Genomic DNA, 56581 nt, shown 5'->3' on the forward strand with positions numbered 1-56581 from the left:
CATCAAAAGACACCAGCGATGAAGAACAAGAAAAGCTGAGCAACATTGGCTCAATGAAAGTGACCAAGGAAGAAATCAAAGATGTTGCGCCTGTTTCAATTCGCTCTTCAATATTAGGTTTCTTCACTGGCGTTCTTCCTGGCGCAGGGGCAACCATTGCTGCTTTTTTAAGCTATGGTATGGAGCGCAACCTCGCACCTAAAGAGAAAAAGGATGAGTTCGGTAAAGGCAGTATCCGTGGTTTGGTTGCGCCAGAGTCTGCGAACAATGCAGCATCTAGTGGTTCATTTGTACCGCTATTAACGCTTGGTATTCCGGGCTCTGGTACAACAGCAATAATGCTCGGTGCGCTGATCGCTTATGGTATTCAACCTGGCCCTCGCCTATTTGTTGAACACCCAGATGTGTTCTGGTCAGTGATCATTTCCATGTACTTCGGCAACATCGTACTTGTGATCCTGAACTTACCGTTGATTCCGTATATTTCAAAGCTTTTGGCGGTTCCAAGAACGGTGCTTCTACCGATGATTTTATTCTTCTCAATCACCGGGGTTTATTTGGTCTCTTTTAACACTATGGATGTGTTCGTGATGCTGATTGTGGCTATGGCTGCCATTGCACTTCGGCTCGCTAACTTCCCGCTCGCACCTTTATTGCTGGGCTTCATCCTTGGAGGATTAATGGAAGAGAACTTACGCCGCGCATTAATGATTTCAGATGGAGAACTGAGTTTCCTATGGGAGCGTCCTGTTACCCTTACCTTTACTGTTTTAGCTGTATTGGTATTGGCAAGTCCACTAATCGTAAAGCTGATTCAAAAGTTTAAAGCACAGCCAGTCAGCGTTGAGCAGTAATCGCTGTCTCTTTCAACCTAGATAAAGCCATCCATCGTGATGGCTTTATCTTCCCCCTTCCAAATCGTTCGCTTATTGTGCTGATGGTATTGACAAATCACTGTCGTTATATGAAGGTGATTGTATGAACACACACTTAGCGCAACTTAACCAACGAATTATCATCATTCCATAGGAATGGTGGGATTTTTTGATGCGCTCAGTATTTATCGAACCCACCCATAGCGGTGGGTTTTCTGTCTCTACCGTATGGGAAAAGCTCTCTTGGAGGCGGTCACAATGCAAAAAATAGCAGTTTTTGGTAAACCCGGCAGTGGAAAATCGACGGTAAGTAAAGCAATCGCGTCGACTACCGGTCTTCCTCTTCATCAATTAGATTCAATAGTCTATAAACCAAACGGTGATCCCGTTGAGCGTAACGTTTTTGATGAAGCCCATAGCAATATACTAAGCTCAGATCGTTGGATTATAGATGGCCTTGGACCGATCAGCTCTTTCAACGCTCGTTTAGATGCAGCCGATACTCTCATTTATATTGATCTACCATACTCCGTAAGCTATTGGTTTGTGGCGAAACGTCTCCTTAAAGGACTATTCATAAAACCTGAAGGTTGGCCTGATGGTAGTTCGGTGCTGAAAGGAACGTTACAAAGCTACAAAGTTCTTCAGCAATGCCCCGCATTCTGGAATGATGACTTTATGTATCGCCTCGAGGGGTACTCTCAAACTAAAGCCGTTCATGTCATCAAAAACGTTACAGAACTGAACAATTTTGTTTTAGAGCGGGTAAAGTAAACCTCATATCAGAACATTAGAGCATGTAGGTTAGAGCATCTGAAGCTCTAACAATAAAAAGAACATAACAAGGATTGTTTATGCTTTTAGAACTAGCACTTTTATTCGTTGCTGGCGTAATTGGTGGGATCATTAACTCCATAGCGGGAGGCGGAAGCTTTATTACTTTTCCGGCTCTATTGGCAGTTGGTGTTCCTCCTATTATGGCTAACGCAACAAACACGTATGCTTCATGTGCGGGTTACATTAGCGGAGCCGTCGGGTTCAGAGAAGAGATCATGAAGAACAAGCATGAACTGCTGTTCACAGTCTCATTCAGTTTAGTCGGCGGCGCTGTCGGAGCATATCTGTTGCTCAACACGCCAGAATCGCTATTTATGGAAGCTATCCCTTGGTTACTCTTATTTGCCACCGTGCTTTTTCTCACCGGTTCTCGTTTAACAATGCTAATCAAAACTGTCGCGAAAGAGCACAAACATGCTGGCATACTCGGAGCAATCGCGTTGGGTTTACTACTTGTTGGTGTCTCTGCTTACGGTGGTTTTTTCAATGCAGGTTTAGGGGTTATTGTTCTGAGTTATCTGGTAGTAGCTGGCCACCAAGACATTAATTTAATGAACGGTTTGAAATTGCTCGTATCTACGTGTGTTTCACTCATTGCTATCGTGATTTTTGTTGCCAATGGCTCCATTGACTGGCACACAGGTAGTGTTGTTTTGGTCGGTACGTTAGTAGGTGGGTATCTTGCAGCTCGTGTATCTCGTCAACTGAATCCCAATCATGTTAAAGGGTTTGTTGCTCTTTCTTCTATTCTCATCACTATCTACTTTTTCATTGATGTTTATGTTTAAGCAAAACTTGTACAAGTGGATAACACTCCTACAAAAACACCAGCGCGAAAGATTAATGCAGATAGCTTAACGATTTTTTGTGTCACTCCAGCGAGGTTAGGAATCTAATAGCACTACACTGAGCGGCTAATGAAACCATTTTGATCACAAAGTGCTCGGATGGAAGATCCTGTATCACGCTCCTTCGTCGCTGTACAGGATGACGAGAGATAGAAATATGCCACTCGCGGTTAAACGAGTGGCATTGATCGAGAAAGATGGCGTTTTACATCAATAATAAGAGAAAGTAACGCTTACTTAATCAGCCCTACTTCTTTGTAGTATTTGAGCGCTCCTGGGTGAAGAGGCGCAGATAAACCGTCTTTTACCATTTCCTCTTTCTTCAAGTTTGCAAACGCTGGGTGGAGACGGCGGAAATCATCGAAGTTTTCAAATACCGCTTTAACCACGTTATAAACCACATCTTCTGGTACCGCAGTAGAAGAAACAAACGTCGCGCCCACACCAAAGGTTTGAACATCACTATCTGTGCCACGATACATACCACCCGGGACATTTGCGACACGATAGAAGCTGTTGTCTGCAACCAGTTTTTCTACATTAGGTCCAGCTACCGTTACGATATTACTATCACACGACGTAGTGGCTTCTTTAATCGCTCCACTTGGGTGACCAACGGTATAAATCATCGCATCAATTTTGTTATCACAAAGTGCTTTTGATTGCTCTGCTGCTTTTAACTCAGAGACAAGCTTAAAGTCGTCGTTACTCCAACCATACTGGTTCATTAGCACTTCCATAGTACCTCGCTGACCAGAACCAGGATTACCAATGTTAACGCGCTTACCTTTCAAATCATCAAAAGTTTTGATGTTCGCGTCTTTACGTGCAACGACAGTAAACGGTTCTGGATGAACGGAGAATACGGCGCGTAGCTCTTTAAAAGGCCCGCTTTCTTCAAACTTACTGGTTCCTTTGTAAGCATGATACTGCCAGTCTGATTGCGCGATACCGAGGTCCAATTCACCAGCACGAATAGTGTTGATGTTATAAATCGATCCCCCAGTACTTTCTACCGAACAACGGATACCGTGATCTTCTCGCGATTTGTTAACCAAGCGACAAATAGCGCCACCAGTCGGATAATAAACCCCTGTTACGCCACCGGTACCAATCGTGACAAACGTTTCCTCCGCAGACGCAGAAAAGCCTGTTGTGAGTGCAGCCAAAGAAGCCGCAAGTGCGATTTGCTTAAACTTAAACATTGAACATCCCTTTTACTTGTGTTGATGACCGTTTAAGTATAGCAATCGTTAACAATTTGATAACGTTTAAGTTCTCATCCTTGGAGGTTGATTTATAGATATATACTTTTTTATCAACTTAACCTACTGATAAATAGCATTTAGACTTGAATCCCATAAAAAAAGCGTTGTATAAACAACGCTTTGTAGTTAGTGAAACGGATGGTTACACCGTTGGGACTGATGCTCGCCACGCTTGGTTCTGGCTATCTGAGATAGATCGGAACAAGTCACGTAGCTCTTTCAATAAGCCTTCTTGGAAACCAATGTTTTCATCGGCTTTCTGTTTGGCTGCTTGTGCGCGAGTCGCTTGTACTTCATCATCTTTGCTGCGCGCTTGCGCTTTGGTTTGCTCTACATTCGATGCTGAGTTTGCCATCTGGCCCAAAGCTTGAAGAATCGCGTTCTTCGCTTGGTTTGAGCTCATCAACTTATCGAACTTACGGCCACCACTTGTCAGCTGCGCTGTCGTGTCTGCGATATTGTCTTTCGCTAGTGAGTGCGCACGCTTAACCTGATCTTGCTGCGTTTTAGACAAGCTATTGTTATTTAATAACTCTTCTGCTTGATCGAAGCCAGCTTTTTGCGTTTTAAGTACATTATTGCTCGCCATTTCATTCTTGATTTCTTTCCCTGCTTTGAAAGAACCAAGGGCACCAATAATTGCGGTAGCACCCGCTAGTACACCCGAAACGACTGCCATCGCGATCATCGCGCTTGCCGAGTTGTTTAGTTCTGCCGCTTGGCTTTCTAAACTCGCGACGTTTGCTTCAACAGCAATTTCACGTTGTAGCACTTGCTGCTCACGGCTCAGCTTTGATACTTGATACAACAATGTTAATAGCGTCAACGATTGTGATACCGCATCTGATGGTGACTTGATCACCTCCTCACCGTTAAGCGCTTTCATCGTTGTGCTCATTAATGAGCTCACCGTCGGTGCAAGAGCGCTCATTAGGTTTGCAACAACTTGAGCTTGGTTACTCACTGTAGGAGCTTTAGGTGTCTCTAACTGGTAGCGTGCTGCACCAGAAACACCTGACTCACTTTGGCTTTTAACGGCGCCCGCTTCAAGCTTTGTTTCCGGCGCTTTTTCTGCTTTGTTGGTTTTAATGGTGTCGCCTAAACCGTATAGTTCACCACGACCCGTTCCGCCTACTTTATCTAGCATAATAAACTCCTTATACCGTTGCAGGACGGCTTAACACCGTTTGCATAGTTTCACTTTTCGCTTGAATCATTTGCATGATGAGACTCATCAGCTCTTGGAAGTCTTCCATCAACTTACCAATCTCTTCTTTGAGCTTATCAATGACAGCCTGGCTTAACGTCATTTTGGCTCGAAGGTCTGTGATATCAGCCTGAATCTCTGTCACGTGAGCATTGTTAGCAGCATGGACACTGTCCGTTGCGCCTTTACCCACGTTGACGGCAAGATCGACGGTTTCTGCGCCATAACGAATCGCTTTCGCTGTTGTTGTCGCAGCTTTTGTGCCCATATCCGCCACTTTCGCCATGTTTGCAGCGGCTTTCGTAGCGATTTCCGTGACCTTTTGAGCTACCTTACCAGCACCTTTTGCTGCAAGTTTCGCGATACCGCCAGCAGCTGCACCACCAAACGTCACAACAGCTCCGATAACCGCGACGGCGATTTCTAATGCCATTACGACTTTGTTTAGCACATCGACATTTACGCCCGCTTCTTTTAGCGCATCTTGAACGGCTGGCTCTTGCAACGCCATGCTCACTGCTCCCATGACGCCACCAGCGATCATAAGTGCACCGGCTGCTGCACCAACACCCGTTGCCACCATTACGGCACCAACAACAATAGAAACCACCGCACTGATCCAACCAAAGATCTTCGCTGCTAAGCCTGATTTTTGGGCTTCTTTTGCAGCGGCTTCCGATTCTTTGATTTTGTCTTGGTTTTCCACCATCTCTTTTTCGTGCTTAGCTTTTGCGACCTTCACTTCCTGAATTTTCAGCTCGTTTTGAGCACTTTTCAGTTTATCCGTGATAGCAGCAAGCTCTACTTCAAAATCATCAGCAGATCCTGCGATGATTTTGACGGCAATCGAACCTGTTTGGTCTGCAACTGCATGGAGAGATTTTGCAATGGTATCGACGATCTTTTGCAGCTGTGCCATGGCTTTTAGCGTCAAATCATTCACTTTGTCACTAACAGCTGCGTTAGGTGCATCTAACTGAACTTTTACTTTTCCGGTGTTCAGTACATCTGCATCTTTACTCTTCACGTTTTCTACCGTCACAGAAGGCGTCGCTGTAGACGCCGTTTTCTGCACGTTATCTAACGTGGCTTGGCCAGATTCAGGGCTATAAACCTGTGTCTGGATGCGGTCAAGTGCAATAGAACTCATAGTCTAATTACTCCTTTTTATTTCTCACCGCTTCTAACATGATGCCTGCACGCTCATGCAAATCTGCATATTGTGATTTTCCGGCAGACATCTCCTTCGCGCTGTAAAACCCACTCTCTGCTTCTGTCAGTTGTTCCAGTTTCAGGTGACATTCAGCAGAGTGAAAAGGTGGGCGTGGATCATTTACGTCCACTAGCGCTGCGTAGCTGTAGGCGTCTATTGCCTGCAGATACTCACCCAACTCCTGACGAGCCGCGCCAAGGCCAATGAAAAATCGCGCCTGATAATGATCAAGCATGCTGAGTAATTGAAATACTTTCGCTGCTTGCTCAATCTTTCCCGATTGGAAAAAGTTGTAACCTACGGCATAAATATGTTCGATGGTGTCCTGAGACACATCGTGCAACATTTTTAACGTGCCTCCCTCTTCCAAAAAAGACAGCAGTTCTTCTGCTTGCATTTGAGATGGATCGGTCGCGTTTGTTTTAGTCATGGTTGGTTATCCTTAAATGGCTCGTAGGATTTCTTGTAAAATACTGTGGTACTTCTGAACAAACTTGTTCATCGCTTCAACGGTCGAGTTGTATTGAGAACTGGTGTCGTTCAGCTCAGTGGTTTTGATTTGCACTTCATCGTTAAGCAACTTGGATTTAGCACTGACAGAACTAGAAAAATTAGACAGTTTTTTCGACTTCTCTTCGTCTTGGTACGACGCACCATCACCGATAGTAATACCTTGTGTTTGAAGGAAGTCTCGATGGTTTGTTATTTTATTATCCGTCAAATACTTGTACTCAGGTGAAGCTTCAAAATCCGTTTGATTGCTGTAGTTAAAGTCACTCGCTTTGAAGTTACTTTCTGGATATCCCGGTTTATAAACCCCATCAACACTTTGCGTAGAGTGAATTTTTGATTGCACAACACCAAAAACTTTAAGCTGTATTGTGAGATCCTCTAATGCCTCTTTCTGGTCATTACGTTTCTCTAAACGGTTAACACGACGCTCATTTAGCGCAAGCAGCACTTGCTCATCAAAACGGTCTCCAATGCTGGACTCAACAACGGCCAACAAATCACGAGCCGTTAGAGAGTGCTCTGCTCTCACCTCGCGATCCGCTTTCTCTTTATCGGTGATATTGAGTAGACGCTCTTTCAATGCCCCTAAGTTCTTGCGCAATGCCTCGTATCGCTCAGTAAATGAAGCCCCGGTAGATTCACCTTTTACTATTTTTTCAAACTGTAATCGGATATCTCGTTCGGTGTTTTCTTTGATCAAATTAACTTGAGCTGCCGTTATCTGTGTCTTTTGGACATCGGCTATCGCGCTGTCCTGGTAAAAGTCGTCGATTTCTATATTTGTTAAACTCACCGCGAAGTTGGCGAACAGACTAGAAAGAGTCAAAGGCTCAGTTCCACCAATAACAGTGTTAAGTGCTGCTTTTAGATTGTTCGTTCCACTCGCCTCACCATAAGCTGCGCTATATTGGCCTTTCACTTGAGCGGCCATTTCATCTAACGCTTCTTTAAGCTGCTGTTTAGAAATACCAGGAGTCCAGGTAATTCTGCTAGCTAGCGCACTTGCGTCATCGGTGCTTAAAGTAATACCGATGCCTTGAAAACTACTTTTTAATTGAGCTGAGACTTGAAGAGCGAAACTCTCTTTAGTCAACAGAAAATCCGAGCTCTTCAGTTGCGCGAGATTAACGGAACCTAAGCTACTAAAGGCATTGCGAAGAAAAGAAATAGAAGCATCTCTCACTTCACGGGAGCCCATTTGATTAGCAAGCTCTGCAACAAAAAGAGAAATTTCTTTGGTGGCATTAGCCAGACCTGTCTCGGAGAGGCTGGCGATCTGCTCCGCTTGGTTACTCTGAGTGCCCAGATTAAATTGACTAACAAACTCAGTAGATAACGAGCTATCTACGTTTTCCGTCAGTAACTTACTAAACCAAGCCTGAAACTGATTTGATAGCGTTTGGTTTGTTTGAGCATTAAACTCGGCTGCGGTTAATTCGCCATCTGAGTTAGCACTTTGTAGCGACTTTAGCCAAACAGATGCGGTGTCGGTCAATGATATACCAGCAAACGCGTTATTTTTCGCTTTTAGGTTTTCAAGCGTATCAACATAAAGCGCGATGCTTTGTAATTCCGTTTGTCCCGAGATAGTTGGCAATGAAGAGATTATCGAGGCAAGTTGCTGAGTCTCTGCTTCACCCAGTACAGGGGTAAATGCCTCTATCAAGTTTTGTTGGAAAGTGGGTAATGGTGCACTACTCGCAGCTGTGTCTGTTGCTCCTGTCGTAGAGCCAGTCGTTTTCATATTCGTCATTTCCAAACCTCTAAATCATCATGCCGCGCATCACTGTGGGACGCTTTCTGCGTTTACCTGACGTACCTTGTAGCTGATTTTGTTGTTGCCGGCGGCGTTGGACTTCGTCTATTAGCTCTTGCTCTGCACGTTTCATGGTATCTACTGGTGCTTTTATGCCGCCAAGTAAAACATCACCCGCAACAGGACCAACACCTAAGCCTTCCAATAGCTCGTTAAAAATATCGGTTCTGTCTTCAGCTTTTCTAATGGCAAGCTCAGCGTTCTCAATCGCATCGGTAAACGGTTGCTTCATCTTGATTCCTATCTTAAAGCGGGTCATCTCATCGGTGCTGTCAGTAACAGTCGTGAGTTTTTACTTTTTCAACTTTTTCAAAGGTCTATAATCTGCTAGGCGTAAACAGTACCAGTCGTCTAGCTCATCATGGCTTGCACCGCATGCTTTTAGATAGAATTGTGCCAATCGCTGGCTGCTCATGTTGCTACCACGTAACACATCGACATTGCCGCGAATGACCCAATCGGAGGGATAAAGTTGAATGGCATGTTCAGCCAAGAGAAATAAGCCGGCAAAGGGGTTACTCAACCCCAATTTTGGACGAACGCGTTTCAGAAGAACGATGATGATTTCACCGTCCTCCACCCGAAAAACGAGCTCTAAGCCTTCAACTTCAATTCGATAACCAAGTTGAATTTCACTTTGTTGCCAAAAGTATGGCGTCACTTCGATCCCCGCTTGCGCCAGCGAGAGTATTAGTTTTGTTTTCATTACATCCCCACCCTTCCAAGTGGCTGAATATTGATTTGCTGGGTTAGTTCTTGAAATGACAAAACGGGCAGATCGTAGTATTCCGATTCAATAAGCTTTCGCACATATCGGCGTACATCCATAGACACAACTAGCACAGGTTTGTTCGGCATGCGGCTTAAGTCACCAATGGTCTGTTTCACATCACTGACAAATTGTTGCGTTACTGACGGATCTAACGCCAAGTAACTCCCTGCTGAGGTTTGACGAATACCGCTGCGTATCGTGTCTTCGAGATTTTGATCCAATAAGTAAGCGGGCAACATGTTTTGTCCGCTCGCGTATTTGTAGCAAATGTAACGTTTTAAGCTAGAACGAATGTACTCCGTCAGCTGTACAACATCTTTCTCTTTTTGGCCCCACTCAACCATCGCTTCCAAGATCACGCGAAGGTTTCGGATAGAAATGTCTTCAGAAACCAAGCGTTGCAAGATTTCCGTCATTTTTTGCAACGGAACAATACGCTGGGCCTCTTTAACGAGCTCCGAATAACTGCCTTCCATCTGCTCCAACAGATAACGCGTCTCCTGAATACCAATAAAGTCTTGTGCGTACTCCTTAAGAACATGAGACAAGTGGTACGTTAAAATCCTGTCGGGTGTGAGAAAACCGACATGACTGGCTACGAGTTTTTGCTCATAACTCTGTGCCACCCAAATGCTAGAAATACCGGGTAGAAAATCTTCATCTTGCTCATAAGGCACGCCTAATAAGTCGATCTGCTCATTCCCTTCTGTCACCAAGAGTTGGTCTTTTACAATTCGTCCTCGTGCAACCGGAACTTCTTGTAACTGAATTAAATATTCGCCATTTTGCATCCCCTCGTTAAAACGCAGGTGGATACCCGGGAAAGGCACGCCGAGGTCGAGATATAGTGCGCGCCTCACCCTTGCTAGCTCTTCATTTAATGCGACCGCTTCCAAGCTTTCCTGAAGGCTCGCGTCAAGATCAATCAACAGCGGGACCGTCATGGCGAACTCTTCTTGCTCACCTAACTTACCTTTACTGTTTCTAGAAGGCGTAGGTTTGCTTGGCTTCGCTGCTGGCGAACCGGCCCCTTGCGAAACAAAGCTTGATAAGTCGGTGCTATCTGATTCCGCTTGTTTTTTCTGTTGATAGAAAAGGAAGAAACCACCACCACCAACCACGGCGGCCAAGACCAGAAAAGTGATTTTTGGAAACCCAGGGATGAGTGCGAACAGCACCAAAAGCACACCACCAATAAGAAGTGCTCGTGGCTGAGCAATCACCTGCCCACCAATATCCGATCCAAGATCAGAAGAGTCTTCATGAGAAACACGCGTCACGATAATACCGGCGGTAATCGCGATAAAGAGTGCCGGGATCTGCGATACCAAACCATCACCAACGGTCAAAATCGCAAACAATTCAAGTGCTTCAGAAGCACTCATGCCTTTTTGCGTTACCCCGATCGTGACGCCACCTAAGATGTTGACCACAATGATGACCAGACCCGCAATGGAGTCGCCTTTAACGAACTTCATCGCGCCATCCATCGAGCCATACATTTGGCTTTCTTTTTCAATCAGTGATCGTCGGTGCCTAGCTTCGTGTACGTCAATTACTCCGGCACGCATGTCACCGTCAATACTCATCTGCTTACCAGGCATCGCATCGAGTGAGAAGCGCGCACTAACTTCTGCTACCCTCTCTGAGCCTTTGGTGATCACCATAAACTGAACAATGGTAATGATCAGGAACACAACAATACCGACCACTAAGTTACCGCCCACAACGAAGTTACCGAATGTATAAACGATTTGACCAGCATCGCCTTGTAGCAAGATCAAGCGGGTTGTCGTGATAGATAAAGACAGACGAAACAATGTCGTGATCAATAGCACCGCAGGAAATGCAGAGAACTCAAGTGGCGTGGTGATGTAAATCGCTAACATAAGCAGCACCACCGCAATGCTCATGTTGGTGCCAATCAGTACATCCACCAGTGCGGTAGGAAGTGGCAATATCATCATAAAGACGATCGCGAGTAACATCACCGCAAGCATGATGTCTTTGCGTTGCCCTACTTTGTTTAGAATATCGATCAACTTATTCATGTGATTCACTATTTAAAGATTGCAGATAGCGTCGGTGCGCTTGGCGTGCCCCATCGACGTCATTTTGTTTCCAACGCGCTTGGCTTAAACAAAACCAGAGTCCTGCCGAGTCAGGATGAAGGTCGGATTTTAATAAGTGCTCACACACCTCAATCGCCCGGGTATATCGACCACTTTGTAAACACGCCACAGCAAGTGTTTGCATCGCCTCTTTGTGCTGCGGTTCTATTTCTAGAACCGCATCGAGAATAGAAATGGCATGCTCTGGCTTTTGGTATTGAACTTGTAGCGCAGCGTGAACAAGTAAGAGTTCAATGTCTTTGGATCTCAACATGTTGGTTAGACCTGGATAAGGAGATTGAGCGCCATAGTGAGGTAACGCTGATCAAGTTGTGTACTTTGTAGCGTTTCAGATGCTTTGATAAAAGAAGCGGAGCCTGAATCCTGTGCAAGAACTTGCAGCTGAGCTAACGTTTCATCAAATTGTTGACGGTATTTTTCTGGACGCAACAACTCTGAGTGCAGCAGCTTGGGCTTAGTTAACGCGATGAGATATTGGTCTGAAGGCCGGAGGTCATAGAGCTTCTCTAAATGTGTAGCGACCGCCTGACCATCAGGAAGCAATTGAAATCGCTCTGGGAAATCGGCCTTAACTTCACTATGAGTAACATGCGTAAAGGCTTCGATGCCTACGTTTAAAGTGCTGACTCGAGTCATGAGCCTGCCACATCGTTATGTAGACGAGCCAAAAGCGTAAACGCTTGCTCTAAGGTCGGAAGTGTTACTTCTTCTCCTTTTAGCCTTGCTGAAAAAACCAGAGTTTGTTCATCTAACAAGCCGGTTTTAATTTCGAAAGGCCAGCCTTGATCGGCATGACACAAACACAGTGCACTTTGAATAATGTCACTGGTTTGATGCCAAGATAACGCTCGAGACAACATCAAGAATAACTGCTCACCCTGTCGCTCAATATGCAGCGTACCACTTTGCTCAAAATCCAGCTGCACCCGTCCAGCTGATGAGAAATCGACGGCATCGAGCCCCATTCCTCGGCAAAATTCATCGACGGATGCATCAATCCAACTCATCTTCCCACGCTTCCTCTTCTTCTATATCAATGGCTTCGTCTAGCGCCTTTTGTACCGCTTGGATTAAATTCTGTCGTTGTTCTTCATCGGCGAATACGTCAATTGGGATTGCGCGAACTAACTTATGGAACTCTCGAAAAAAATCGATTTTTTGTTCTACCGCCGTCAATTCCATTGCGTTGGCGACTTTCCATATCTCATCACTGCTTACCCATCGCTGCTCTACCAACGCAATCACATCAGCCATCAAATTAGAAACTTGATAAGCCATAATTCGTCCTTTCCGGTTTAAACATTTGGAACAGCTGACTCACACGATCTTGCAACGTATTTAGAGTTTTGAGTTTTTGCATATCGGACATCAACCACTGCAACTTAACCGAATCGATACTGCTACCTTGAACACTAAGATCTGCACTCATGCCTTGCAGCATAAAGTCAACAGCGGTCGATACCTCCTGCTCACCAAAGCGCGCCACCACATCTTGATAAGCAGCGCCGAGCCCTTGATAACTATGAACGGTATCGCGGTAGAAGCCGCGCAGCTGATGCAAAGAGCTAAACTCTTGCTCTTGGCTATATTCATCAGCAAAATTTGAGACACGGATTTCCGTATCAATTTGAGACCATGTATCTGGGTTTTGCTCGATTCTTAGAAGTGCTTGGTCAATCAGCGCTAGTAGGTGTTTACTTTCTGGACTCGCACTCAAAAACTTTTTAACGGCTTTTAGCGCGAGGTATTGATGGCTTTTCTCCTCGGAAAACCCATTCAAGTAGGCTTGTAATTGCGCGATGGTCGAGATATTTCCTCCCGCCATTTTTGTAGCCAAATCTTTGATCTTTTGATTCTTTTCAAGATCAGGGACTTTTCTTAAATAGTCCGAAACGAGTTCATGTGCTTCATTAACTCGAACACCACTGTCTTTCACTTTGCGCTTAGTCAGATCTTTCTCTGCTTTTTCGGAACCGAGTGAAGTGAGTTCTTCCATCGCATCAAAAAGTGATTGTGTAGCATTGTGAACACGGACGGTTTCACCGCGATAATTGCCTTTTTGTGAAACGTCGGGGCGAGACGATTCCAACCCGTTTTGGATAGACGCATCAAACTTTGGATTTGTTGCGATATGATTGTTGATAATACTCATTCACTTGCACTCCTTCCGCACAATACAGGCGAATTATAGAAAGTGCGCTTTGTTGAAGCTGTCAAAATCAGACGTGTTTTTTTAGTGCGCTTTCAGTTTTCTAAAAACTCCCGACTGATATTCACTATAAATTGATTCTTATACTTTCTATCCTCTCAGCATCAATCATTGCGCATATTTTTACCTTGAACGATTTCTCATACATCACTGATATCCAACAATCTGCGATTAAACACACGCGTTTGATCCAAATTCGCGGGCGCGTTACACAAGTCACCGGCACCATTATCAAAGCTGTCGTCCCTGGCGTTCGTGTAGGTGAACTGTGTGAGTTGCGCAATCCCGATCAAACTCTGTCTTTGTTAGCGGAAGTGGTTGGCTTCCAGCAGCATCACGCTTTGCTCACCCCGTTAGGAAATATGTTTGGGATTTCCTCAAATACAGAAGTAAGCCCAATGGGCAAAATGCACGAAGTGGGTGTTGGCGACCACCTGTTAGGTACAACGCTTGACGGGCTTGGACGTCCTTTCGATGGTACGCAGAGTCAGGAACCAAGTGCTTGGTATCCTGTTTATCGCGATGCGCCACCACCAATGCAACGTAAACTAATTGAAAAGCCAATCTCTCTTGGCGTTCGATCCATTGATGGGCTACTGACCTGTGGTGAAGGTCAGCGCATGGGTATTTTTGCAGCGGCTGGCGGGGGTAAAAGTACCCTACTGGCAAAACTGATTCGCTCCGCAGAAGTTGACGTGACCGTTCTCGCCTTAATTGGTGAACGCGGACGCGAAGTGCGCGAGTTTATTGAGCATGACCTAGGCGAAGAAGGAATGGCCAAATCGGTTTTAGTGGTCGCTACCTCTGATCGCCCAGCAATGGAGCGCGCCAAAGCCGCTTTTGTTGCCACTTCTATCGCAGAATATTTTCGTGACCAAGGTAAACGCGTGCTACTGCTGATGGATTCTGTAACGCGTTTCGCCCGCGCACAGAGGGAGATTGGACTAGCCGCAGGCGAGCCACCAACACGACGTGGCTATCCGCCTTCCGTTTTTGCCGCTTTGCCAAAGCTGATGGAACGAGCTGGACAGTCAGACAAAGGATCAATTACAGCACTGTACACCGTGTTGGTGGAAGGTGACGACATGACAGAGCCTGTCGCGGATGAAACTCGCTCAATTCTAGACGGGCACATCATTCTCTCGCGCAAACTTGCGGCAATGAACCATTATCCCGCCATTGATGTACTTCGCTCAGCAAGCCGAGTGATGAATCAAATCGTTGAATCCGATCATCAGGCGTCTGCTGCTCATATTCGCGAAATGTTAGCTAAGTATGAAGAAGTTGAACTGCTAATCAAAATTGGCGAATACCAACATGGCGCAGATAGCCGAGCGGATATGGCCATTGCACAAAGTGATGATATACGCGCCTTTTTACGCCAAGGCACTCATGAACCAAGCGATCTTGATGGCGCTATCACTCAACTTAAAGGGATGGCGAAACAATGATAGAACGCTTATTAGAAATCAAAAAAATTCGCGCTGACCGTGCGGATAAAGCCGTCAAGCGTCAAGAATACCGAGTGTCAAACGCCGCAGCACAGGTTCAAAAGGCCGAACGTTCTGTCGCGGACTATCACGTTTGGCGCCAGGAAGAAGAAGAGCGACGTTTTGCTAAAGCAAAACAACAAACGCTCGTTCTTAAAGAGCTGGAAACATTAAGACAAGAAATCGCGTTGTTAAGAGAGAGAGAAGCCGAACTTAAACAACGTGTGGCCGAGTCAAAAAAAGCGCTTGAAATCGAACGCTCGGCACTTAAAGAAAAGCAAAAAGAGGCGCGACAAGCCCATAAAACCAAAGAAAAATTCGTTCAGTTGCAGCAACAAGAAGTCGCGGAAAAATCGCGAGAAAGGCAATACCAAGAAGAACTCGAACAGGAAGAGTTTCGCACTGTCGACATTATCTAAAGGTTCACTATGCGCATTACCCCAACAACTGAAACATCGAATACGCTGCACAAATCAACGCCGGAACAAGTGCCTCTCGAGAAGGAGGCCGAGCTTCAATCACAATTCGAGCATGCAATGAGGAAGAAGCCTAGCAAGGGAAAGGAGTCTATCGTTGCGAATCCCCAAAAAAATCATACTGGCGAAGAAGACATACCGCTAAGGCATAAGACATCTCAAGGTCTAGATAAGAAACCTAACTCATCGAACCAAGAAGCAAACGCTGACAAAAACACCTCCACTTTAAAAGGTAAAAGTGACGTCGTCACTAAGAGAGATATAGAGAAACCGCAAGACGACGCAGCAAATAGCGAAGAAATAATTAGCGAAAACAATAAATTGCTTAAAAATGATGGAAAAAGCGATGGCGACACAGTTCTAAGCTCCCCTTCTACCGAGCGTGTTGATCCTCACTTTCAAGCTCAAGCTCATTTGAAAGATGATAAACCGACGCCGATGGATAAACATACCTCGCCGGATTGTCTCTCTACGCTTGAATCTGGCTTGCTTCCCCAAAGTGCGACAGAGACAGAGCTCGCTCAATATGGGATTAACATTGTTGGCTTAACGAAAAAGCAAACTGAAAAAACGCACAATAAGCGTGCAACTCCGCCGCTACAGAATACAGGCAAACGACCAGACCAAACTGGTGGCCTGCCTGAAACCAAGCCTCTTGAAAAAATCGTGACGAAAAGCGCACTAGTCGCCGTTAAAACGGATGAAGAAAAAGTGCCTTCTCAACCCTTTGCAAGTGCGGTAACACAAGGCGATGTCATCCTAAAAAGTGTTGCTTCGCAGGCTCAACCAAGCCCAACGCGAGACGTAAACCAATTACTCCAGCAATTGGTGGACAAAATCTATGTTGCTCTACCAACCGCATCGGACAACAAAGAGGTTCGGCTGTTTCTAAGTGAAGGGCAATTAAAAGGTGGTGAAATCCACATAAAGTTGGACGCTCAAGGGTATAGCGTGACGATTCGACAAGAGCATGCCCTTTCCATTATTAGCCAGCAAGCTAGACAAGATCTTGCTGAACGGCTAAACCGATTCGGCGGTGAGCAGCCACTTCGCTTAGCGATCAGCGAACAAACTCAACAGCTCGATCAACAACAACATGAACAACAACACTCACGCCAACAACGCAGCGTGTATGAAGAATGGCAAGCGGAGAATGACCTATGACGCCGTTAATAATACCCAAAGTGGATGCAGAAAGTATCGCGCTCAGCAATCAACTTTGTGCAAAACAGTGCCACTTCCAAGGGACTGATGGTCAGAGCGTATCGATTACTGTTGCTCAAATCCCTTCATTTGAAGGGTTCCGTTTAACCACGTTGATTGGAGGGCAAACCCTACAAGTAGACTTTTCTCGTGCGCAGCTCCAACATTGGCTGAAATCGACCTTAAATGCTACTGCGTTTGAGTCCCTGCCTAACTCCCTCCAGTTAGCACTTTTGAGCTCACAGATAGAACCGCATAGTGAGGCAATCAAAGCGCTATTTGGTCAGTTACCCATTCTTAGTCAACTACAGCCGTTAGAGGCGAGCCAGGCCCAAGAGCATACTTTAATGTTAACCCTCAATAAGCCTAACGGCTCTCTTTGTTTGTGGGTTAGCGAAGGATCAGACGTGTTGTTGGATGCGCTACCAAACAGCGCTGCTCTACAAGCTCGACACCTCGCTTTACCTGTGTGGTTAAGTCTTGGAAGGACCCATTTGACGTTAAGCGAATTTAATTCGCTCGAGCTGGGAGATGTCATCTTTTTTGACGATGGTTACATCGCCAAGCAACAAGCCATTTTTCAAGTATCTAACCAGAATCTCTGGCGCTGCCAGCTAGATGACCAAACTCTTCACATTATTGAAAAAGAAACCAATATGAATGACGTAAACACTTCAGAAATGTTAACCGACCACCAGCAACTGCCTGTGGAACTCACGTTTGATATCGGCCATCAAACCATCACGCTAGAGCAGCTTAACCAGCTTCAGCCAGGGTACGTATTCGAGCTAAACCAGCCTGTATCTAAGCCGGTAACATTGCGTGCCAACGGCAAAATCATTGGTGAGTGTGAACTGGTTAATGTTAACGAACATTTAGGTGTGCGCGTACTGGAGCTGTTCGGTGGCACGCAGGAGCCAGCATGATCCAGTTACCCGACGAGCTCAATCTCATTGTCAGCTTAGCACTGCTGGCACTGATCCCATTTATCGCCATGATGGCGACGTCGTTTGTGAAACTCGCCGTTGTATTCTCACTGTTGCGTAACGCTCTCGGTGTACAGCAAATTCCGCCGAATATGGCGCTTTACGGATTGGCTATCATTCTGTCAATTTTCATCATGGCTCCCGTCGGGTTTGAAACCTACGACTACGTAAAGCAGCATGATATCTCCCTTGAAGATTCTGCAAGTGTAGAAGGCCTCATTGAAAGCGGTTTACAGCCTTATCGAGAATTTTTGAAAAAGCATATTCGGGAAACCGAAGCCATATTCTTCACTGATGCTGCACGCACATTGTGGCCACAGAAGTACGTAGACCGTTTAGAGTCGGACAGCTTATTGCTCTTACTGCCCGCATTTACCGTCAGCGAGCTTACTCGCGCTTTTGAAATTGGCTTTCTGTTGTACTTACCGTTCATCGCTATTGACCTAATTGTGTCGAATATCCTACTCGCGATGGGGATGATGATGGTATCGCCAATGACGATTTCCCTCCCCTTCAAATTGTTGCTTTTTGTCTTGCTTGACGGCTGGACAAAGCTCACCCACGGCTTAGTGTTGAGTTACGGTTAATCACGGAGAAAGTATGCATTCTGCTGAAATCATTCATTTCACGACTCAAGCATTAACCCTAGTGTTGTACTTGTCATTACCGCCGATTTTAGTCGCAGCATTGGTTGGTACATTGGTGTCGCTTATTCAGGCGTTAACTCAGGTCCAAGAACAAACGTTAGGCTTTGTGGTCAAGCTTATCGCGGTCATTATTACGCTGTTCGTCACAACGCAATGGCTAGGGGCAGAGCTCCACGCCTTCGCCTCGCTTGCTATGGATAAAATTCCTCAAATACGATGAGTTATCACGACTTACACCAGGCTTTATTTTTGTACAGCCTGACGTTACCTAGGTTAATGGCATGCTTCATCTTTTTGCCTATTTTGAGCAAGCAAATGTTAGGCGGCACCATGGTGAGAAATGGTGTGCTTTGCTCACTCGCACTGTTTATATTTCCGATGATTAATCAGCAAAGCTTGCCCGCAGAAACCGACGGCATTTGGCTGATAATGATTTTGGGTAAGGAGGTATTAATTGGGCTATTGATAGGGTTTGTTGCTGCTATCCCCTTTTGGGCGATAGAAGCGGCCGGCTTTCTGGTCGACAACCAACGTGGGGCTGCCATGGCGAGTATGTTTAACCCAACGCTAGGCTCACAATCCACACCAACAGCGGTATTACTGACCCAAACGTTGATTACCCTGTTCTTCTCTGGCGGGGGCTTTGTCACTTTTATCTATGCGTTATTCAAAAGCTATACATCTTGGCCGATCGTGGACTTTTTCCCAACCGTTAGCGACGCATGGGTGAGCTTCTTCTACGCGCAATTTGAACAGCTTATGTGGCTTGGTGTGTTGATGTCCGCTCCACTAGTGTTGGCAATGTTTCTTGCTGAGTTTGGTCTGGCGCTTATCAGTCGTTTTGCACCGCAATTGAATGTTTTTTTCCTTGCCATGCCAATAAAAAGTGCCATCGCGAGTGTTTTACTGATCGTGTATCTCGGAATAATGATGGATCACTTTGAAGTACAGTTTTACGGCATTACCCGATTCGCAGAACAACTCAATACCATTTGGCAATAACGCTTAGGATTCTTTATGAGTGCAGAAAAAACAGAGCAACCCACCGCAAAAAAGTTACGCGATGCTCGACAGAAAGGTCAGGTTGCCAAAAGCCAAGAAATCGTATCGTCTGCATTAATTTTGGCGCTCATAATTGTACTGTTTGCGTTCGCCGATTATTACATGTCGCACATCTCAGCGCTTATTCTCCTACCAAGTAAGCTTGCTTATCAGGGTTTCCAAGATGCGCTAGTCGATGTCGCTATCGCCATCGCAAAAGAAATTGCCTATCTACTCGCTCCGATTATTCTGGTTGCTGCACTCGTCGCCATCTTTTCCAATATGGGGCAGTTCGGATTCCTATTTAGTGGTGAGTCCGTTAAACCCGACATCAAAAAGATCAATCCCGTCGAAGGGGCCAAACGCATTTTTTCCCTCAAGAGTGTGATTGAGTTTATCAAGTCGATCCTTAAAGTCTCTCTTCTTTCCTGCATTATCTGGGTGACATTACGCGGTAACATCAACGCTTTAATGCAAATTCCAACTTGTGGGCTAGAATGTGTCCCGACCATTACTGGCGTCATGATTAAACAATTAATGATTATCTCTTCGGTAGGCTTCATCGTCATCGCTGCCGCAGATTTTGCGTACCAGAAATTTGATCACACGAAAAAGCTCAAAATGAGCAAGGACGAAGTGAAACGCGAATACAAAGAGATGGAAGGCAGTCCAGAAATAAAAAGCAAACGTCGTCAGTTGCACCAAGAGCTACAAGCCTCCAATCAACGCGAAAACGTTAAACGTTCTAATGTATTAGTTACAAACCCAACACATATCGCGGTTGGCCTTTATTACAAGAAAGGCGAAACGCCCCTGCCCGTCATCACTTTGATGGAAACCGATGCGGTAGCCAAACGTATGGTCGCAATCGCCAAAGAGGAAGGTGTGCCTGTGATGCAAAAAGTCCCTCTTGCTCGTGCACTATACGCGGACGGCAACGTCGACCAGTACATCCCAAGTGATCTTATTGAAGCAACCGCCGAAGTACTTCGTTGGTTGGCCTCGTTAGAATCCGAGGCGGACTAACAAACCACATCCCACTCAAGATCTGGGCTTACAACTGACCAGCTTTCAACCTCGATACTTTCCACGCTATAATGCGGTATCCTTTAACTGTATGTTGTTTTTATGAAATCTAGCTTAAGCATTCGCTCCTACACGAAACGTATGAGCCGACATACTCATAGTGATTATCATCAACTCGTGCTTCCTCTCCAGGGCAACATACAGATTGATATGGATAGTTATGTCGGAAAGGTGGCGGTTGGCGACTGCATAGTCATCCCCAAAAGTTGTGCTCACGGTTTTAATGCCGAAGAGTCATCACGCTTTATTGTTGCGGATATGACCACTTTGCCCACTCATTTGATGGATAGTAGTGTGGCTGTGTTTTCGATTAGCCCGCCTCTACTGAGCTTTATCCAGTTTGTCGAAAAGCAACTTGAGTATCAGGTTAATGATGAAATTGAAAACTCAATGGTTGCAACCTTCTATCTGTTGCTGGAGCAGCAAAAGCGGTCTCGCTCCGTGGATTCGCGTATTCGAGATGTACAGGCTGTGATCGCCGAGCAGCTTGATCAGCCACTCACCATTGCCTCATTAGCGAATGCCGCTTGCTTGAGTCCGACGCAGTTTAAAAAGCTTTTTAAAGAGCAGCTAAAAATGAGCGTCCATAAGTACATTACACTACAACGTATGGAAAAAGCCAAAGCACTACTGACTCATACAGACCTTCCAGTTCAGTTGATAGCTGAACGAGTTGGCTATAGTGACCTTTCCGCGTTTAGTCGACGGTTTTCAATGCATTTTGGCATGTCTCCTAGAGAGTTTTCCCGATAGTCACTAAAATAGTCTTCTGGAACAAGTATTCCGTCTTTTCAGCACAAAAACCTCTATCGCTTTCTTTTATTCTTTCTACCCTAAAACAACCATTCACTAGGTAGAAATTACAGTGTTAAAAAAACATTTCACCGACTATCAATTAGGAACTTTATCCATACTTTTTGCTTCAACCCTGTGGGGAACGACGGGCACCGCTGCCAGCTTGGCACCGGATGTCAGTGCTCTCGCCATTGGCGCATTTTCTATGGGTATTGGTGGATTTATGCAAGCATGTCTGTCTGCGAAGTCACTGAAGAGAGATTTTCGAAAAGTCGTACATAAGAAGAAAACGTTACTGGTTAGTATTATCGCCTTAGCCACCTACCCACTGGCTTTTTATTCATCAATGCGATTCGCCGGTGTGGCTATTGGTACGGTTGTTTCTATCTCCACTGCACCTTTCTTTTCTGCTTTGTTAGAGTGTCTCTTTAGCCGAAATCAGACCATAACCAAGCGCTGGATGATGAGTTTCGCAATCGGGGTCATTGGCATTACCTTGTTGCTGGCTTCTGAGTCATCCGCAAATAGCTTATTTGATCAGGATATGAAGCATTGGGGTGTATTACTTGGCCTATTGGCAGGTCTGACGTACGCCATCTACTCATGGGGAGTAAAGGCTATGATTGACCACGGCATTGAATCGCAAACGGCCATGGGAAGTGTTTTTGGTATTGGTGGAGTTTTGCTTCTACCAACACTTTTCATCACGGGCGATAATCTATTTGCATCATCAACTAATACGACGGTCATGCTCTACATGGCCTTGATTCCAATGGGGTTAGGTTACGTCGCTTTTGGGTTTGGGCTACGGTTTGTTACAGCCAGTGGAGCTAGCATACTCACGCTATTTGAACCTGTTATCGCAGCAGCACTAGCAGTTGCGATTGTTGGGGAAGAAATTTCTCTCATTGGTTGGGTTGGTATAACGTTGACACTTGTGTGTTTGTTTCTTCAGTCGAAAAATTAAATTCAATGGAGATGAGCCAGCCCCAAAAAGGAACGCTGACGGTAGATAAAGTAAGGAGCAGCACCTACTCCCTACTTTACCATTTGAAATTACACCCAGCCTTCTGCCAAGTACATCAATCGCAATTGACTTGGTGAGCCTAATTTTTCTAGCGCATCTAACTGGACGTCACTCAGGTTTGGGCATTTATCAAGATAAACTCGTCCGTTTGCTGCATCTAGGGGGAGCTTGTAGGTTAACTTTTCGTTTATTTTACTTGCTTCCCCTTTATCAATCGCTCGAACAGCTGGCATGAGCCAATCCCAATCTTCTCCTAACAGTTTTTTAAACGCCCCGTTAGCAATAGACTCGGTTTTACTTGGTGCATCCTCTGGGCTTAGCTTCAAGATAGAGTCTACGTCAGGAACCAAGTGCTCACTTGGCTCTGAACCCAACATCTTTTTCAGTGTTAATCGCGCGGCTTCCATCTCTTGTGCCTCTTTAGGCGCTTGAGGAGAAGTCATTGCAGTATTCTCCTTAGGACCAAGGTACGCCATTAATGCGCGGACAGAAGCCGGATCTTGCATACTGAAGGTAAAGTCTCCTTTTGCATTGGAAACTTCAAGTCTAGGTAAAACACCAGACATTTCACCTTGCATAAGTTGCTCTTTTACTTCCGTATTTAACCCGTATGCCCCAGCTTGGTTCGCCACAAAACCACCGCCGCTCATGATAGCAGTCGTTGCCGCAGAACCGATTGCCTCTTTTGCTATCGGTGTGACGCCCACCGTTGCTACAGAGCTAACACCGAACGTGCCCAGGCTCCCCGTCGCCATACCTAACGTAGCTCCAATGCCACCTTCAGCCGACAGTATCGCATGACCTTGAGCCAAGGTTTGCTGCATCGGCATAGAAAGACGTTGATCTCGCCCTGGCAGCTGTGAAATTTGTTCTAACTGATGATGGTAAGCCTCAGCATCACCATTTACGGCCGCTTTGTGCAACTCTCGACCTGTAGAAATCAATAAGCCAACGCCAGGTAATGCCAAGTTAATAACGGCGTTAACACCAGAACCTTTTAGCTTTTCTTTGCCCATCTGTAGCAGTTCAGCAGCGAAGCCATCCATTTTTCCTGGATACTGGGCTTCTAAACTCACCTGCATACGCGGATCTTTGCTGATCGAATCAAACGTATTTTTAAGCTGCTGGTACGTATCGCTGCTCACTTTTATTTCATCCAATAGGCTGACAACTTCTAAGATTTTACGCTCAGTAAGTGGCTCACCGCGATAGCCTGAAGGACTCACTAGGGAGTAAGCCAACAGCGCAACCTCAGGTTTTTCTTGCTTAAGTAGCGCCTGCTTTAAATCAAGGTGAGTTTTGATGTTTTCTTGGAAAAACTTAGTGTATTTGCTTCTCAATACGCCTTCGTGAATAGAAGCAAACTTATGACCTTTGTGGAATGTGGAAGGTTCTTTTACTTCACCTCTTTTACTGATCACTCGGTCATCTTTTTGCGCAGCAACTGCACGAAACTGTTCTAGATCAGGTACTGGGCTTTGGCTGATTTTTTGTGTTGTATTAACCATTTTTCTCTCCTACACACGAAGTGATTGAACATGAACTTGTTCATGATTAGAGGTGGTTGGAATCGCTTGATCCAACATTGCGAAACGCGCTTGCCACAGCTCGGCCTGTTCAATAACTTCGTGAAACCAAGCGGTAAGGTTCGTCGTATTTAGATGCTCAACGGGTTTACGTCCTGCTAAGACAAGCTGTCGACCGTTTGGAGCCAAAGCAAGTGCGAGGCTGCCACTACCTATTCCTTGATAGTTAGCATGAGCAAGAAGCTCTAAACCTTTTAGTCGTTGTTCACCGGATTTTTCTAACCCTCCGAACGTTACAGACAACATCAAATCATCCGTATCTGTCGCGATGAAATACAACATGTAGCGATCATCGACCAGTAGCTGACAACGTTCATTTTCTTCAAAATTCAGTTCGGGCAACTCATTGAGTTGGCAAAACTCCAAGAGCAGTTGTTGAATCGTGTTCATAACTTTTTCCTTTTGTTTCAATAACTCTATTGAACAACGATTGCAGATTGAACGATGTCGGTAATGGCTTTATTTTTGTCACTTTTTCGCCTTCATTGTGAGGTTTTCCGCAGAAACCTCGCTCTAAAAACGAGTTGCCAGAGTAATAAAAAAGAGCAGCTCAGAGCTGCTCTTTCAATAAAGGTTAGATGCTTAGCATGGTGTATTTGCTCACTTCTTTTGCAGAGTGACTAACCCAGTTTATGGCTATCAAAAATGACTTCTGTTGGCGGGAACATATTCGAAACAGGTGGTCGTTGTGCATCTCCAAACATTGGTGCACCGAATGCAGATGTCGCCCACGGGTCAACAATTTTCACATCCTTACTCCACGTTGATGGATCTTTTATGTCGCTCCCCTCTTGTCGACCAACCAGTACATAAAGGTGTGTACCTGAATGACCCTTTTTAAACGCAACCACTTCTACTTTGGGTTCACTTTCAGGTGTTCCTGACATGCCTTGAATCATCTCAGCGGCGGCAGCAAAGGCAAATGTAGTACAGCAGCCGGCTTTCGCGGTTTGTACTGCCTTAGCAATGTTCTGTAGAGTGCTTAATTGCGGTGCGGTTCCTCTTTGTGCTGCAGCTTGAACTCCGTTTGCGGACATCGTCGCTCTGTGATCTTGCATGATTCGCGCTTGATCCGCGTGAAGCTCTTTTAGTCGTGGCTTTCCTTTTGTTTCATAAAACTGTGACCCCTTAACACCGAACGTATTTAAGTCCGTACAGGCAAAATCACCAAGCTTTTGAAGGTTGGCTTTATGTTCGTTGATAAGCGCGACACTCGATGAAGCTTTATTGGTTTTGGAAGAAGAGGCTGCCGTTTGTGCAGTTGGCCAATTTGAGCTAGGACCAGACGACAATCTCTCAAGATTTTTCAGGCTCCCAAGCGTTAACTTGTTTTCACCGTTCAACACATTTTTCAGCATGAGCTTCGCAACATCTTTAGGAATACCCTGCTTAGTAAGCAGGTTCACTACAATATCTTTCGCTTTATTCTGGTGGCTAATACGCGCGCTGATACTTTTATTTTTTGGTGCACCCTCTTTAACAAAAATATCTTTGCCGTTGTGTGCTCGAACCTCTTTGTCGTCAGCTTGATTTTGTGTCGCCAAATGTGACGTTAACTGACTCAACGAGTGCATGTGCGATGTATTAATATTGACCATGTGTGATGCCTTAAACTTGAATAAATGCGTGTACGTCTGTTTGGCTAAAATCTACAACCGTGTTGTTTTGAAATAACTGTACCCAAGTATCAACTAATTCATTCAACTGAATGATTAAGTTAGCAATGTTGGTGAGTTCACTTCCAGCCGCGATAGCGACTTGAAGAACAACGTCTTTGCGTGTTGGATTCACACAAAACTGCACACCACCTGTTTCTCGATACAAAAAGTTGTATTCAAGTAAAACTTGAAGTTTATCTAACGTAATATCATCTTGTTCTATAAGCAGGTTTTTGGAAATCAATAACTCGCCTTTTTCCTCTACGAGCAGAACATCGACACTGTTGTTTTCAGCAAAATGCAGTGACCACATTTGATCGTCATACGCTGTCACGCGCTCAAGGTTCAGCACTTCTCCTAGCTCAGAGAGAAGCATATTAATCTTTCCTGTATCCATGTTGTGTCCTGTCTAATTTATTATAACTAAGTGACATCGATATATTTGTTTCAGCGAAGCCACTTGGGTATAACGGCTCATTTAAATAAGCGAATAAGGATAAAAGAGATTTTATGGCGAGATAGAAACCGACACTTTATTTCAACGTCTCATTTTTATTGCTATTAGCCGTTTTATTGAGAAGAAAAATTAAGGTTAAGCTGGAAAATAAAAGAGCGGCAATCGCCGCTCCAAAAATTAAATAGAAGTAAAAAATCACTTAATACCGTGAAGGCTATTTTCTGCATCCATAGCTAAAGGATTGAACGAGTCGTTACGAAGTTCTGCTATCGCGTATAGCATGCGCCCCATGCGACCATTTCCATCGGTAAAGCCATGGTACCCGATAACTCCGGCGAACAAATGTTTACCTAAGTCTTTATCTTCTACAGGGTTCTCTTTCAAAAAGCCTTCAATGTGCTGCTTTAACATGCCCTCACCGCCAATACTTGAAGGCAAAGTACCACCCGAAATATTTGGCCCTCGGTAATCACGCTCAACATTAGGCACCAATCGAGCGTGTAGCTCTTTTAGGTTTTCCATATTCAATAAATCTTTACCATTAGACGCGTATTCTTTCAGTAAAGACGTAATATTTTCGGCATCGTTTCCTTTAGAGTTAGAAGCATTAATGATCCACGCCGCAGCTCTTTCAACATTATTGGTTACGCCACTTTTGTTAAACGCGTCCTCTGCCAGTCCTTCAGCGTATACACCTTGGCTTAGATCGGTGCTTGCTAGACCTTCGATATGACGTTGCGCCGATTTAAGATGCATCACCTCCATATCAAACACCGCTTGCATTTGATTAATGCTACCTGCCGGGTTTTTCTGCGCTGCAGATACACCACCGCCGTAGTCTTTTACTACACGTCCAGCAAGCGACTTCGCTGCACTTTCGCCAATCAGTGATGTGAGGTTTTTACCAGAATCGGTTTCTAACATTGCCTCTGTCATCGCTCGCTCTGCTAACTGGTTTAGCTCAGCAGAGTTCGACTGAACTGATTTACTGTCTAACTTCGCAAAGGCATTTAAGACATCTGATGCGGTTTTTATGCTTCCATCCTTGAAGAACATTTGTCCATGCTCAACAGAAGAAGCAGCTTGTAAACGCTGAGCTTGTCCTTGCTCATTATCAAATACGGCTTTTGTAAGGGCTTTCGCTACCGATTGTGGGCTACCTTCGCGAAACAGTTTTCCTGTCGCTTCAAAAAATCGCGCTACTGCACCATTCGTAGGATTGGCGCGAGTAAATTCTTGGGTCGCTGCGTTGATTTGGTATTCTTTGCCACCAATACTCAGCTTACCTTCGTTAAGTATCTCGTTACGAGCTTGCGGCATGGCAGCCTGCAACGCGCTAACACTTTCAAAACTGATCATGCTTTAAACCCTTAATGTGGAAAAATGAGTGGTATTCGTTTCCGGTACTTCGATTGTTTTATTGGTTACTTCTTGTGTATTCGCACTTTTTAACCACTCGATGAAATTCGCAAATGACTCATCGAAAAAAGATGCAGTTAGCAGTTGCTGAGGCAGGTGTATGAAACCGATATATCCGGTCTCTTCCTCCCAGCATACCGCTGGAGAACCTTGCGTTAAGGCATCTTTCATATGTTGATGCAAAATATCAGCACTCGGTTCATCACCTGAAATCAGCCCGATAAGCGTCACACGATCTTCTTGTGCACGAATTGTGATTGCTGTGTTTTGCTCAACGAGTAGATGGCAACAATCATCTTCATCAAAAACCAACGGCTCCAATTGGCAGCGGCTGGCAAAATCTGTCAGTAAAGAAGTTATAAATCCATTAGCCATTCGACTAAATAATCCTATTTTTGTTGTTTTAGAGGCGCTGCTTGGTTGCAACACTTATCAACTAAGCAGCTTTCTTAGGTGTATTCTTAAGGATTTATGGCAGTGAATATTTTAGAAATGGTCGGATTTTTTTTGTTTAAAGGCATTAAAATGAAAAAACTCAGCAAGTGCTGAGTTTTTAAGGTTTATTCATGAATCGTAATTTTACGCTCGCTGAGCTGCTTCACCATAGCTTGCTTTAACGCATGCAGCTGTCCATCAATACTGGCGTCGATGATCCCAACTTCTGTTTCCAAAATGCAGCCTCCATTTTTCAAGCGCGCATCTGCTACCACGTCAACGTAACCGACTTCAGGGAAATCACTTAATACTCCAGCCACCTTTTCTCTCACCTCAACAACCTGCTCTGGGTGGACATGTAAAATGACCTGCTTTTGGTTACTCACCAGTTGCAACGCTTCTCGAACTACACTCACCGTGGTATCGACATCATCGAAGGTATCGATGATCTTGCGTACTGCTTCTAACACCACACCTGTCATTTTTTCTTCGACTTGCTGATAGTAGTCATTACAACGTGCTAAGGTTTCAACCATCGTTTGCGCATTTTCAATCTTGGCTTGTGCAAGGCCATCTTGATAACCACGTTGTTTTTCGGTTTCGTAGGCTTGCTGGGCATTAGCAATGATGCTTTCAGCTTTGGAGTTCGCGGCTTCAACTAAGTGTTGCGAATCCAGATAACTGGCATAATCTTTCGCTTTCAGCACCTTTAAGCCAGGTGCCAGCTGCAAATTGTCTGTTTTTATTTCAACAAATGAAACCATTGAGGAATAACCTGTTTTGCGATTTTTTTTGTGAGTCGATACGCCAGATCTCGTTGATCCGCTTCCAACCAGTTAGCTGTTTCCGCGTTTTCGCTAAGTTGCTTTTCTAATTTGAATTGCCAACGAAGAACAACATCTTCCGGTGAGTTAATCAAAATAAACCTCATCCAAAAATATCCCAGCGCCCTCATGCTTGCTTCAACAGACCTTTCATCCAGTAGTTCTGGTAACGAACGCTGCCAGCCTTGCGGCCAGCTGGATAACAGCATAGGCCCGTTTTGAATTAGGAACCGAGCGCCTTCCAAACCAAATACGTTGTTCAGAACCTGTTTAGGATGTTTTAAAACAACGCCTCGCATTGCCACACAATGTAAAGCTCCGCCCACCATCAATACGAGTTGGTTCAACGCATCCGCTGGGAGCAACGCCAAGCTATGGCAAGGTTTGTTAAAAGCCGTCTCAGGAACGGGAGATAACGCCCACTCATTTATGCACCATTGGTTAAACATGGGGTTATCTCTCCAGCCTTCGATATTTAGTAACCAAGGCTGCTTTTGCTCTATCCAACTTCTATGGATGTACTGGCAAGGCGCATAGTTAAACTGGTGTTGTACCTGCGCGAGTGGTGTTTCTGGTTTAACCACGCTTCGTGTTCCTACGACACCATGTAAAAGTAGCGATATTCGAGCCGATGAGTGCCGCTACCAAGAACACCAAAATGGCGATAAGATTATTCGCCGTCTCTTTGGTGACCTGAACCGACAAAATGCTTTTAAATTGATTGTTTTGAGTAGCAACTCGAACCTCTGATGAGGGTACCATCACTACGCTGATTCGATCGTAGTTCAGCCCCTCAATGCTATTGTTCACTAATAATTTGATCTGCGGAACATATGAATCAAGCGCAATATCTGCTGCGTGTTTAATAAATACGGAGGCAGAAGCTGGAGTTGGGCGCTCTCCTGGACGCAGATCTTGATCTTCCAAAACAACATGAACACGTGCCACTAGCACGCCATCAATCTGAGATAAGGTTGAGGAGAGCTCCTGAGATTTCGCGTATACCAAACGTGCTCGTTCTGCTAATGGTGACGAGATCAAATCGTCTTTGGGAAACACTTCTTTCAGTGTGGAAAACTGCTCTCTTGGATAACCTTTTCGCTTTAGCGCGTCTACCGCGAAGGCGATTTGAGAACTGTCTACCATTAACTTGACGGTGTTGTCTTTGTCAGGCTCTTTTGTTGCAACGACACCTTCGGATAGTAAGATCGACAACATCTCATTACCCTCTTTCTGAGTAACGTTGGTGTATAACTCGGTCTGACAACCTACCAGAAACAACGTGAGCATGATGAAAACTGCTCTCATTTTATTCATCATCACTATTGTGCCTTCAATAAGGTTTCTACGTTTTGTGTGGTTTTACCCACGGTTTTCGCGATCAGCTCCTCTTGAAAAGTAATGCGTGTCAGCGCCCACTGCATTTGCAGTAATTGCGCCGGATCATCACCCACCATCTTCATGTTGTCTTGCAGGTTACTTTTCGCGTTATCGATAGTGTTTTTCAACTCGCTGATGTTTTCTAGCAAACCTCCCTCCAGGCCATTACTTGCCTCGGGAACCGACATGGCTTGCTCAAAACGTTCGCTTAAACCGTCTTCGACTTGCGCATCCTGTAACTTATCAATGTTGGTTTGCATCACCTCGGTGTACTGCGTGTTTATCATATGTACTCCTAAGATAAATCTAACTTGTGACTGTGAGTCATGATGTTTTTCACCATCGCATTTTTTTGGATCATGAAGCTAAGTTCATCACGAACCATGTCCAGTGTTGATGCCATATCAGGTAACGACTTCAACTCTGCCCAGCAATGCCATAAGGCTTGTTCTTTCTGGGCACCCAGTGGAAAATGCTGCGCTAGCATTGCTTTTAGTGCTGTTTTATCAGCAGGTGGTTCGGCAATAAGCTGTCCCGAAAAACTCCCTAGTAACTCCTGCTTCAACACCTTTAACAAATCAGATTGTGGCTGTTCGTTGCCTTTTGCACTCTTCGCCTCATGAAAGGCGTACCACATTGCCTCTCGTTTAACTTGAGGGTCGGAAAACGCTTCATTTAACGACGATAAGACACTTTGTTTACTGACAACCTCTGCGTCTTTTAATGATTCATACCACGCTTTGATCTCCGCCAGTTTCGCTTCTGTTTTCTCTAGCGTCTCTTTTGGAGAAACATGTGAAACTTGCTCTTGCTTGTCACTTCGCTCCATGAGTGCTTTCATCTTGTCTTCATCGCTCCGCTCATAATGGCGCGACTCCGACTGGCGCAAAGGTTGGTGTTGAAGACCTAGGTTACTCGAATCAATGATCATCCAAGATTCCTAATCTCCTGAGAAAAGCTCGCAGCAAATGCTTGGCTTTCTTCGCTTCCTTGTGACGCAAGTTCTACCCAGCTTTCCGCTTTGCTCAGTAAACCGGCTTTGGCAGAAGCAAGAGCCGCTAAGCTGATCAGATCTGGATAGGCGTTACAAAGTGGTTCGAGTAATTGATGAGCCTCTTCATACAAGCCTTTATTCATGAGGCTCATTGCACGAATCATCGCAACGGTCTCTTCAGAACCTGAGCTTGCTTCAAGGCCATCTGCAATCGTGTTGGCTTCTTGATGACGATGCATACCTGTTGCCATCAGCGCGATTTCAGCCAGCAGTTGGCGCGTTTCTCGTTCCATGCTTTACACCTTCTGGAGAATCGACTGCATCACATCTTTAATCGCACGAGTGGTGGTCGCATTGATATTGTAAACAACAGACCATTTGTTGATCGCGTGCTGAAGCTCGGCAAGCTTTGATGGATCATCGGCATTGGTTTCTAGGTTCTTGATGGCTGCCGTCACTTCTGTGTTAGCATCTTTCGCTTGTTGTTCTAACTTAGCTTTAACATCATCAAGGTTTACACTGTTACTAGCATCGTAAAATGACATAAGACTTCCTCGTATTTTTTAGTTAGCTTCGTATGATTCAACGACCGCATAGGCGGCTGTGTAAGCTTCATACTGTTTGAGTAGCAATTGGTACTGCTGTGGTGAGCACCCTAAATCCAACTGACGTTTCACCACCGCTTGTGCTTCTAAGAGCTTGCTCTTAATCTTGTGCACTTCCGCACCGTTTGTGTCGTTATTTAAAATTTGTTCAAGATTTGTCATTGTTCGTCTCGCCTTCATATCCGAGTTCTATTGTTATCACCCGCCCGCCTTTAACCAACTCAATACCAGCAGGTGTAACACTGGATATTCGGTAGCCCTGAGGCGTTCTTGCACCGACCATATAGCGAACGTTATCGGTCAGAATCACATATGGAACCTGGCCAAAGTTAACGCTACGAAACGGGAAATCGATGTTGGTGCCTTTACTCACCTTAGGTATGGATTTCAAAACTAAGTACGGTTTCTCACCATATTGTTCCCGGAAGTCTCGGGTCACACCGTAAAATCGAGTCGTTTCGATATCATCAAGCTCACCACGAACTTCGATGCGATCACCGCTGGTGACCAACTGGACTTTCTTCAGTAGCTCCGCATCCGTTAATAACGCTTTTAGCGTATCCATGTAGGCACCCGCTCGCTGCAGTTCAACCTTCCACGCAATAAGACCCGGCACGTCTCGCTCCAAGATTTGTTCAACTTGGTTCCAGCGGCTTGCATCATCGATATAGCCCGTCAGCAGCAGTGTGCCGGTCTCATCGCCATTTTCGACTTTCACTTGGTGATAGCCGAGGTTGCGCAAAATAAATCGAACCCCGCGACGGATTTCTTCCATCGTTCTTAAGTCACTTTTGTAATTGACGCCCAATACATCAATTCGACCAAGCAGATCGAGTTTCTGTGTTCGGTCTTCAACATAGCCCTCTAGGACTGCTTGGCGTGCGGCGGCATTCCATTCCACACGAACGTCGCTAAGTTTGAGCTCGCCTAAGATGTTACGTACCAAAACAATGGGTTCTGCTTCTGTAACAATTTCATTGTTGCTTCCGTTAGCTTGGCTGTACCACATACCAGCAAAAATGACACTCGGGACAAAACTACAAAGCAAAGCGATGAGCGTTGTTTTTTTCCAGCTAGAGCGTTGCACAGCAACCACAGGTGTATTCTGTTGGCTAGATTCGTCGCTGACGTTACTCACAATTAACGCATCTTCCGCGTATCCCAGAGCGAACTTCACAACGCCGACCGAGACAACAGCATGGCGTGACAACTCGATACCATCACCTGCAACAGCGATGTCTTCACTGTTAATATTTGCCTCTTCGCAGCCTCGTAAAATGACCGAGTCTTGCTGGCAAACGAGGGTGAAATGGTTCGCTTCGACCCCAGCATCAGACAGTACAAGATCAGCAATAAAGTCGTCACTGCCAAGCACGAGAGCACCTTCAGGTAAGGTGACTTCTACTCCGGTATGCACGCCTGATAAAATACGAATTTTCCATTGCTGCATCGCGGTTAAGACTCCTCTGAAGGGCGCACACACTCACTTTGTGAGTCATCACATTCCAATACTTTCACCCGCCAACCCTTTTGCCCTGTTGGTAATTGGCACTGCGTTAATTGAGACGACTTTTGCTGTGACAATAAGTCTTGTTGATAGCGCTCGGCTTGAACCCTCGATGTGCAGCTATATACTTCCACTACCGATTTAAATTCAGCGCTATTGTTGGAGATGTTGTTAAGCTTGCCGATACTTGGTCGCAAGTCATATTCGTTGCCAATCAACACACTATCGCCAATACCATCCACAACAATTCGAGGTTCTAAAATAAACATTCGTACTGTGCGGCGCTTAGTGTTGGTATTACTTCTAAACAGCGCGCCTAAATATGGGATGTCTCCTAGCAATGGCACTTTACGTAACTGATGGCTCACTTCATCTCGGTACACACCACCGATAAGTAAGCTTTGCCCTTGTTTAACCGTCGCTAAGGTGCTGATTTCAGTTTTACGAACGGAAGGAAGATCATCGACGCCACCATCAGCGATCTTTGCACCGTCTTCGAGATGAAGGCTCAGGTTAATTTCAGGTCGTGCAGCAAATCTATCACCAACGATACGTGGGACAATTCTCAGTAACGTGCCATACGTGACCTCTTCCAGCGCTGCGGTTTCTTTACCAACCAGCTTGACGTAAAAAGTGCTGCTGTTGTTCAGTACCGCTTCGACATTTTCCTGAGTTAACAATGTTGGTCTTGAAACCACTTGAGCACTGCCTTTAGATTCCAATAAACGAATTTGAGCCAGCAAGTAATTTAGGTTGGTTGAATCAAGCAAGGACTTAAAGTTCTGTCCACTGCCGAGCGTCACATCCCCCGAATTCACATCACCTGTTGTTTTGATATCGACAATGCGGTTGTTTCCGACAGACACTCCCGCTCGCCAATCCACGCCTAACTGACTTAAATCGTTGGCACTGATATCGACAATCGATAGCGCGACTTCAATTCTTGATTGCGGCTGGTCTAATTGCGCGACCAGTTTACGATAGAGCGGTAATCGTGCTTGAGTATCACGAACGATAATCGCATTAAGACCCGGCTCTGCTTCAACTGTTGCGCCACCATGAACTGAGGCGGTTTTATTACTTTTTACAGGCTTATCTGGACTGGTAACTTCTTTGCTAGACGCACTCGCCACTTGCGTTTGAACACCAGACACGACCCGTTTTAACACCGATGCGATGCCCGGGACCGTAATTGTCTGATCTCGATATGCAATTTCTCTATCCGTTGCAGAAGCGTACTTCAAAGGAATTATCTCAACGAATAATTCGTCGGTTGAATTCGATTTCTGCAGCAAGCGCGTTTCCAATGCCTCCGCCGTTTGTACCACTAAGTCGACATAACGTGGAGGACCCGCAAGATAGACTAACCCTTTGCTCTCAGCAGCTCTCCAACCATAACGAGAATCCCAAACGCCGGTGGAAATTAACGTACTGCGTAGCTCTCTAGCCGTAAGTAATTCCAATTGAAGTAAACGTGAGCGAGTTTCTGTCGCCTTATAGACATGTAAGACGGCACCATCGAAATACCACATCAAGTTGTACACTTGCGATAAGTAATCGAGGAATTCCGCCGGATCTTCAGGGGTAAAACGCCCATTCACTCGATCGTTGACTTTGTCACTAACAGAAACCGAGACACGATAATTTGCACCGAAGTTATTCAACAACTCTTTTAATGAGTCGTTATCTGCATAGTAGCGGAACGGTTGTTCGGGCCAGTGTAAGTCTGTTGCTTGCGCATATCCCAAAGGAACAACACTCACTGCGCATAGCAATGCCTTTGTTGCAGCACGTCTAATGTTGGGAAAGATTTTTTGCATCATGGTAACCACACTGTATGGTTGATTGTGTGGTTCACGCGTTCTTGTTCCAATAATGCAATGTAACGCTCACATAGATTGACGTGCTTAGAAAGCAAAGCAGAGAACCGTTCCACGGAACAGTCCTCAACCCTTACTTTACTTTGCAAAATCAATTGCTGATCATCATTGGTTGTCAGTACGCCGCCATCCTCACGAATGGTTTTTAATGAGAGCTGCATGCAACGTTGTAACGCTTGTTCTTGTTGATAATCTAGATGCTCTTTAAACTGGAAGGGTAACGTCGCTTCCCATAAAATCCATGACGCATGTTGCTTGATGGTCAGTGATAACTGGTCAACCTCGATGTTGTAAGAACCATTTTCTGAGGCAATAAAATCCCCTACCTTTAGCGCTTCCGCTAAAGACTTCATCATCTTATCTAACATTTAACGCCCTATTTAGATCTGGCTGAGGTGATTGCAAGCCTGGCCGCACTGACCACTTTGAGTATCAAAATAGTAGTGATCGATATCACCAACAGTTTGCATGTTCTTGAACCATTGCCATACTTTCGCAACCGCATTTTGGTCGTTGTAAACCACATCGCATGCATCCCAAACTTCGTTCAGCTCGGGGGCCTCAAGTCGCACTTCCGAACACCAATTTTTCCACTCAGAAATAAATTGTTCGGTTGTAGAGGTGTACTCCGCGAACCCTTTCAGCTCGTCTAAAGACGGTTGCCACTTCTCAATTAACGAACGATGACATTTAATCACTTGCAACTGTTGTTCGCTTAACGTCCCAAGTTGCTTTTTAAGTTGATGCTGCTGGCTCTTAATAAGATCGAGTTGCTGTTGAACAAAGACGGCACTGGTGTCTTCCCCTGATAGCTTCGACCAATATTCCTTCTGAATATCGAGTTGATTGATAAGTTGTTCAACTTTAATCGAAGCATGAAGAGCACTTTGATCGACTTGTCGGTTAATCCACTCGTTGAGTGATAAATGGAAACAAAGCATCAACGTTTTTGGGACAGCCAAATTAAAGCGAAAGCCCAGACGAGAGTTGATGTAGTCCAGCCTTTGTTCGAACGTTGTGATTGTGCTGCTATCACTGAGCTGCGATCCAATTTCCAAAAATAAACGCATGGCAAACCGGTCTATCGAAGCACCAAGTTTTTGATACGTTTTTACTAACTGGCTAGCGCACAGGCTATCGACGACATTTCTATCCAACAAGCGTTGAAGTAAAGATAACTGCTCATAATTTATGACGCCTTCACTCAACAATTGTCGGTGATTGACGTGCACAACATTGAGATCCTGCGTAGGTTTCGAGGCGCTTTCATAACGAGCTCCTCTTTGTAAAACAGTCACTTTCCGCTGTGTCACTATGCTGTCTGGAAAAAGCGAACGGCGTCGCCAATGCTGCTTTTTCATTTATGTTCGTCTCCGCACCCCTTTCGAACAATCCAGAAAGAAAGAGATGTAATAATTTTTAATCGTTCGTTGTTACACGATACATAATAGAATTTACACTGGTGAGTGACTTTCAAAATTAGTCAGAAAATTTTAGTCCCAAGTCATTTCATTTCGCGATAGCCACTTGATCGTCTCCCGAACGTACGCGGCTTGGGGTCGTTCCAAAACGACGACGGTAACTCTGTGTAAAGTAAGACTGGCTGGAAAACCCTGCCTCCATCGCCACATCTACGATGCTCATCTTGCTCGTCAACAGCAGTTTATGAGCATGCAGTAGTCGACGCTCACTGATCCAAGCTCTTGGAGAAATGCCATAGTGCTCATTAAAAAGCTCTTTAAAAGTGGTTAAGCTGGCACCAAACTCCTGCGCGTAGTCTGTCAACTTCCATTCTTTTAAGTAATGCTGTTCCATAAATCGACGTAACCGTTCCGACGTACGGTTTGTTTGTTGTGACAGCAACGCATACAGTGATTCTCCTCCTTTGCTGTGTAGCAAGAGAATGAGTAGTTCTTCGTATTTTAGGCACATAATGGCATCAGGGTACGCTTGTTGCTCAAGCGTCTGCATGCTAGAAAGCACTTGTTCAACGAGTATGTTCAAACCAAAAGTAAACAAACCAGAACAAACTTTGTCTACCTTAGGCAGCATCATCAAGAGATCACTGTGTTTTTGCAGCAACTGACTAACGAGTTCATTGTCGTAGGCAATGATCGACGCTTTGTATGCCCCATCTAGCGGAGAGTACTCTAACAAGTAATCTCCTTGGGATAGAAATACCCCATTTTCTGCAGCAACATCGATTGTGCAATCACCTGTTTGAACTCGAAGCTGACCATTGTGAACGACAACAATGTGAGACTGGTCTGAGTGAAATACTTCGTCAGATTTTTCATAGCAGGAAAAACTACGAATTTTTCGTGAACTCGAGTCGACCCTTTCTGAGTTTAGTTGGCCTGACACATCCATTTTCTACCCTTCATTATTTTGAGTTTCTCAGTGCAAATGTTGAGAAACTTTCAAAGCACTACTTTGATTGTTGTTATTTCTAAGTACTGCTGTATGAATAAAAGAAGCAAAGAAAAGAGCATAGAAGTTCTATCACTTACCATACCCCCCGAATAATTAGCGAATAACCCAAGCATTACCTTTACCTAAAGGTAAAAGTTTGACTTAGTAAATTTCTGCTGTCCGTCTTTATTATTTTTATCAGATAGCGTTTATCATTAGCCAAAACTTAAATATCATTTCGTTATTTAAGTTTGGTTGTTTTGTTATACATTAGAATACAATTAAATAGATTTCGGCATCGTTTCGAGAACAAAATTAAATTTCCAAAATCATAAAAATGTATGTTTTATAGCCTAAAACGCCAAGCCAACGTGTTCAAGGAGCGAGATATAATCATAAAAAATACTGTTTTTGCAACAAATATGAGTCTAAAAAACAACTGACCCGATGACTTCAAAGTCATGTAATTAATGTTTATAAAAGACAACAAATCTTTCACAACAGGAAAGATATAGTCTTTATTTTTATAAATTAGAAAATTCTAATAAAAATGTAGTACTTAAAATTTTATCTGTTTATTTTTGGAACAAGAATCAAATTTTCTTGTTTATTTCCCTCTAAAAATAAATAGTTCTTTTCTTTTTCCGCAACGAGCTCACCGTTTGAATAAAGCTTTCCAATAATCTTCATTTTTCCTTCACCAGCTTGAATTGGTGCAATTAAAAACGAATACTGCACAGGCAACTGAACGCCTTGGTAGCTCTGAGATGCCGATTTAAAACATTGATTATCAATAACTTTACATATTTCCACCTCAAGAGAAGTAATCGAAGGTGGAAAGTAGCCGTCGACAGAAACCCAACCATAGACTGATGCCTGACTCTGTGTGTCAAAGCCATCCACCCCATTGACGGACACAGTCTGACTGCACCCACTCAGTATGAATAACCCAATAAAACCAGCCCATATAGAATTGTTCATTATGACCCCATAAACGTATTTTATATAATCTAGCTCATTTGAAATTCGCACAATTCTTTATGTAAAAATATAAAAGATCAACTTATATTTATACTACAAGCGGACAATAAATCGCATTTTTCAACAACACGTAGTTAACATGGACTGTAATTTCAAAAGCAGTTTCTGCTCTCTTTCATTCCTTCCTTAATTGAAGTTCATTAGAGAAAAGTGATATTCATATATATCATTGCCATCGAGATATGCATCTGAACACACTTACTTTTATCTTTCTATTTCTCTCAACACATTTAAAAGCCAAAATATAATAACAACCGACTAATATTGATAAACATGAAGAGATACATCTAATATTTTCCTTGATAAAATTTCAAAAGGGACTATTCCTATGTCAGCACGCCAAACTATCGATGAGATTTTGCTAAAGTTTGCTCATCAAATAGGCTTGCCTGCACTGCATCTAACGGAAAATGAAGTAAGCTTAGCCTTTGATGATAATCTAAGGGTGCATATCATCTTTCATCCTGAATCGACAACTCTGCAGCTCGAAGCTGAGATTGTTGGCCTTCAAATTGTAAATTCCGATCTTTATCGTTCTTTTTTGGCCTTTAATTACCACTGGCCTGAGCACCAGTTATTTTTTAGTTTAGATAACCACCGACACGTCCTATGTTTAAACCGACTCATTAACATTAGGCGACTGGATTACGAATATTTTGAAACAGCTTTAGCAGAATTGCTGACGCACAGCGAGTCGTGGGAAGCGTTATTGTCTTCTCATGTAACTATTGATGAGGCACCACCGATGCCACAAACTTTAGACTTGAGAGTTTAGGTGTCTTTATGTCCAACGACATCCAATCCACATACACCAATTCATCGGTTCATGACGTTCAACAAGCGCAGCAAAGTGATGCAGTGCCGCAAGGAACGTTTCATGGCCGTAAAGTCACCCTACTCTCCTCATCAGAAAGCAGCATGACGCGAACAAGCTCTAAAAGAGAGCTTGGTGAATGTTTAAATCAATTTGCCAGTCTCGAATCTTGCAATCGCGTTTTGGACTTTGATCCGCAACTCAACATTGACAAGCAAAACGCCGCCGTAGAAAAGCTTATGGAACGAAAAGTGGCGATAATTCAACGTTCCTGATATCACAATATAAGCAGGTTAAACATCTAAGTTAACCTTCAGCCGACAAGCTCACGCTAATAAAAAACCCCGAAGATTCGGGGTTTTGATTCATACTGCTTTTTCTTTATTAATTACTTAGTTTCACTAGAAGAAGCCTAACGGGTCGATGCTGTAGCTAATCAGCAAGTTCTTCGTGTTCTGGTAGTGATCCAGCATCATCTTGTGCGTTTCGCGCCCGATACCCGATTTTTTGTAACCACCGAACGCTGCGTGTGCAGGGTAAGCGTGGTAACAGTTAATCCAGATCCGGCCAGCTTCAATATTACGGCCCATACGATATGCAACGTTCGCATCACGTGTCCAAACACCTGCGCCTAAGCCATATTCAGTGTCGTTTGCGATTTCCAACGCTTCAGCCTCATCTTTGAATTTGGTGATAGCGATCACTGGGCCAAAGATTTCTTCTTGGAAGATTCGCATCTTGTTGTGGCCTTCCAACATGGTTGGCTGAATGTAGTACCCCTGGTTGATAGACTCTGGCTGTTCTGACACTCCACCACCAAAGACCACTTTTGCGCCTTCTTCACGGCCGATTTCCAGGTAACTTAAAATCTTATCAAACTGTTCTTGAGAAGCCTGAGCACCAACTTGAGTATCGGTATCGAGCGGATTACCTTGTTTAATCAGCTGTGCACGTTCCGTCAGTTTCTCTACAAACTTGTCATAAATCGCTTCATGAACCAGTACGCGAGATGGACAAGTACAAACTTCACCTTGGTTGAAGAAACCAAGTAACGTACCTTCGATACACTTATCAAGATACTCATCTTCGTAATCGAAGATATCTGAGAAGTAGATGTTTGGAGATTTACCACCTAACTCAACTGTCGATGGGATCAAGTTGTCTGCTGCACATTTCAGAATGTGGTTGCCAACTTGCGTAGACCCGGTAAACGCGAGTTTCGCAATGCGGTTGCTGGTTGCTAATGCTTGACCCGCTTCAGAACCATATCCGTTTACAACGTTGATGACACCAGGAGGAAGAAGGTCACCGATTTTTTCCATCAGAACCAGAATGGATGTTGGGGTTTGCTCTGCTGGCTTCAATACCACACAGCAACCCGCCGCTAGTGCCGGTGCTAGTTTCCAAGCCGCCATCAACATTGGGAAGTTCCACGGAATAATTTGACCAACCACACCAATCGGTTCTGGGAAGTGGTAGCTTGCGGTGTGCTCATCCAGTTCTGCCGCACTGCCTTCTTGTGCGCGAATACAGCCAGCGAAGTAACGGAAGTGATCCACTACTAAAGGTAAATCTGCCGCCAAGGTTTCGCGAACTGGTTTGCCGTTTTCCCAAGTTTCTGCAACAGCAAGCTCTTCTAGATGCTGCTCAATACGGTCAGCAATTTTCAGCAAGATGTTCGAACGTTCTGTCACGCTGGTTTTGGCCCATTTTGCTCTGATGTTGTGCGCGGCATCCAGTGCTAAATTAATATCTTCCTCGCCAGAGCGAGCAACTTTACAATACGCTTGTCCGTTGATTGGTGAGATATTGTCAAAGTACTCACCACCCGTTGGTTTTACCCATTCCCCACCGATAAAGTTATCGTAATGCGATTTAAAGTTAACAATGGCATTTTCACTACCTGGCTGTGCATAGATCATAACTCTTCCTTTTGTTTCTCGTTCAATGTGTTATTGCAGTGTCGTATCGCACTGTTCACAAAGAGCATTACGCAAGTCACACGCCAACTACGCCATACTTGTTGTTAATTAAATGTAAAACTATGATTACCAAGCGATAACAAACCAAGTGAGCGATGTTTGAGCGGATGTATGGTGTGAACACCAATGTTCAAGTGTTCCAAAATGGCACACCCTCACTGTGACAAAATGGTACAGTCATGGAACTTCAACATATTAGCGATAACAATTGGCTTTCAACTTCATGGGTCAGAAGTGAACAAGCGGGTTTAAAACAGCGTCGACGCCCTGAAGATATTCGAGTAACGCCAGCGACGCTCCAAGATAGGCGTCACCAACTCAATTTTTTGCTAGAGGCAGTCACTCAATTTGCGCTCCCTTTGTTTAATCAGCTATTTGCTCATAGCGACAGTCGCTTAATTTTGACGGATTCAGATGGTGTCATCATCGGCAGTTGGGGACAGCCTAGATTTCGTGAAAAGTTAACGGAAATCTCGCTAAGCTCTGGTGCATGCTGGCAAGAAAAGGTCAAAGGCACCAACGCGATTGGTACAGCCTTGGTTGAAGCAAAGCCCGTTTCTGTTATTGGTGATCAGCACTTTATCCAACACCATCGTTTTATTAGCTGTTCGGCTAATCCTATTTTCGATCATCTTGGTAACCTCATTGGCGTATTAGATATTACGAGCGAGCAAAAGAGACATGACTTCTCAACGCAAGTACTAGTACAAAACATGGTCCAGCAAGTGGAGAATCAACTACTTAACTTGATTCCACAAGGGCATATTCGTGTGGATTTAGCGTGCGAAAAAGGTTTACTGAATAGTGGTTGGCAAGGAATTATCATTGCAAATGAAGACGGACAAGTTTTGGCTCACAATCAAGTAGCCTCTCAACTTTTTGCGCAAAAAAGTATCATTGGGCAATCCTTAGACGACATTCTATCCACTCGGGGAAATGAGCACCCTTTCGTTTTCAAAACAAAACCGCTTACCGATAAAGATAGCAAGGTCAAGTCTCGTGCTGTAGCGGCGTCCAATGATCTTCATTATGGCGACTCCGCTGTTGAGCACTGTTGGCAGCAAGCTAATCGCGTCATCGATAAAGACATCAGTTTGTTGATTCTCGGAGAGACTGGTGTTGGCAAAAACGAGTTTGTAAAAGCACTCCATAAAAACAGCCAGAGAAAAACGGGACCGTTAGTTTCCGTCAACTGCGGAGCGCTACCAAAAGATCTGCTTGAATCTGAATTGTTTGGCTACGTAGCCGGTGCCTTTACTGGCGCAAACAGCAAAGGCTATCAGGGAAAAATTCGCCAAGCGCACAAAGGGATTTTGTTTCTGGATGAAATCGCAGATTTACCCTTGGAAGCTCAAAGCCGCTTGCTCCATGTATTGCAAGATAAAACCGTGCTTCCCGTGGGTTCCAACCAAAGCATTCAAGTCGATACGCAAATCATTGCAGCCACGCATAAAGATCTGGAACATTTGGTCAGCGAAGGGTTGTTCCGCCAAGATTTGTATTATCGCCTTAATGGCTTGATCATTGAGCTACCTCGCTTTGAGGAGCGTGAAGATAAACGACAACTGATTGAGAACATTCATCGGCGTCACGCCGAATCTGAACAACAGCTTTGCCCTCACCTACTTTCTCTGATGCTGTCTTACTCATGGCCAGGAAATTTGCGTGAACTCGATAGTTTAATCAAAGTATCCGCCTTAATGGCGCAAGGTGAAGAAATATTGGAACTCACACACGTCCCAGCCCACCTAAGTAAGAAACTCAGCCAAGCTCAAGAAGGAGCAGCATCCGCTGAACCAACTTCAGAACTGCGTGCAACCGTCGAAGATAAGTTGCTCAAAACATATCAAGCCAACCAGGGGAACATTAGCAAAACGTCTCGTATGCTTGGTGTGAGCCGAAATACCATTTACAGAAAGTTGAAAAGCCTTGGCATATTAAGTTAATTCTACGACCTCAGATACAAAAAGAGCACCGTTGCGGTGCTCTTTCTCTTTGAAACCTAGCTTACAGGCCGCCTTGTTGTTGTGCCTGTTTTACTAATGCCTGACGTTGAGTTTCCTTCTCAGAGATCACTTGATTGTCCTTGTGCATTTCCTGTTCCAATTCTGCTGGAATGAAAACAAAGTACTTGTTAAGAGTCATCTTAGAACCTCAATTTGCTGTGTTAATTACCTTCTTGGTCGACGTAAACAAAACCAGAAAAACATGTTTTACTGGATCCTTGTTGCTAGTTTCAAAAAATAAAGGATGTTCATATAATAAACATCCTCCATGTGGGCGCTAATTATAGGCGTAGTTTAAAGGCTTACCTAGCACTCTTTTTCACCTTTTGTGCAATCTGAGTTTCGGTCGAAAAACGGATTTAATTGCCCGTAATTACTAAGGTATTGTTAAAAAGAGAAAAAAGCTTTTACTGTAACTGACGACAGGGATGAGCTTACGAGTGTAGGTTCACTTGCAATTGTGTATCGTAGAGTTCGAATACGATAATAATAACGCTACATGCCCTTAATCTGCGTAGTTAAAAACTTTGAAGTGATAGACAACCGAAGTCATATCTGTGCAACTCAGTTTAACGATTTGTCTACCAGTTCAATATTTCACCTTTTTTGAGAAATCTTTAGCCACTTTTTTGTGTGAAACGCCCCAAAAGAGCAGACAATTAAAAGTGTGGCATATGACCACAATTGTCTATCCCCACTTAGCATCGGGAGGCGTTTATGAAAAGTAACAAACTTGGCCATGTGATGTCTTTCAGCAGGATGTTTTCCTTCATTGCATTCTTGACGGCCACATTCGCATGGATTCTCAGCATGTACGCCCTATTTACTGTTTCTTTAGTGGCTCTTGTGGTCAGTGCAATTCTCTACCTAAAAGACAGGTTTTATCAAAACAAGAAAACGACCACTGAAAAGAGCGCCTAGGCGCTCTTTTCTATTGGATGTCATTTCCGTGTGACTTGATATAGTTATCAATCCGTTCGAGTTCGTGAAAATAACCATACATACCAATACGATTAATTTCTGGTTCTATACAGTATTTTTCTTCTTTTACCATAGCTTCTACAAACATTCCGCTTGATGCAATTGTGAAAGGTGGACACGCTGAGTAACCATTACTTTCTGCAATATATTTCAATCGCCCAAATTCAAAAATTTGACCTGGAATAGCAACGATAAGGGACAAGACAATTGTTATAGTTATCACTTTAATCGGCACTTTGACTAACTGAGTCATTCGATCAAATAAAATATAGACCAATAATGTAGGGCATAAGAGTAAGCTTGCGATACTTAAAACATATGACGCATCAATGTAGAGCACTTGAAAACCACTACTGAGCTGAAGCGGTAGAGATTCGAAAACGAAATGATGATAAAGGCGATAGATAGAGTAAGTAATCAGTAATATGAACATAAGCAACACGAAAGCTGTGTGAAATGGATGCTTCTGTTGTGTCATTTCTATTACCTTATAGTTGAGGAGACGACAGAGAGCTGCTTAGCTTCACTCTTCGAAGAGAAATATTAAACTGCTAGCAAATGCATGCTCTCCCATTTCTGAGAAGTGCGTGACGAATCAACGTTTAATGTAACTTTTAAATCTACCAATATCTTACAGACACAAAAAAGGATGCCACTTGGGCATCCCTTTATATCTTTATATTTAGTCGGTTTACTTAAAACGATTACACGTCGTAAGTTGTAGACGCTGTGTCGCCGCCTGTACCAGTCCAGTTAGTGTGGAAGAATTCACCACGTGGACGGTCAATACGCTCATAAGTGTGAGCACCGAAGTAGTCACGTTGAGCTTGAAGCAGGTTCGCTGGTAGACGAGCTGTTGTGTAACCGTCTAGGAAAGATAGCGCAGAAATCGTACATGGCATTGGGATACCAGACTCTAGAGATTTCGCTGCTACTTTACGCCATGCTGCTAGGCTGCCTTGTAGGATGTTTTTGAAGTACTCATCAGAACCAAGGAATGCGATGTCTGGGTTCGCTTCGTACGCATCACGGATGTTGCCTAGGAACGCAGAACGGATGATACAACCGCCACGCCACATTAGAGCTACGTTACCGTAGTTTAAGTCCCAACCGTTCTCGTTAGACGCTTCGCGCATTAGCATGAAGCCTTGAGCGTAAGAGATGATCTTAGAAGCTAGTAGCGCTTGACGTAGTGCATCAACCCACTCTTGCTTGTCGCCTTCAACTGGAGTGATTGTCTTACCGAATAGAGATTCAGCTTCAACACGTTGGTCTTTCAGTGCAGATAGACAACGAGAGAATACAGACTCAGAGATAAGCGTTAGTGGAATACCTAGGTCTAGTGCGTTGATACCAGTCCATTTACCAGTACCTTTTTGGCCTGCTGTGTCTAGGATCTTTTCAACGAGAGGCTCACCGTCTTCATCTTTGTAGCCAAGAATGTCAGCCGTGATTTCAACAAGGTAGCTGTCTAGCTCAGTCTTGTTCCAATCAGCGAATACTGCTTGCATCTCGTCTGCAGACATACCAAGACCGTCTTTCATGAACTGGTAAGCTTCTGTGATAAGCTGCATGTCACCGTATTCGATACCGTTGTGTACCATCTTAACGAAGTGACCAGCACCGTCGTTACCAACCCAGTCACAACATGGCTCACCAGCGTCAGTTTTCGCAGCGATACCTTGGAAGATAGGCTTAACCGCTTCCCATGCTTCAGCAGCACCGCCAGGCATGATAGATGGACCGAAGCGCGCACCTTCTTCACCACCAGATACACCAGTACCGATGAAGTGGATACCTTTTTCACGTAGTGCAGCAACACGACGGTTTGTATCTGGGTAGTTAGTGTTACCACCGTCAATAATGATGTCGCCTTTGTCTAGCAGAGGTACTAGCGCTTCGATGAACTTGTCTACAACGTCACCAGCGCGAACCATCAACATTACTTTACGCGGCGTTTCTAGCTTCTCTACTAGTTCTTCTAGAGAGTATGCACCGATGATGTTCGTGCCTTTTGCTGGACCTTCCAGGAACTCGTCTACTTTAGCAGCAGTACGGTTGTGAGCAACCACTTTAAAGCCGTGATCGTTCATGTTTAGGATAAGGTTTTGACCCATTACTGCTAGGCCAATTACACCGATATCACCTTTCATTGTTTCTCTCCAATTTTATTTCATCGACGAGCAGCGTCTTAAGCAATTTTTGCTGCCGCGTCTAAATCTAAATACCATTCCGTTAGGCCCGATTTCGCTTGAATCTTAGCCGCTGGGTATGGCAGTGCGTGTGCTGGTGAACTGTTAATTTCTTCAACAATGTCCGCTTTTCCTGCACCAAGCACTAAGTAACTAATGCGTTTCGCTGCTTCTAATACGCGTGCGGTTTTCGACACACGAAGTTGGCCCGATTCAGGATGCGACGCCACAAGAGATAGGTTCGCATCATCATAATTCGTTTGGCCAGGGAACAGAGAAGCTGTATGACCATCTGCACCAACGCCTAATAAGATCCAGTCAAACACAGGTGTGCCGTTTTCACTCGGGATCACCTCTGCCATCTCTTTTGCAAAGCGCTCGGCTTCTGCTTTAGGCTCATCTTCGCCACGGATGCGGTGAATGTTTTCCGCAGGAATATTTACTTGGCTAAACAACAACGTGTTCGCTTCACCGTAGTTGCTTTCTGCATCGTCAGGGGCAACACAACGTTCGTCACCCCACCAAAAGTGGAGGTTTTCCCATTGAATGGAGGTTGCGTAAGCCTCTGAAGCCAGTAGTTTAAACAGCATTTTAGGAGTGCTGCCGCCAGAAAGAGAGATGTGAACAGGTCTGCCCATTTCGCTAAACGCTTTCATATCGTTAGCTAGGCTTTCAACTACCTGTTCTGCTGTTTGGTAGATCTTATGGTTGATCATAGTTCACAGTAATCCGTATCTGTTAAGTTTTTACATGGGAAACGCCAAGCGCGGCCATCACGCTGTAACAAGTCATCTGACTCTTTAGGTCCCCAAGTGCCGCATGCGTACCCGAAGAGGGATTGTGGATCTTGCTTAAAATCTAAGATTGGCTGTACGTATTGCCAGCACGCTTCCACCGCATCACTACGTGCAAATAGCGTAGCATCACCATTCAAAGCATCAAGTAGAAGACGCTCGTATGCCGTTAGCATTTGCGTTTCTTGCAGGTCAGCGTAATGGAAGTTCATTTTCACTTCCTTCGCTTCAAAGCCTGCGCCTGGCTCTTTCAAGCCAAAGCTCATTTGAATGCCTTCGTCTGGTTGAATACGAATGATCAGCTTGTTTTCTGGTGCGTTTTGACCAAACACAGGATGCGGTGTTTGTTTAAAGTGGATAACCACCTCAGTAACGCGTGTTGGAAGACGCTTACCAGTACGCACGTAAAATGGCACGCCATTCCAACGCCAGTTGTTGATGTACGCTTTCAAACCGATGTAAGTCTCTGTACGAGAATCGTCTGCAACTCCCGGCTCTTCACGGTAGCCGCGTAGGCTTTGCCCACGAACTTCAGACGCCGTGTATTGGCCTAATACTAGGTCATTGCGCAGAGCGTTTTCGTCTAATGGCTTTAAGCATTGAAGCACTTTTACCACTTCATCACGCATCGAGTCTGCATTGATTTGCGCTGGTGGTTCCATACCTACCATTGCTAATACTTGTAGCAAGTGGTTTTGGAACATGTCGCGCACAGCGCCAGAGTTGTCGTAGTAACCACCACGCTCCTCTACGCCAAGGAATTCTGCGCCTGTGATTTCAACGTAATCAATGAAGTTACGGTTCCAAAGCGGCTCAAACATCGCATTAGAGAAACGAAGCACAAGTAGGTTTTGTACCGTTTCTTTACCTAAGTAATGGTCAATTCGGTAGATTTGATGCTCTTGGAAGTGCTCGTGAATTTCTTTGTCCAGAATACGCGCCGATTCAAGGTCATAACCGAATGGTTTCTCAATGATCAGGCGTTTCCAGCCATCTTCTTCACTGTTAAGACCATGTGCTGCAAGACTTGCAGGGATCACACTGTATAAACTTGGTGGGGTTGCTAAGTAAAAAAGCGTATTGCGTTGCTCGAATTGATATTCGTCCGCAAGTTGGTCTAAGCGAGAAGATAGCTTACCGTAATCTTGTGTGTCAGAAGTATTAATTGCTTGGTAGTGCAGATGGTTAATAAATGCATCAAGCGTTTCTGGCTCAGTCTTTTCCATTTCCTGAAGCGATTTTTTCAGCTTCGCGCGGTAAGACTCATCACTGTATTCAGTGCGACTTACACCCAGAATGGCAAAATTCTCTGGAAGCTGCTTGTTCGCGTAGAGGTGGTATAAAGCAGGAATGAGCTTACGGTACGTAAGGTCACCTGAAGCACCAAAAATAACGATGCTGCTGTTTTCTGGTATTACCATCATCTTTCCCTTAAAAACGAGGTACTTATTGTGTGCCCGGATACGGCTAGAGAATGAGCCAACCCTATCAATGGCACCTCAAAATAGAAAATTGGTCTTACCTATTACGTTGATAGGTAAAGTCTATGGGCCCAAAGAACCTCAAGAAGTTGCATTTCCGATTCTTGGAAACACGACGTATTGAGGTCATTTAAGTCACTTATGTCTCAAAAGTACACACTGTACTCGCTGGAGGAGAGTCCGACACGGGGCAATATTGTCTACGACTATTTGATTTACATCAACACTTGCCAGTGCAAACGTTTAAATAAGTTGCACAAAACGTCATAAGCGATTGTATTTTATTGATAAAAAAAGTTTCATCTGAACGCTCCAGAATTTAAGCAAAGACTCTAATATGGGCAATAATTACTCATACTTGCAATCCATTACAGTTTTATCGTGATCTGTGTTACTTACTTTTTATTTCATCACCCTATTGATAATGATACTCAATTAAAGATAATGAAATCACTATTAATGTGAAAGTAGAACGCCATGAAATCAAGCGCCATTAACCCACACCCCATAAACCGAATACAATCGGTGCTTGACTACATTCACACCAACTTAGACAGCACTCTGAGCGTAGATGAAATATCGAAAGCAAGTTGTTGGTCGCGCTGGCAACTGCAACGCGTATTTCAACAACACACTGGCGTATCCGTCGCTCACTACATCAGAGAGCTTAAACTTAGCCTTGCGGCTGAGCGCTTAATCCATACTTCTGACCGCTCGTTAGATATAGCGATAGAAATGGGATTTACATCTGAACACGCATTTAGCCGAGCGTTCAGGAATATGTTTTCAAAAAGCCCACGCGAATATCGCAAAACGCAACAACTCTCCGGGTTGAGACAACCTTTAACGCTGCGTAAGACACCAGAGGAAGAGAAAAAACATCAGCGCTTTATTGAAGTTCGAATAGAAACAAAACCAGCTTTTGAACTTGCTGGTTATCATGAACCTATTCACGGATTGTTTTCCGCTACGCCCGATTTCCAATACAAAGTTCCGTCACTTTGGTCACGTCTTTATTCATCTGAAAACCTTAACAATTCGGAAAGTACTTACTTTGGCGTGATTGATGTGACTCAAGCGTATTCAAACAACCAACAACTTGAGTACTGGGCAGGTTATGAGTGCGGTCCAACAGCAGGTGCATCAAGATCAACGAACTCTTCCAACTCGGGGTTAGACCTCTTGGCTGTTCCTGAGCAAACCTACGCCGTCATTACACACATAGGCAAAGCATCAGAGCTCGCCTCAACGCTGGAATGGTTTATTTTACATTGGCTACCCTACTCTAATTATCATGCTATCGATGGTTATGAGTTAGAGCTTTATCCAGAAGGTTATGATGTTGATAGCGAACAAGCACAAATGCAGTATTGGATTCCTGTCGAGCCAAACGACGCGCTATCTTTAAAACCTAAGAACAGAAGAATAAGTTCCAAAGATTAGTGTTTTGCACCAAATTGTTAACTTTTCCTATTTCTTTGAATATAGAATACAAATAACAATCATTATCAATAAATAGAAAAAGTAGTGGAATTTATAAATATGGAAAGTCCGATTCGATTTCATCGTTCAGCGGTTGCTATCGTCGTATCCGCATTGCTCGCTGGCCACGCCAATGCGACTGAGAGCGTATCCCAACACGAAACGATTACGGTGCTAGGAGAAACATACCGAAACACCGCAACTAAAACCGTTTTAGAACCGGAGGAAACACCGCAAGCGATCACGGTAATCACTAAAGATGACATGGACCTGCGCGGCGTAAACTCGGTGAGCGAAGCATTGCGTTACGCGCCTGGCGTAAATACAGAATTGCGTGGCGGTGCCGTTTCCCGACTTGACCTATTCAATATTCGTGGTTTTATTAACTACACCAACTTTTATGATGGTCTTCCTTTGCTGTACAACGGTTGGAACCTTCAACCGCAGGTCGATTCCGTTGCTCTTGAGCAAATCGAGGTTTTTAAAGGGCCAACGTCTGTTCTTTACGGCAATATTCCACCAGGAGGTATGGTCAACATTATCGCCAAGGCGCCTCAGTCAACACCCTCACACTCTGTCTCGATTAGTACTGGGACTAACAACCTAAAAGAACTGACGTTCGACACCACAGGACAAATTGGTGATTCTAATGTTGATTACCGTATCGTCGGCCTGGCAAAACAGCGAGATGGTCAAGCCGATACGTCTGAAGACGAACGTTATGTACTCGCCCCATCTTTCAATTGGCAAGCGACAGAAAGCACATTAGTGAACGTGAATGTTTACTATCAAAATGATCCATCAGCAGGTATCTACACGACTGTGCCTGCATCTGGCTCAGTGATTAAAAACCCACTTGGCTCGATGTCACCAAGCACCTATTTGGGGGATGAGGACTGGAACACTTACGAACGCGAAGTTCTGATGATGGGTTACAAAGTCCAACACGACTTTAACAACAATTGGCAATTTCTACAGAATGCCCGCTACATGACCGCCGATGCCTATCAGGAAAACACATATAACGGTGCACTTGAAGCGGATAACCGTACCGTTGGTCGAAATGCCTATTTAACCGATGAAAAGTCCAAATCCTTTGTGATTGACAACCAACTATCTGGCTACGTTAAAACAGGAAATTTTGAACATAACTTATTGTTCGGGCTTGATTATCAGTATCTAGATTCAGATGTAAAATACAAAGACACGCTTGGGTATTCGCTAACTCAGGACATTTTTAATCCTGACCACAACAGCATTGATCGTAATGCACTGAATTTCCAATACAAACAAAACTTAGATATCAAAACGAAGCAGATTGGCGTTTATTTCCAAGATCAAGTTCGTTGCGACCAACTTGTAATGATTGCAGGTCTTCGTTGGGATAAATACGATTCAAATACAGACGCCGTTAGCGATTATCTAGGAGCAGTATCCAACAGCAAGGAAGAGTTAGACGATACCAACGTATCTTTCCGAGTCGGTGGTTTGTATGAGCTAGACTTTGGTCTCTCGCCATATCTTACTTACTCGGAAAGTTTTGAGCCAATTGCGGGTGCCGACTCTTCTGGTAAAGCATTTGAGCCATCAACCGGTCATCAATGGGAGTTAGGCTTTAAATACGCCCCATTATCTGGTGATATCTCAGGTAACTTAGCACTCTTCCATATTACGAAGAAAAACGCGATCTTGACCGATCCGAATAATCCATATGCACCGAACTATCAAGCGGGCGAAGTGGTATCACAAGGTATTGAACTTGAGGCAAAATGGCAAGCCACAGCACAAGCTGATTTCACTCTAGGCTATACATATACCGATATGGAGATTACCGAGGACAGTTATTACAACCAAGAAGGTAAAACGCCGGTTTGGGTACCTGAGCAAACGGCCTCTCTATGGGCCAATTACTTCTTTGAAGGAAATCTTTCAGGCCTTCGTACCAGTGCTGGCGTTCGCTATGTCGGAGAAGCACAAATTGATGCACAGAATAGTCAAAAAGTACCGGACTACACCTTGTTTGATTTAGCAGCAAGTTACGATTTCTCAACGGTATCTGAATCAATGAAAGGGGCTAGCGTCACGCTTTCTGCAAGCAATCTATTCGATAAAGAATACTATTCTTGTTACGACAAAAATAACTGTTGGTTTGGCGCTGAGCGCTCTATCGAAGCGAAGTTAGAATACAACTTCTAACCTCTTAGAACGGAACAGCAGTAATTTGTAAAGCGATGGTTTCTACAACAAGCCATCGCTTTTTATTTTGCATAGAGCATCAATATAAACGCTACCGTGTCACTTTTTTATAGCACCTTTCTGGCCTACCAACAGAGCCATAGTTTAAATCAGCCTCTAGTTCACCAGTGCTGATAAGATACTCCAAATAGCGCCTCGCCGTTGTTCGGCTCGCGCCGATCTTTTCGCCTGCCTCATCAGCGGTCAGCACACTGCCATTTGGGAACAACTCTCTGATCTTGTCTAGGGTTACACCATCAATCCCTTTTGGTAATCGGTTCGGCAAGTTGTCTTGATTGGCGTGAGACTGCAGCATTTTATCAACGAGGTTCTGATCCAAACTCTCTACGATGTCTAGTTGTTGGCGTTGGGACACATACTTTTTCAGTGCGGCATCTAAGCGTGGAAACATCACTGGTTTTAACAGGTAATCGACAACGCCACCCCTCATCGCCTGTTGTAATGTATCGACATCCCTTGCGGCTGTAATCAAAATGACATCACACGTTTGGTTACTTGCACGCAGTGTATTTAGTATCTCAAGCCCTGTGCCATCGGGAAGATAGACATCCATCAATAGTAAATCTGGCTTAAGAATGTCGAGTTGCATTTCTGCTTCCATTCTCGTGGTCGCAATTCCAACCACTTCCAAACCTGTCAGTTGGCTTAAGTATTTGTGGTGCAGCTCAGCAATAGCCAGATCATCTTCAATGATCATTACGCGAGTCGCCATACTCATAATTGTTCTTCCTTGGGTAAGTACACCGTTATTCTTGTCCCATAATTTGTATTGGGTATCATCTCAACATGGCCGTGATATCGAGTAGCAAGCTGATTGACAAGGTGTAACCCAACACCTCGATTTTGGCGAGATTTCGTCGAAACGCCTTTTGTAAATAATGTTTGTGGATCCATTGTTTTTGGGAGGCCACAGCCATGATCTATCACCTCAAGTATCACTTCATTTCCGTAATCGCTAACGGACACATCAATGTTTCTGCGTTCTGACGCAACATTTGATTCATCGCGAATTGAAGTTAACGTGGCATCGAAAGCGTTATCAATCAAATTACCCAAAATTGTGACTAGGTCTTCCGAATTTAGCCACTCAGGCAGGGGCTCCAGACGACTGCCTTCCTCAACCACCAGTTGTAAGCCTAACTCGCGAGCACGTTCAGTTTTTCCAAGCAACATACCTGCAATTAGCGGGTCTTTAACGGTATCTCTTAAAAACTCAATCATTGCCTGATAGTGTGCGGTTTCTTGTCCAATTAACTTTTGCACCGCATCAAGTTCACCCATTTGTACTAGCCCACTAATGGTGTTGAGCTTATTGCGATGCTCATGGGTCTGCGAACGTAACAAATCTGCATATTCCTTGGTTTGTGATAGCTGCTCGGTTAGATCATTGATTTCATCCCTTAAACGGAAACTCGATACCGCCCCCACGATTTTTCCATCAACATAAATTGGAGAGCGATTTGCAATCAGGCGCTTATGATTAAGGAATATCTCAATATCATGATCTTCCTGCCCGCTTTCTAACACTGTATATAGATCGCTATCACGCAGCGTGTCAGTCAAAGGTTTATTGAGCGCTGATTCTCTATCAATACCGAGAATCTGGCAGGCACTACGATTTATCGAGCGAAGTATCCCTTGGGCATCAATGCTTAACACGCCCTCTTTGATGGTGCTCATCGTCACTTCTAATTCGCCGTACAACCGCCCTATCTCTTCAGGCTCAAAGCCTAAAATGGCGCGCTGAAACTTTCTCGACGCATAATTGGATACAATGGCATTAGCGACGACAACTACGATGACCATTAAAATCAAAAAGGCCAAAAATGGTTCGATGCGGTCTTGCAGTCGGTCGAGCAAATAGCCAACCGAAACCACACCAATGATGTTCCCTTGCTCGTCAAAAATCGCAGCTTTACCACGAACTGAATAACCTAACGAGCCCTGTGCCGTCGAAACATAAGACAACCCCTGTTCTAGCGCTCGACGATTGTCGCCACCTCTCATTGGCTTGCCCAACCGCTCATCAACAGGGTGGATTAAGCGTACTCCCTTATGGTCGCCAATAACGATGAATGCAGCACCTATGGCTTCGGTTAATTCTCTAAAGCGAAGTTGGTATGGCTGGGGGTTTTGGGTTTCGATCATTTCACGAACAACCGCTGAGTCCGCTAAAAAACGGGCAACACCCAGTGCTTTTTCTCCCATTTCTTGCTCTTGATTGATTTTGAGATAAGTGAAACCCGCGGCGACGAGCAATAACAGCTCTATCAACCCCGATAGCGTCATGATAATGAGCATCCGCTTACGAAAGCTGATGGTTTTCCAACTCATTGATACATCCTTGTGATTCACTCTTGAGCGTAACGTTAACACTCAGTTAACAGCATGACGTTGTCGCGGTGATAAATCTGTGAGGAAGGCAAGCAAACCGCAGAGTTTACGGTTAATTAATCGACGAGCTGAAACATAAAATTACAACCATTCACCAAATTTAGCATTCCTCTCTGATACTCAATTCCATACATAAATTGCCCTTAAAATCATGATCGCGATCACATCGATTTTAGCGGTTTTTGAGGCGTTTTTAGACTTTACAACGTATAATTTTTAATCAACGAAACCAATGAGAGTTTCGGTTTGAAAGCAGTGAAGCTGGAAGTCTATTAAAAGCTCAACATTGATGTCAGTGATTTGGACACAAATAAAACAAAACACAAATACTGACTATATGACAAACACTTAGACACCATCTGAAAACTGGAAAACTATAAACAGAGGTGCATTTATAGTTAGAAGGAACACCAAACATGGAACGCGATACCTTTGGAATATGCCTGAATAAGGCGATGCTGTCAGAGAATATGTATTCAACATTTACACACGTCAGGGCTTATGAAAAAAACGGAGGCGGTACTTCTGATCTCAAAGTCCTGTTATCGTTCCCTCAAATGAGTGGAAAAGATCTATTGAATACGATGCGAGGTTCTCGTCAGCTCGAGTGGAGAGCGGAGTTTCACTGTCCATATACGAAATAAATTTGTAACATCTCCCGCGCCCAGCACAAATATAACTGGGCGCATACTACTGCCCAATTTTCCCTCCTACTTAACACGCAGTTACGAATCCTTTATATTAGAGCTAATACTCTACGACAAAGCAGCCATTATGAAAAAAACAGGAAAGTTTTGGATACTGGGCTTACTTAGCAGCTCGATTTCCCTTGCCTGTCATGCGGCACCGATCACTTTTGATACCGCATGGCAGCTATTGCTAGAAAACAACTATTCTCTCAAAGCTCAACGCTCAAACGTCGAGAACTACCAATACCAAGAGAGTGCCACCAGCAATCTCAACTTACCTCAGGTTACTATTGGCGCGAATTACACGCGTTTAGATACCGATATCACGCTGTCGGGAAAACAGATCCTAGACAGCACAGGAGCACACATTAACGTACCTCCTGCTTTTCAGCCTATTTTTGGTGCCTTAGCTAATACCACTTCGACCATAACCGAGCGCGATATTTTCTCTTCGTCTATTCGTGCGATTTGGCCGATTTTTACTGGTGGTCGAATTTCTGCGGCTCAATCAGCTGCAGAAGGCAAAACGGATGAGGCGAAAAGCCAGCTTCTAATGGAACAACAAGCGCGTTTTGAAGATTTATCGAAGTACTACTTTTCTGTCGTACTGGCAAAGGAAGTACTCGCAACGCGGCAAGCGGTTGAAGCAGGGCTAAAAAAGCATCGAGATTTTGCCATTAAGCTTGAAGAGCAAGGACAAATCGCGCACGTTGAGCGCCTGCAAGCCGAGGCTTCTTTAGATAAAGCATCCGTAGAAACACGTAAAGCAGCCAGTGATTTGAGTATCGCTCAGGCTGCATTAGGTAAATTACTCGCGCAAGATGATGCCGTAGAGCCCGCTGAATCTTTGTTTATCAACGACAGTCTTCCC

Annotated in this window: 62 protein-coding genes (2 of these 62 only partly in view); 21 read left to right on the forward strand and 41 right to left on the reverse strand. The window is 44.4% G+C overall.

Features of this window, described 5'->3' with window-relative positions; genetic code table 11:
• The 3 genes from R7Q48_RS17750 to R7Q48_RS17760 form a co-directional block, all read left to right on the forward strand.
• On the forward strand, positions 1-854 hold the 3' portion of the coding sequence (locus R7Q48_RS17750; RefSeq protein ID WP_256903292.1) for a tripartite tricarboxylate transporter permease. The gene continues 673 nt to the left of window position 1, outside the view; 854 of the gene's 1527 nt are visible here — the last part of the coding sequence; its start codon lies off the left edge, out of view; the stop codon is at positions 852-854.
• A gap of 279 nt (positions 855-1133) precedes the next feature.
• Entirely contained in the window at positions 1134-1649 is a 516-nt protein-coding gene (locus R7Q48_RS17755; RefSeq protein ID WP_256903291.1) for an adenylate kinase, read from the forward strand.
• Between the two features lie 80 nt (positions 1650-1729).
• A complete protein-coding gene (locus R7Q48_RS17760) occupies positions 1730-2500 on the forward strand; it encodes a sulfite exporter TauE/SafE family protein (RefSeq protein WP_005388172.1) in 771 nt (256 codons plus the stop codon).
• A 293-nt stretch (positions 2501-2793) separates the two neighbouring features.
• Here the strand turns inward: R7Q48_RS17760 and R7Q48_RS17765 are convergent, their stop codons facing one another.
• The 13 genes from R7Q48_RS17765 to sctW all read right to left on the reverse strand — a co-directional run bounded on the left by R7Q48_RS17765 (position 2794) and on the right by sctW (position 13633).
• A complete protein-coding gene (locus R7Q48_RS17765; RefSeq protein ID WP_005388171.1) occupies positions 2794-3765 on the reverse strand; it encodes a TAXI family TRAP transporter solute-binding subunit in 972 nt (323 codons plus the stop codon).
• 205 nt (positions 3766-3970) lie between these two features.
• Positions 3971-4975 carry a type III secretion system translocon subunit VopD gene (gene vopD, locus R7Q48_RS17770; RefSeq protein ID WP_005377262.1) on the reverse strand — a complete coding sequence of 335 codons (1005 nt, stop codon included), beginning with the start codon at positions 4973-4975 and terminating at the stop codon, positions 3971-3973.
• Between the two features lie 10 nt (positions 4976-4985).
• Positions 4986-6185, reverse strand: a complete 1200-nt coding sequence (gene vopB, locus R7Q48_RS17775) for a type III secretion system translocon subunit VopB (RefSeq protein WP_005377260.1) — start codon at positions 6183-6185, stop codon at positions 4986-4988.
• A gap of 7 nt (positions 6186-6192) precedes the next feature.
• Positions 6193-6678: a SycD/LcrH family type III secretion system chaperone VcrH gene (vcrH, locus tag R7Q48_RS17780; protein ID WP_005377258.1), complete on the reverse strand. Its 486-nt coding sequence runs from the start codon at positions 6676-6678 to the stop codon at positions 6193-6195.
• Positions 6679-6690: 12 nt separating this feature from the next.
• Entirely contained in the window at positions 6691-8514 is a 1824-nt protein-coding gene (locus tag R7Q48_RS17785; RefSeq protein WP_318132395.1) for a virulence-associated V antigen, read from the reverse strand.
• 10 nt (positions 8515-8524) lie between these two features.
• Positions 8525-8809 carry an LcrG family type III secretion system chaperone gene (locus R7Q48_RS17790; RefSeq protein ID WP_005395092.1) on the reverse strand — a complete coding sequence of 95 codons (285 nt, stop codon included), beginning with the start codon at positions 8807-8809 and terminating at the stop codon, positions 8525-8527.
• Between the two features lie 60 nt (positions 8810-8869).
• Positions 8870-9283, reverse strand: coding sequence for an LcrR family type III secretion system chaperone (locus R7Q48_RS17795; protein WP_053304394.1), 414 nt, complete (start codon positions 9281-9283; stop codon positions 8870-8872).
• A complete protein-coding gene (gene vcrD / locus R7Q48_RS17800; RefSeq protein WP_086013006.1) occupies positions 9283-11409 on the reverse strand; it encodes a SctV family type III secretion system export apparatus subunit VcrD in 2127 nt (708 codons plus the stop codon). Before vcrD ends, R7Q48_RS17795 begins: the two co-directional genes overlap by 1 nt.
• Complete coding sequence (vscY, locus tag R7Q48_RS17805; protein ID WP_005377248.1) at positions 11393-11734, reverse strand: type III secretion system chaperone VscY; 342 nt, start codon at positions 11732-11734, stop codon at positions 11393-11395. The genes vcrD and vscY overlap by 17 nt, the downstream gene beginning before the upstream one ends.
• A gap of 5 nt (positions 11735-11739) precedes the next feature.
• Positions 11740-12117: a type III secretion system protein VscX gene (vscX, locus tag R7Q48_RS17810; RefSeq protein WP_005377246.1), complete on the reverse strand. Its 378-nt coding sequence runs from the start codon at positions 12115-12117 to the stop codon at positions 11740-11742.
• Positions 12114-12488 (reverse strand): type III secretion chaperone SycN, encoded by a 375-nt coding sequence (gene sycN, locus R7Q48_RS17815; protein WP_005377240.1) that lies wholly within the window; start codon positions 12486-12488, stop codon positions 12114-12116. Before sycN ends, vscX begins: the two co-directional genes overlap by 4 nt.
• Entirely contained in the window at positions 12475-12759 is a 285-nt protein-coding gene (locus tag R7Q48_RS17820) for a TyeA family type III secretion system gatekeeper subunit (protein WP_005377239.1), read from the reverse strand. The genes sycN and R7Q48_RS17820 overlap by 14 nt, the downstream gene beginning before the upstream one ends.
• Positions 12740-13633, reverse strand: coding sequence for a type III secretion system gatekeeper subunit SctW (gene sctW / locus R7Q48_RS17825; protein ID WP_017821331.1), 894 nt, complete (start codon positions 13631-13633; stop codon positions 12740-12742). Before sctW ends, R7Q48_RS17820 begins: the two co-directional genes overlap by 20 nt.
• Positions 13634-13818: 185 nt before the next feature.
• Between sctW and vscN the strand changes: the two genes are divergently transcribed.
• From vscN to R7Q48_RS17875, 10 genes are all read left to right on the forward strand, one after another.
• Complete coding sequence (gene vscN / locus R7Q48_RS17830; protein ID WP_256903289.1) at positions 13819-15141, forward strand: SctN family type III secretion system ATPase VscN; 1323 nt, start codon at positions 13819-13821, stop codon at positions 15139-15141.
• Positions 15138-15599 (forward strand): type III secretion protein, encoded by a 462-nt coding sequence (locus tag R7Q48_RS17835; RefSeq protein WP_005377236.1) that lies wholly within the window; start codon positions 15138-15140, stop codon positions 15597-15599. The genes vscN and R7Q48_RS17835 overlap by 4 nt, the downstream gene beginning before the upstream one ends.
• A gap of 9 nt (positions 15600-15608) precedes the next feature.
• Positions 15609-16820: a type III secretion system needle length determinant gene (locus R7Q48_RS17840; protein ID WP_256903287.1), complete on the forward strand. Its 1212-nt coding sequence runs from the start codon at positions 15609-15611 to the stop codon at positions 16818-16820.
• Positions 16817-17785, forward strand: coding sequence for a SctQ family type III secretion system cytoplasmic ring protein VscQ (gene vscQ, locus R7Q48_RS17845; protein ID WP_025768125.1), 969 nt, complete (start codon positions 16817-16819; stop codon positions 17783-17785). Before R7Q48_RS17840 ends, vscQ begins: the two co-directional genes overlap by 4 nt.
• Complete coding sequence (gene vscR / locus R7Q48_RS17850; protein WP_005377232.1) at positions 17782-18432, forward strand: SctR family type III secretion system export apparatus subunit VscR; 651 nt, start codon at positions 17782-17784, stop codon at positions 18430-18432. Before vscQ ends, vscR begins: the two co-directional genes overlap by 4 nt.
• A gap of 13 nt (positions 18433-18445) precedes the next feature.
• The gene (vscS, locus tag R7Q48_RS17855) at positions 18446-18712 is read left to right on the forward strand and encodes a SctS family type III secretion system export apparatus subunit VscS (protein WP_005377227.1); all 267 of its coding nucleotides are present in this window, start codon (positions 18446-18448) and stop codon (positions 18710-18712) included.
• Positions 18709-19494, forward strand: a complete 786-nt coding sequence (sctT, locus tag R7Q48_RS17860) for a type III secretion system export apparatus subunit SctT (RefSeq protein WP_031778955.1) — start codon at positions 18709-18711, stop codon at positions 19492-19494. Before vscS ends, sctT begins: the two co-directional genes overlap by 4 nt.
• A 15-nt stretch (positions 19495-19509) precedes the next feature.
• Positions 19510-20559 (forward strand): SctU family type III secretion system export apparatus subunit VscU, encoded by a 1050-nt coding sequence (gene vscU / locus R7Q48_RS17865; protein WP_005387129.1) that lies wholly within the window; start codon positions 19510-19512, stop codon positions 20557-20559.
• A gap of 102 nt (positions 20560-20661) precedes the next feature.
• Positions 20662-21372, forward strand: coding sequence for a helix-turn-helix domain-containing protein (locus R7Q48_RS17870; RefSeq protein WP_239945629.1), 711 nt, complete (start codon positions 20662-20664; stop codon positions 21370-21372).
• Positions 21373-21478: 106 nt separating this feature from the next.
• A complete protein-coding gene (locus R7Q48_RS17875; protein WP_411979276.1) occupies positions 21479-22381 on the forward strand; it encodes a DMT family transporter in 903 nt (300 codons plus the stop codon).
• Positions 22382-22470: 89 nt separating this feature from the next.
• On the opposite strand, the gene R7Q48_RS17880 is transcribed toward R7Q48_RS17875, so the two are convergent.
• The 20 genes from R7Q48_RS17880 to R7Q48_RS17975 all read right to left on the reverse strand — a co-directional run bounded on the left by R7Q48_RS17880 (position 22471) and on the right by R7Q48_RS17975 (position 38579).
• Complete coding sequence (locus R7Q48_RS17880) at positions 22471-23949, reverse strand: cation transporter (RefSeq protein WP_104979257.1); 1479 nt, start codon at positions 23947-23949, stop codon at positions 22471-22473.
• A gap of 9 nt (positions 23950-23958) precedes the next feature.
• Positions 23959-24417, reverse strand: a complete 459-nt coding sequence (locus tag R7Q48_RS17885) for a CesT family type III secretion system chaperone (RefSeq protein WP_318132397.1) — start codon at positions 24415-24417, stop codon at positions 23959-23961.
• Between the two features lie 230 nt (positions 24418-24647).
• Entirely contained in the window at positions 24648-25625 is a 978-nt protein-coding gene (gene vopR, locus R7Q48_RS17890) for a type III secretion system effector VopR (protein WP_054579503.1), read from the reverse strand.
• Between the two features lie 10 nt (positions 25626-25635).
• Entirely contained in the window at positions 25636-26082 is a 447-nt protein-coding gene (locus R7Q48_RS17895; protein WP_054576980.1) for a type III secretion system chaperone, read from the reverse strand.
• A gap of 255 nt (positions 26083-26337) precedes the next feature.
• Positions 26338-27501 carry a VopS family T3SS effector adenosine monophosphate-protein transferase gene (locus tag R7Q48_RS17900; RefSeq protein ID WP_042523796.1) on the reverse strand — a complete coding sequence of 388 codons (1164 nt, stop codon included), beginning with the start codon at positions 27499-27501 and terminating at the stop codon, positions 26338-26340.
• 3 nt (positions 27502-27504) lie between these two features.
• The gene (locus tag R7Q48_RS17905) at positions 27505-27936 is read right to left on the reverse strand and encodes a type III secretion system chaperone (RefSeq protein ID WP_256903285.1); all 432 of its coding nucleotides are present in this window, start codon (positions 27934-27936) and stop codon (positions 27505-27507) included.
• 185 nt (positions 27937-28121) lie between these two features.
• Positions 28122-28760, reverse strand: coding sequence for an HrpE/YscL family type III secretion apparatus protein (locus R7Q48_RS17910; RefSeq protein WP_005387146.1), 639 nt, complete (start codon positions 28758-28760; stop codon positions 28122-28124).
• The gene (vscK, locus tag R7Q48_RS17915) at positions 28739-29404 is read right to left on the reverse strand and encodes a SctK family type III secretion system sorting platform protein VscK (RefSeq protein ID WP_137282060.1); all 666 of its coding nucleotides are present in this window, start codon (positions 29402-29404) and stop codon (positions 28739-28741) included. The genes R7Q48_RS17910 and vscK overlap by 22 nt, the downstream gene beginning before the upstream one ends.
• Complete coding sequence (gene sctJ / locus R7Q48_RS17920) at positions 29397-30143, reverse strand: type III secretion system inner membrane ring lipoprotein SctJ (RefSeq protein ID WP_086012989.1); 747 nt, start codon at positions 30141-30143, stop codon at positions 29397-29399. The genes vscK and sctJ overlap by 8 nt, the downstream gene beginning before the upstream one ends.
• Positions 30143-30487 (reverse strand): type III secretion system inner rod subunit SctI, encoded by a 345-nt coding sequence (gene sctI, locus R7Q48_RS17925; RefSeq protein WP_005387149.1) that lies wholly within the window; start codon positions 30485-30487, stop codon positions 30143-30145. Before sctI ends, sctJ begins: the two co-directional genes overlap by 1 nt.
• Positions 30488-30495: 8 nt before the next feature.
• Entirely contained in the window at positions 30496-31131 is a 636-nt protein-coding gene (locus R7Q48_RS17930; RefSeq protein WP_256903284.1) for a YopR family T3SS polymerization control protein, read from the reverse strand.
• Positions 31128-31487 (reverse strand): YscG family type III secretion system chaperone, encoded by a 360-nt coding sequence (locus R7Q48_RS17935; protein ID WP_017634556.1) that lies wholly within the window; start codon positions 31485-31487, stop codon positions 31128-31130. Before R7Q48_RS17935 ends, R7Q48_RS17930 begins: the two co-directional genes overlap by 4 nt.
• Before the next feature lie 3 nt (positions 31488-31490).
• On the reverse strand, positions 31491-31739 hold the full coding sequence (sctF, locus tag R7Q48_RS17940) for a type III secretion system needle filament subunit SctF (RefSeq protein ID WP_005377199.1): 249 nt from the start codon (positions 31737-31739) through the stop codon (positions 31491-31493).
• 18 nt (positions 31740-31757) lie between these two features.
• Positions 31758-31961, reverse strand: a complete 204-nt coding sequence (locus R7Q48_RS17945) for an EscE/YscE/SsaE family type III secretion system needle protein co-chaperone (RefSeq protein ID WP_017821343.1) — start codon at positions 31959-31961, stop codon at positions 31758-31760.
• Positions 31948-33249 (reverse strand): type III secretion system inner membrane ring subunit SctD, encoded by a 1302-nt coding sequence (gene sctD / locus R7Q48_RS17950; RefSeq protein WP_318132398.1) that lies wholly within the window; start codon positions 33247-33249, stop codon positions 31948-31950. Before sctD ends, R7Q48_RS17945 begins: the two co-directional genes overlap by 14 nt.
• 5 nt (positions 33250-33254) lie before the next feature.
• On the reverse strand, positions 33255-35129 hold the full coding sequence (gene sctC, locus R7Q48_RS17955) for a type III secretion system outer membrane ring subunit SctC (protein ID WP_005387153.1): 1875 nt from the start codon (positions 35127-35129) through the stop codon (positions 33255-33257).
• Entirely contained in the window at positions 35126-35554 is a 429-nt protein-coding gene (locus R7Q48_RS17960) for a YscB family type III secretion system chaperone (RefSeq protein WP_005377195.1), read from the reverse strand. The genes sctC and R7Q48_RS17960 overlap by 4 nt, the downstream gene beginning before the upstream one ends.
• A gap of 12 nt (positions 35555-35566) precedes the next feature.
• Complete coding sequence (locus tag R7Q48_RS17965) at positions 35567-36547, reverse strand: T3SS regulon anti-activator ExsD domain-containing protein (RefSeq protein WP_132937103.1); 981 nt, start codon at positions 36545-36547, stop codon at positions 35567-35569.
• Positions 36548-36695: 148 nt separating this feature from the next.
• Entirely contained in the window at positions 36696-37556 is an 861-nt protein-coding gene (locus tag R7Q48_RS17970) for an AraC family transcriptional regulator (protein WP_005377191.1), read from the reverse strand.
• Between the two features lie 609 nt (positions 37557-38165).
• Positions 38166-38579 (reverse strand): YscW family type III secretion system pilotin, encoded by a 414-nt coding sequence (locus R7Q48_RS17975; protein WP_154204533.1) that lies wholly within the window; start codon positions 38577-38579, stop codon positions 38166-38168.
• Positions 38580-38967: 388 nt separating this feature from the next.
• Between R7Q48_RS17975 and exsC the strand changes: the two genes are divergently transcribed.
• Positions 38968-39414 carry a type III secretion system regulatory chaperone ExsC gene (exsC, locus tag R7Q48_RS17980; protein WP_005377174.1) on the forward strand — a complete coding sequence of 149 codons (447 nt, stop codon included), beginning with the start codon at positions 38968-38970 and terminating at the stop codon, positions 39412-39414.
• Between the two features lie 8 nt (positions 39415-39422).
• Positions 39423-39728 carry a T3SS regulon translocated regulator ExsE2 gene (gene exsE2 / locus R7Q48_RS17985; RefSeq protein ID WP_005377171.1) on the forward strand — a complete coding sequence of 102 codons (306 nt, stop codon included), beginning with the start codon at positions 39423-39425 and terminating at the stop codon, positions 39726-39728.
• A gap of 126 nt (positions 39729-39854) precedes the next feature.
• Here exsE2 and R7Q48_RS17990 read toward each other — a convergent pair whose 3' ends face one another.
• Positions 39855-41375 carry an aldehyde dehydrogenase family protein gene (locus R7Q48_RS17990; protein ID WP_005377169.1) on the reverse strand — a complete coding sequence of 507 codons (1521 nt, stop codon included), beginning with the start codon at positions 41373-41375 and terminating at the stop codon, positions 39855-39857.
• A gap of 239 nt (positions 41376-41614) precedes the next feature.
• Here R7Q48_RS17990 and R7Q48_RS17995 point away from each other — a divergent pair, with 239 nt between their 5' ends.
• The gene (locus R7Q48_RS17995; RefSeq protein ID WP_256900149.1) at positions 41615-43381 is read left to right on the forward strand and encodes a sigma-54-dependent Fis family transcriptional regulator; all 1767 of its coding nucleotides are present in this window, start codon (positions 41615-41617) and stop codon (positions 43379-43381) included.
• A gap of 61 nt (positions 43382-43442) precedes the next feature.
• Here R7Q48_RS17995 and R7Q48_RS18000 read toward each other — a convergent pair whose 3' ends face one another.
• The gene (locus R7Q48_RS18000) at positions 43443-43580 is read right to left on the reverse strand and encodes a hypothetical protein (protein ID WP_005377165.1); all 138 of its coding nucleotides are present in this window, start codon (positions 43578-43580) and stop codon (positions 43443-43445) included.
• A 578-nt stretch (positions 43581-44158) separates the two neighbouring features.
• On the opposite strand from R7Q48_RS18000, the gene R7Q48_RS18005 reads away from it, so the two are divergent.
• A complete protein-coding gene (locus R7Q48_RS18005; RefSeq protein WP_005377162.1) occupies positions 44159-44362 on the forward strand; it encodes a hypothetical protein in 204 nt (67 codons plus the stop codon).
• A 10-nt stretch (positions 44363-44372) separates the two neighbouring features.
• Here R7Q48_RS18005 and R7Q48_RS18010 read toward each other — a convergent pair whose 3' ends face one another.
• The 4 genes from R7Q48_RS18010 to zwf all read right to left on the reverse strand — a co-directional run bounded on the left by R7Q48_RS18010 (position 44373) and on the right by zwf (position 48829).
• A complete protein-coding gene (locus tag R7Q48_RS18010) occupies positions 44373-44900 on the reverse strand; it encodes a hypothetical protein (RefSeq protein WP_033906174.1) in 528 nt (175 codons plus the stop codon).
• 226 nt (positions 44901-45126) lie between these two features.
• Positions 45127-46575, reverse strand: a complete 1449-nt coding sequence (gene gnd, locus R7Q48_RS18015; RefSeq protein ID WP_005377160.1) for a decarboxylating NADP(+)-dependent phosphogluconate dehydrogenase — start codon at positions 46573-46575, stop codon at positions 45127-45129.
• 38 nt (positions 46576-46613) lie between these two features.
• Entirely contained in the window at positions 46614-47330 is a 717-nt protein-coding gene (gene pgl, locus R7Q48_RS18020) for a 6-phosphogluconolactonase (protein ID WP_017634562.1), read from the reverse strand.
• On the reverse strand, positions 47327-48829 hold the full coding sequence (gene zwf, locus R7Q48_RS18025; protein WP_017634563.1) for a glucose-6-phosphate dehydrogenase: 1503 nt from the start codon (positions 48827-48829) through the stop codon (positions 47327-47329). Before zwf ends, pgl begins: the two co-directional genes overlap by 4 nt.
• Positions 48830-49366: 537 nt before the next feature.
• On the opposite strand from zwf, the gene R7Q48_RS18030 reads away from it, so the two are divergent.
• Together R7Q48_RS18030 and R7Q48_RS18035 are read left to right on the forward strand one after the other, a co-directional pair.
• Positions 49367-50332, forward strand: coding sequence for a helix-turn-helix domain-containing protein (locus R7Q48_RS18030; protein ID WP_182039233.1), 966 nt, complete (start codon positions 49367-49369; stop codon positions 50330-50332).
• 99 nt (positions 50333-50431) lie between these two features.
• Complete coding sequence (locus R7Q48_RS18035; protein WP_256903283.1) at positions 50432-52567, forward strand: TonB-dependent siderophore receptor; 2136 nt, start codon at positions 50432-50434, stop codon at positions 52565-52567.
• A gap of 91 nt (positions 52568-52658) precedes the next feature.
• On the opposite strand, the gene R7Q48_RS18040 is transcribed toward R7Q48_RS18035, so the two are convergent.
• Together R7Q48_RS18040 and R7Q48_RS18045 are read right to left on the reverse strand one after the other, a co-directional pair.
• Entirely contained in the window at positions 52659-53345 is a 687-nt protein-coding gene (locus tag R7Q48_RS18040) for a response regulator (RefSeq protein WP_017634565.1), read from the reverse strand.
• Complete coding sequence (locus R7Q48_RS18045) at positions 53342-54961, reverse strand: sensor histidine kinase (RefSeq protein WP_053306993.1); 1620 nt, start codon at positions 54959-54961, stop codon at positions 53342-53344. The genes R7Q48_RS18040 and R7Q48_RS18045 overlap by 4 nt, the downstream gene beginning before the upstream one ends.
• A 476-nt stretch (positions 54962-55437) precedes the next feature.
• Here R7Q48_RS18045 and R7Q48_RS18050 point away from each other — a divergent pair, with 476 nt between their 5' ends.
• The gene (locus R7Q48_RS18050) at positions 55438-55665 is read left to right on the forward strand and encodes a hypothetical protein (RefSeq protein WP_005377125.1); all 228 of its coding nucleotides are present in this window, start codon (positions 55438-55440) and stop codon (positions 55663-55665) included.
• Between the two features lie 130 nt (positions 55666-55795).
• Positions 55796-56581, forward strand: partial view of a TolC family protein gene (locus R7Q48_RS18055; RefSeq protein ID WP_047102713.1) — the 5' portion only. 630 nt of this gene lie beyond the right edge of the window; the window shows 786 of its 1416 coding nt (coding positions 1-786); the start codon lies at positions 55796-55798; its stop codon lies beyond the right edge, outside the window.

This window comes from Vibrio sp. 378 (genome assembly GCF_033339435.1).

Excerpts from the sequence above, each read along its gene's own strand:
- R7Q48_RS18000 (WP_005377165.1), bottom strand. The coding sequence starts at position 43,580 with ATGACTCTTAACAAGTACTTTGTTTTCATTCCAGCAGAATTGGAACAG.
- vscU (WP_005387129.1), top strand. The coding sequence starts at position 19,510 with ATGAGTGCAGAAAAAACAGAGCAACCCACCGCAAAAAAGTTACGCGAT.
- sctT (WP_031778955.1), top strand. The coding sequence starts at position 18,709 with ATGAGTTATCACGACTTACACCAGGCTTTATTTTTGTACAGCCTGACG.
- R7Q48_RS17840 (WP_256903287.1), top strand. The coding sequence starts at position 15,609 with ATGCGCATTACCCCAACAACTGAAACATCGAATACGCTGCACAAATCA.
- zwf (WP_017634563.1), bottom strand. The coding sequence starts at position 48,829 with ATGGTAATACCAGAAAACAGCAGCATCGTTATTTTTGGTGCTTCAGGT.
- R7Q48_RS18010 (WP_033906174.1), bottom strand. The coding sequence starts at position 44,900 with ATGACACAACAGAAGCATCCATTTCACACAGCTTTCGTGTTGCTTATG.
- R7Q48_RS17970 (WP_005377191.1), bottom strand. The coding sequence starts at position 37,556 with ATGGATGTGTCAGGCCAACTAAACTCAGAAAGGGTCGACTCGAGTTCA.
- vopB (WP_005377260.1), bottom strand. The coding sequence starts at position 6,185 with ATGAGTTCTATTGCACTTGACCGCATCCAGACACAGGTTTATAGCCCT.
- R7Q48_RS17835 (WP_005377236.1), top strand. The coding sequence starts at position 15,138 with ATGATAGAACGCTTATTAGAAATCAAAAAAATTCGCGCTGACCGTGCG.
- vscY (WP_005377248.1), bottom strand. The coding sequence starts at position 11,734 with ATGTTGAGATCCAAAGACATTGAACTCTTACTTGTTCACGCTGCGCTA.
- pgl (WP_017634562.1), bottom strand. The coding sequence starts at position 47,330 with ATGATCAACCATAAGATCTACCAAACAGCAGAACAGGTAGTTGAAAGC.
- exsC (WP_005377174.1), top strand. The coding sequence starts at position 38,968 with ATGTCAGCACGCCAAACTATCGATGAGATTTTGCTAAAGTTTGCTCAT.
- R7Q48_RS17975 (WP_154204533.1), bottom strand. The coding sequence starts at position 38,579 with ATGAACAATTCTATATGGGCTGGTTTTATTGGGTTATTCATACTGAGT.
- vscS (WP_005377227.1), top strand. The coding sequence starts at position 18,446 with ATGCATTCTGCTGAAATCATTCATTTCACGACTCAAGCATTAACCCTA.
- R7Q48_RS17820 (WP_005377239.1), bottom strand. The coding sequence starts at position 12,759 with ATGGCTTATCAAGTTTCTAATTTGATGGCTGATGTGATTGCGTTGGTA.
- R7Q48_RS17760 (WP_005388172.1), top strand. The coding sequence starts at position 1,730 with ATGCTTTTAGAACTAGCACTTTTATTCGTTGCTGGCGTAATTGGTGGG.
- sctC (WP_005387153.1), bottom strand. The coding sequence starts at position 35,129 with ATGATGCAAAAAATCTTTCCCAACATTAGACGTGCTGCAACAAAGGCA.
- R7Q48_RS17790 (WP_005395092.1), bottom strand. The coding sequence starts at position 8,809 with ATGAAGCAACCGTTTACCGATGCGATTGAGAACGCTGAGCTTGCCATT.
- R7Q48_RS17995 (WP_256900149.1), top strand. The coding sequence starts at position 41,615 with ATGGAACTTCAACATATTAGCGATAACAATTGGCTTTCAACTTCATGG.
- sycN (WP_005377240.1), bottom strand. The coding sequence starts at position 12,488 with ATGAGTTGGATTGATGCATCCGTCGATGAATTTTGCCGAGGAATGGGG.
- R7Q48_RS18035 (WP_256903283.1), top strand. The coding sequence starts at position 50,432 with ATGGAAAGTCCGATTCGATTTCATCGTTCAGCGGTTGCTATCGTCGTA.
- R7Q48_RS17905 (WP_256903285.1), bottom strand. The coding sequence starts at position 27,936 with ATGGCTAATGGATTTATAACTTCTTTACTGACAGATTTTGCCAGCCGC.
- R7Q48_RS17765 (WP_005388171.1), bottom strand. The coding sequence starts at position 3,765 with ATGTTTAAGTTTAAGCAAATCGCACTTGCGGCTTCTTTGGCTGCACTC.
- R7Q48_RS17960 (WP_005377195.1), bottom strand. The coding sequence starts at position 35,554 with ATGTTAGATAAGATGATGAAGTCTTTAGCGGAAGCGCTAAAGGTAGGG.
- R7Q48_RS17990 (WP_005377169.1), bottom strand. The coding sequence starts at position 41,375 with ATGATCTATGCACAGCCAGGTAGTGAAAATGCCATTGTTAACTTTAAA.
- R7Q48_RS17945 (WP_017821343.1), bottom strand. The coding sequence starts at position 31,961 with ATGACAAATCTTGAACAAATTTTAAATAACGACACAAACGGTGCGGAA.
- gnd (WP_005377160.1), bottom strand. The coding sequence starts at position 46,575 with ATGAAAGGTGATATCGGTGTAATTGGCCTAGCAGTAATGGGTCAAAAC.
- vopR (WP_054579503.1), bottom strand. The coding sequence starts at position 25,625 with ATGGTCAATATTAATACATCGCACATGCACTCGTTGAGTCAGTTAACG.
- R7Q48_RS17795 (WP_053304394.1), bottom strand. The coding sequence starts at position 9,283 with ATGAAAACAAAACTAATACTCTCGCTGGCGCAAGCGGGGATCGAAGTG.
- sctW (WP_017821331.1), bottom strand. The coding sequence starts at position 13,633 with ATGAGTATTATCAACAATCATATCGCAACAAATCCAAAGTTTGATGCG.
- R7Q48_RS18040 (WP_017634565.1), bottom strand. The coding sequence starts at position 53,345 with ATGAGTATGGCGACTCGCGTAATGATCATTGAAGATGATCTGGCTATT.
- vscR (WP_005377232.1), top strand. The coding sequence starts at position 17,782 with ATGATCCAGTTACCCGACGAGCTCAATCTCATTGTCAGCTTAGCACTG.
- R7Q48_RS18005 (WP_005377162.1), top strand. The coding sequence starts at position 44,159 with ATGAAAAGTAACAAACTTGGCCATGTGATGTCTTTCAGCAGGATGTTT.
- sctF (WP_005377199.1), bottom strand. The coding sequence starts at position 31,739 with ATGTCATTTTACGATGCTAGTAACAGTGTAAACCTTGATGATGTTAAA.
- R7Q48_RS17880 (WP_104979257.1), bottom strand. The coding sequence starts at position 23,949 with ATGGTTAATACAACACAAAAAATCAGCCAAAGCCCAGTACCTGATCTA.
- exsE2 (WP_005377171.1), top strand. The coding sequence starts at position 39,423 with ATGTCCAACGACATCCAATCCACATACACCAATTCATCGGTTCATGAC.
- R7Q48_RS17870 (WP_239945629.1), top strand. The coding sequence starts at position 20,662 with ATGAAATCTAGCTTAAGCATTCGCTCCTACACGAAACGTATGAGCCGA.
- R7Q48_RS17755 (WP_256903291.1), top strand. The coding sequence starts at position 1,134 with ATGCAAAAAATAGCAGTTTTTGGTAAACCCGGCAGTGGAAAATCGACG.
- R7Q48_RS18030 (WP_182039233.1), top strand. The coding sequence starts at position 49,367 with ATGAAATCAAGCGCCATTAACCCACACCCCATAAACCGAATACAATCG.
- R7Q48_RS17930 (WP_256903284.1), bottom strand. The coding sequence starts at position 31,131 with ATGATCATTGATTCGAGTAACCTAGGTCTTCAACACCAACCTTTGCGC.
- R7Q48_RS18050 (WP_005377125.1), top strand. The coding sequence starts at position 55,438 with ATGGAACGCGATACCTTTGGAATATGCCTGAATAAGGCGATGCTGTCA.
- vscX (WP_005377246.1), bottom strand. The coding sequence starts at position 12,117 with ATGACTCGAGTCAGCACTTTAAACGTAGGCATCGAAGCCTTTACGCAT.
- vscQ (WP_025768125.1), top strand. The coding sequence starts at position 16,817 with ATGACGCCGTTAATAATACCCAAAGTGGATGCAGAAAGTATCGCGCTC.
- R7Q48_RS17900 (WP_042523796.1), bottom strand. The coding sequence starts at position 27,501 with ATGATCAGTTTTGAAAGTGTTAGCGCGTTGCAGGCTGCCATGCCGCAA.
- sctI (WP_005387149.1), bottom strand. The coding sequence starts at position 30,487 with ATGATAAACACGCAGTACACCGAGGTGATGCAAACCAACATTGATAAG.
- R7Q48_RS17965 (WP_132937103.1), bottom strand. The coding sequence starts at position 36,547 with ATGAAAAAGCAGCATTGGCGACGCCGTTCGCTTTTTCCAGACAGCATA.
- vopD (WP_005377262.1), bottom strand. The coding sequence starts at position 4,975 with ATGCTAGATAAAGTAGGCGGAACGGGTCGTGGTGAACTATACGGTTTA.
- sctD (WP_318132398.1), bottom strand. The coding sequence starts at position 33,249 with ATGCAGCAATGGAAAATTCGTATTTTATCAGGCGTGCATACCGGAGTA.
- R7Q48_RS18045 (WP_053306993.1), bottom strand. The coding sequence starts at position 54,961 with ATGAGTTGGAAAACCATCAGCTTTCGTAAGCGGATGCTCATTATCATG.
- R7Q48_RS17885 (WP_318132397.1), bottom strand. The coding sequence starts at position 24,417 with ATGAACACGATTCAACAACTGCTCTTGGAGTTTTGCCAACTCAATGAG.
- vcrH (WP_005377258.1), bottom strand. The coding sequence starts at position 6,678 with ATGACTAAAACAAACGCGACCGATCCATCTCAAATGCAAGCAGAAGAA.
- R7Q48_RS17935 (WP_017634556.1), bottom strand. The coding sequence starts at position 31,487 with ATGGAACGAGAAACGCGCCAACTGCTGGCTGAAATCGCGCTGATGGCA.
- R7Q48_RS17785 (WP_318132395.1), bottom strand. The coding sequence starts at position 8,514 with ATGACGAATATGAAAACGACTGGCTCTACGACAGGAGCAACAGACACA.
- R7Q48_RS17910 (WP_005387146.1), bottom strand. The coding sequence starts at position 28,760 with ATGGTTTCATTTGTTGAAATAAAAACAGACAATTTGCAGCTGGCACCT.
- R7Q48_RS17895 (WP_054576980.1), bottom strand. The coding sequence starts at position 26,082 with ATGGATACAGGAAAGATTAATATGCTTCTCTCTGAGCTAGGAGAAGTG.